Consider the following 43,201-nt stretch of genomic DNA (forward strand, 5'->3'; position numbering starts at 1 on the left):
GGTGCGAGCGGATCGGTGGTGGAGCGACGACCTGCTCCTCGGTGAGAAGCCGGTACGACCACGATCGGGTGACGAGGTGAGCCGAATTCCCGCGACGCCGACGACCGGCGCACGAGGTGCGCAGCTGTGCTTCATGAGGACTGCGGTTGCGCCGAAGAAGCCCGGCCGAACATCGCCCGCCAACTGCGCAGGAGAGCTACGCCAGCCGACGCACGCACCCGTTGCCTGGGGTTGGGGCCCACTCAGACGGTACGGCGGGAGCGGGCCAGAGCCAGCCCACCGAGAACCACACCGACCAGCCCCAGCAGCAGGGCAACAAAAGCCCCGCCCCGCCCGTTGCCCGTGCCGATGCCGCTGTCAGAGGTGGCCACGACCAGCCCGCCGAGGGCCATGGCGGTCAGCCCCGCCACGATGGCGCCACATCTGCGTGAGCGGGTCCCGGAACGACCGGCGGGACGGGCCAGAGCCAGCCCACCGACGACCACACCGGCCAGCCCGAGCAGTGCGGCCACGATGGCCCCGAGGCGCCCGGGGCTCATGGCGAAAACACCGACGGCGGTCGGCTGGACGGAGAGATACGCGACGGCCGGTGCGGCGAACATCGATCGGGCTGGCATGAGGTGCTCCTTCTCGTACGGTTGGACGTGGCCCGATCATGTCCGCCGGCCCCACCGCCGGTCGTCCAGCAGGCGCGGGCAATCCGCACTGCCGCCGATGCCGCATCCGGGTACCGCGGACGCTGCAGGCGCCGAGAAAGTACTGCGTGCGCGGTAGCCGGCGGCTCGTGCGGGAGCGGGATTCGCCCGCGCGGGCGCCCGGCTAGGGTGCGCGCATGAGTAGAGGACGGTTCGGTGTTCCGGCCGGTGTCAGAGACTGGGCGATCGCAGTCTGCGTGGCAGCGGTCCTGCTGGTCACAGGGTTGTCCGGGAAACACTCGGCCACCACCCTCGACCTGCTGGGCTATCTGCTGTTGGTGGCTGGTGGCCTGGCGCTGGCCGCAGGCCGTCGGGCTCCCGCTCCGGTCCTCGTCCTCACCGGGCTGTGCGCGGTGGGCTACCAGGCGGCCGGTTTCGACGTGCCGGCCGTCGCCTTCCTGTTCGCGGTGTACGCCGCGATGCGTGCGGGGCACCGCGCCCTCACGGTGGCGGCGAGCGTGACCGTGCTGGCCACTCTGCCGCTCGCCGCCCTGGCCTCCGGCCTGCACGACACGGGCGAGGCGTTCGCCCAGGCCCGGGGCGCCCTGGAGATCGCCTGGCTGATCGCCGCGGGCGCCGCGGGCGAAGCGCTGAGGCAGGCCGAGCAGCGTGCGGACGAAGCAGAGCGCACCCGGGAGGAAACCGCGCGGCACCGCGCCGACGAGGAGCGGCTGCGCATCGCGCGGGAGCTGCACGATTCGCTCACCCACCAGATCTCGATCATCAAGGTGCAGTCCGAGGTCGCCGTCCACGTGGCCCGCAAGCGTGGCGAACAGGTACCCGAGGCCCTCCTGGCGATCCAGGAGGCCGGACGCGAGGCGACCCGGGAGCTGCGCGCGACCCTGGAGGCGCTGCGCGACGACGACACGAGCCCGCCGCGTGGGCTCGGCCACGTCCCGGAACTGGTGGAGAAGGCCCAGCTGACCGGCCTGGACGCCACGCTGACGATCGAAGGACAACGACAGGAGGTGCCGGCCGCGGTGGGCCGGACCGTCTACCGGATCGTTCAGGAGTCGCTCACCAACGTCGCCCGGCACGCCGACGCCGCCACCGCGTCGGTCCGGATCGACTACCGCCCGGACGCCCTGGCCGTACGGATCGACGACGACGGCAAGGCCGCACCGGACGCCGCCCCGACGCCCGGTGTCGGGCTGCACGGGATGCGCGAACGAGTCACCGCCCTCGGCGGCCGGCTGCGCGCGGAACCGCGTACGGAGGGCGGCTTCACCGTCCAGGCCGAACTCCCGATGGACCGGACCTCGTGATCCGTGTCCTGCTGGTCGACGACCAGCCGCTCATTCGCAGCGGGTTCCGCTTGCTCCTCGACCTCGAAGACGACATCGAGGTGGTGGCCGAGGCCGCCGACGGGAAGGAGGGCCTGGCTCTGACCAGGAAGCACCTGCCCGACGTCGCGCTCATCGACATCCAGATGCCGGTCATGGACGGCATCGAGGCGACCCGGCGCATCGCCGAGGACCCGGCCTTGGCCGGGGTGCACGTCGTCATCCTGACCAACTACGGCTTGGACGAACACGTCTTCAACGCGCTGCGGGCCGGCGCTGCTGGGTTCCTCGTCAAGGACATCGTGCCGGAAGACTTCCTGCATGCCGTACGCGTCGCCGCACGCGGTGACGCGCTGCTGGCACCGTCGATCACCCGCAAGCTCATCAACAGGTACGTCACCCAGCCGCTCCACAGGGGCGCCGACACAGGGCTGGGAGAGCTGACCGCCCGCGAACGCGAGGCCGTCGCCCTGGCCGCGCGGGGCCTGTCCAACGACCAGATCGCCGAGAGCATGGTGATCAGCCCGATGACCGCAAAAACCCACATCAACCGGGCCATGACCAAGCTCCACGCCCGTGACCGCGCTCAGCTCGTGGTTCTCGCCTACGAATCCGGCCTGGTGACCCCACACAACCCTTGACGTCCCGGATCGCGCTCGCAACGGTGCGCCCTCGCAGGAGCGCGGTCCGGCGGGGTGGCGCCGCTCTCGGGGCTCCGTAGCGGCCACTGCGTGACCTCTTCCCGTCACGTGCCCCACCCGTCCCCTTCGGAGCGGTGAGCAGCGGTCAGCACGGGTACAGGCCGACGAGCCGATTTCAGGAATCCCCATCAGCGGTGGTCTGGATCCGCTGAAGACCCGGCTGAGTAGGGGCACGAGCTCCATCAGTAGCTCGCGCCGCATTGCCAGGAGCCGCCGGCAATGTCGTAGCCGACGCTCGTGTCTGATGGGATCAGCGGCAGACTGCGCCCTGCGGTCAGCTTCCGTGCGGCGGCAGGACGCCCTTCTTCCTCGCTTCGGCGATCCACCGGCCGGCCGTGGCCTCGGAGCGGGCCCAGCGGGTCGCGATGGCGCTGCGGGGCGGGATGTTGTGCTCGACCGCCCAGTTGTAGACCTCGGCGACATGGACTGCGTGCTCCTCGCCGCCGCCGTACCTGCGTCCCTCCACCTTCGGCTCAACCTGCTCGCGCATCTCGTCGACACGGGCCTCGGAGGCGACCTTGAGGACCTTGTCCAGGGGCAGGCGGCGAATGAAGGTCGCGGTCACAGGGGCGCCGTCGGGGGCGGAGACGTAGAAGCCGTTCGGCTTCGCTCCGCCCGGTGGGTAGCCCACCACGAACGCGTAGCCCTCGTACCCGGGCAGCTCTTCCACCGTGACCCCGTTCGTGCTGGTAGTGACCTTCACCTCGCGCTGCCCTTCGTCTCAATCTAATCGCCCACATGTAATGCAAGCGTGCAAGTTGATCGTGGCTGTGCCATGATGTCGGCCGCCCCTCTTCCATGATGCCGCAGTGCCGAGCGGGCGCTTACTGCTGCCCTCCAAGAGAACACCGCCATGTCCGTGTCCTGCCTGAACCCCCGGGCACCGAGCCGGGCCCGGCCCCGAAGCAGTGCACGAGCTGTTTTCCACTCACGAGGCCCCGCTCCGGGGGACTTTCGCGTACCGCCGACAGGAGCGCACGATGACCACCACGCCGCCGCCCACTCCGCGGCAGACGCCCGGCTGTCGGCCGCCCTACCCGCATCCGCAGCCACCATCGCGGCGCTGGTGGCATCGGCGGCCGGCGCTCATAGCCGCGTTCCTCTTCCTGCCCCCGCTGGGCGTGGCGCTGGCGTACATGCGGCCCTGGAGCGAGCGACGGAAGGCGGTGGCCGCCACGCTGGCCACGGTCTGGTTCCTGGTTCTCTTCGTCCCCTCGGACGGCGGCAAGAACCCGGGCGCCACGCCCCAACCGCAGCCGACTGTCACCGTGACCGTCACCGCGACGCCCCCTCTGACTCCGACCCAGGCTCCGACTCAGACTCCGAGCCGCACGCCAAGCCAGACAGAGAGCGAACCCCCGAGGGCTTCCCAGCCCACGCCGACGCGGGAAGCCGAGCCCTCCCCAACGCCCCCGGCGCAGGACGACAGCGCAGGCGACGACGGCTCCGGCTCGGGGGGCGGGACGTCGTCCAGCGGCGGCTCCTCCAGCTCCGGCGGAGGCGCCAAGAGCGGAGTCCAGTACGGGCGCTTCTGCTCGCCCGTCGGCGCCCGCGCCCTCACCAACGACGGCAGGCCCGCGAAATGCTTCATGGGCAAGGACCGTCGCGCCCGCTGGGGTTACGGGAGCTGATCGCGCCCACCAGCGCACTGGCCGACGTAACGCGCCCGCGCGTGGCGTGGCCGCGCGAGACGCCCGAGGTCGCGGCACTCCCCGCCTGAATCCCGGCCGACCGCCGCCGGTCCTTCGACTCCGCCCGGTACGGGCACACCCCGACAGTGTGTCCCGCCAAACCCGCGCCACCTCCTGGCACCACACCCACACACCGCGAAGGGACACACACCTCACATGACTACCCCGCCGATGCCGCCGCTCCCGCCCGTCGCCCCGGCTCCGGCGCCGGCCATCAGCCGCCGCCTGCTGTATGCGGGCATAGCAGCGGCGGCCCTTGTTGTTGCCGGTGCAGGAGTCGGCGGGTACGCCCTCGGTGCCGGCTCGGGGAGCACGGCCGCCGCTGCCCCCGCCGGCGCGACCAGCTCGGCGCCGGAACCCCCCAGTACGTCGATCACACCTGGCCCTGACTCCGGCGTCACCGTGCCGACCGCTGCGCCCGTCACGCCGACAGCGACGCCGACGCCGACGCCACCCGCGTGCACGAAGTTCAAGACGATCAGCGACCGGGACTTCAAGAAGCTGAGTCGAGACGCCGCCCAGCACCTCGGCAAGTGCTACCGGGTATACGGGTACGTAACGCAGTCCGACAGCGCCACCGGCGCTTCCTCGTTCCGGGCGAACGCATGCGGTGAGAAGAAGCAGCCACAGTACGGCTACGTCGCGGACTGCGACACGAATTCGATCTTCACGGCACCGGCATCGTCCACCGGGACCGGTATGGACGACATCGTGCAGGGTGACGTGTTCGAGGCGAAGGTGGTGGTCGGAGTTCCGTTCACGTACACCACCACGATGGGCGGGCAGATGACCGCGCCCACGTTCCTGGTCACCAAGGTCGCGAAGTACGCCACGACCCGCTGACTCAGAGCACCCGCCCCGAGACGTGACACGGCCCACTCTCCAACTCGGTGGTCGGCCGGGCGCATTGTGTGAGGCGGCGGGCGCGGCCGGGCGACGTGGACTGCTGCGCTGCTGACGGCACCTCGGGCGTGGGTCGCGGTTCCGTCGGCGGGCGGCCGGCTGTACAGGGCGCGTACGAATCGGCGGCGCCCCCGCCGGTCGGGCCGGCCTGGAGCGCGGGCCGGGGTGGGGTCAGGGACGGGCGCCCTGGGCGTGGTCGGGGCAGGCGTTTCGCCGGAGGATGCGGCGGATCACGCGTCGTCGTCCTTTCGCCAGATGGCGGGCTGTCCGCCGGGGTGTCCGCCGGGCGGGCGGCGCTGGACGGGCGGGAAGGGCCAGTTCGGATTGCCCCGGGGCCCGCCGATCGGCGGGCGGTCCTGGCGGGGGCGCTGCTCGCCGCACGCCATGGCCAGAGCCACGACCCAGCCGACGAACGTCCAGCCCAAGAACACGTTGACGACGACCACGGGGCCGGTGCTCTTGGCGTTGCGGCAGACGGCTGCGACGGTGGGGACGAAATACATCAGGATCAGGAAGAGTTCCACCCCGATCACTCCAGCCCGAATTGGGCCTTGGAGTACAGGGCGCCGTCCACGAAGATCAGCGACGCATTACTGACGCCATCTTCGCCATAGCAGGTCCAGGACGAGCCGCCGAGGCTGTTTTCGCCGTCCTGCTCGCAGGTCTCGGCGTAGTCGGGCAGGTCGATTTCCGGCATTCCGAGCCACAGGGATCGGTACTCGCCGAGGGTCAGCGCGTCCTCTCCGCTGCTGGTCTCGCCGGTGTCGCTGTTGTCGTAGTAGTGGTCTGCGGCGCTGACGGCGACGAAGGCGGCGAGGACGAGGGCAGCGGCTGCGGTGGTCTTTGCCCAGCTCGGGGAGCCTTGGGGTTCGAGCCGTATACGGGGCATGGCGGTACCCTTCTGCTGCGTAGGGTGTGGTGCGCGGGCGCGCCCCTGCTTCGATCAGAGCCGCGCATGTATCTGGCTATTCGTGGCTGATCTCGAACGTGGTGGGTTCGGCGTCGGGGCCTTGTCGTACAGGTCATCCACGATGGGCAGGGAGCAGGTCAGATCCATGCTCCTCTTCGTGTTGTTGACCACGGTGGTCTCGACGATCACGTATTTGGCGCCGGATCCTGCGCTCTTGCGCTCGCCGAGCATGGTGATCGAGTTGGCTTCCCGTATGCGGTGGACCGTGATGGAGACGCCGCCGTTGTGTAGTTCCTCACCGATCTTGTGTCCTCGGGTGCCGACTGACGATGAGTTTGATGATCAGGCGTCTACTGAGCGAAGGTCAGAGGGCGTTGATCAGGTGAGTGCGCTGCTCAGTGCATGCGTCGGGGATGATGACGCCGGTGTCGCGGAGGGTGTCGAGCCCGGTCAGCCTGACGGTTCTCTCGTCGGTGCTGGTGGTGGCGTCGGGGCGGCGGGCGCCGTCGGCTGCATGGGGGGCTGTGGGTGGGCTGGGGCGGCCGGGTAGGGCTGGTGAGGGTAACGGCTGCGGGTAGCCCTGCTGCGGCATGGCATGCGCGCCCCACGCTGCGCCCTGGGCGGGGTTGTCCTGATGGTCGTAGCGGGCGTTGTCGGCGCGGCCGTGGAGGCTCATTGCGTGACCGCGGCCGCGGCACTTGCGGGTGGCTATCTCGCTGACGCCCATAGCGCTCGTGGCGACCATGCAGCGGCCCATTCGGCGGCCGGCTTCGTTGAGGCCGCTGTTGGTGCAGCGCTTGCAGTCGGGGCATCCGGTTTGCACTCGGGCCATGTGGGGCTCCTGGGGTCTCGGGTGCGCCAAAATGGGGGCGAAAGTTGCATTGTGGCGTGCATGCAATGTGACGCCCGCGCTCAATGTGAGCGCTAGTATTACAGAAGTGCGATCATTAATGAACATGGTCCCCGGCATGGGCGATGCCACCGAGGCCCGACCCAAGGTCTCCACCAGCTCGGACGGGGTGACTGTGGCCGATCTACCCCATACGACGACTACGCGTTCGTTATCGGGTTCGCTCCCGGCGACTCATGGTCGGCCCCGGCGTCGAGGTGCTCATGGACGCGGCGGGCGATGTCCTGGGCGGTGCCGTGGGCCACGAGCGCGTCGACGAGCCGGTCGTCGAGCGAGTCCACGTTCTCGTACCCCAGCTCCTGGAGCAGGGTGTGACGGTTGGGCAGGGCGGCTGCTGCCATGGTGCGAGCCGGCGCGGCGGTGTGTGAGCGGTCCGGGCCCAGCACGCACAGCTGGGTGACGGCCAGCAGCCCGGTGGGTCCGAGTACGGCTCTTGTGTTGCGGGTGTGTTCGACCGGCATGCCCAACGGGTTCGCGCCCCAGGCTCGTTCGGCGGCGAGCGCGAGCATGCCGGGGTCCAGTGCCGAGAGCACACGATGGGGGCGAGGGGCCCATGGTCGGCGGCCCGAACGGGGCGGTGTCCAGCGCGTCGAGGTAGGCGCGCATGGTGGGCACCGGGGGCACGAAGGGGTGGCCCCGGATTGCTTCCGCGAGGCCGGGGTGGCTGTCCCAACAGGCCGAGCAGGAAGCGTCCGGGGAATGCCTCCTCAAGGGTGCGCTGAGCGGCGGCGGTCGTCACCGGGTCGCGCGCGTAGATATCCGCGCTGCCGGCTGCCACCACGATCCGGCGGGTCTGCGACAGCAGGATCCCGGGCTGCGCCATCGCTTCCGCCCCGCGGCTCCGGCTGACCCCGGACGCGACGGCGCCCCGCCCAGCCCGGCGGTGCCGGCCGATCTCGGCGATCGGCGAGACGAGTCCCGAGTTGGTGGAGACATGGGTGGCGGAGACCAGCCGGGGCCGTATCGCCGGCTGAGTGGCAGCCTGGCGGTAGAGCAGCCGAGTACCGCAACTCCGGCAACCCCGCCGTCCGATGGCGTCCCTCCCCGGCCGCATTGCGACCGGAGTGACCCTCGCTGACCGATCCGGCTGGAGCTACGGGAGGTCAGCCGCGGCCGGCGGCCGGGCCTTCTCGTCTCAGAGCTGCGATTACGGCGGTAACGGCGGTGGTCACGACGAGGCTTCCGAGCATGACCATCACCACGCCGACCATGAAGAGGCCGCTGGCGTCGTCCGACCAGTCGTAATAGGCGGCAACGGTCAGGCCGGCCGTGGTGCCGAGCACGGCGCCCGCGAGGTAGCGCCGGGAGGCCGCCCAGTACACAGGGACCAGCAGAGTCAGCACCAGTCCGATCACCTGCCACGCTTCGTACGGGCCGGTCGTCGTTCCGTCGGGTTGCACGTCGCGATGCTGATCCCAGCCCAGCCAGGCAGCCCATGCAGCGAGCGTCGCCAGACCCAGCACGAGGATCGCCGACGGCTGGGGAACGGACTTCAGTGGTTGTTGTCGCATGGCCCAAGCGTTCCGGCTCGCGCTGTGACCGACCAGAGCGCACGTACTCAGCCCCATCCGAGTGCTTCAGCGGAGTACGGCCGTACCCGGCGCGTACCCGATCGGTGATCGCACGCCCTCGGCGCCTGGTCCCGGCACTGCAGCGCTGTGACGCAACAACCATGATTTTCAAGGTTGTTGAGGCGCGGCGACGAGACCGTGGCTCGCGGGAGGGGCTCCGCGCCGATCGGTGACTGCGGCAGGATGGAGCCGTGCCAACCGAGTCGGAGAACATCGAGCTGAGCGAACACGAGCTTCGTGAGATCACGGGCTATGCCGCTGACTGCGCGCGCAGGGCGCTGTCGATTTTCGAGCAGAGTCTTCCCGCTGACCCGCGCCCCCGGGACGCGATCGAAGCGGCACACGCGTTCGCCGGGGGCGGCCGGCGGACGGCCGTGCTGCGGGAGAGGGCGTGGGCGGCGTACAGAGCGGCACGTGAAGCCGCGTCGCCCGCCGCGGGCGACGCGGCACGAGCGGCGAGCCATGCGGCTGCCGCCGCGTATCTGCACCCCAAGGCAAGCGCTCATCAGGTGAAACACATCCTCGGTGCGGCGGCGCACGCGGCACGGGCGGAAGAGCTGGCATCCGGAGAAGACCGAACTGTCACTGCTGGGACCCTGGAATGGGCGCGTCATCACGCACCACCGGCGGTCGGCGCGGTGCTCGGCCGCCTGCCCGCCGCGCCTCCCGGAGGCGGGCGCGTGGGCGGGTTCATTCGCGATCTCGACGCCGCGCTCCGCGCCTGAGGGCGATCACCAGGCCCGCAAGGGATTCCCTACGGGCGGCGAGCGACCCGCAGTTGGTGCCAGTGGAGACGCGTGCGGCGGGACCTTGGCGTCCTCCCTGAGCTACTCCTCGGATTGGGGCAGGTGCGTCTTCGCGTCGGTGTAGGTGGCGTCGGCGGGGGGTTGCGCCGGGGTGTAGATCAGGCTCAGGACGCCGGTTCGGAAGGTCTCCGACGAGAGCAGCTTCAGGGGGATCGGGCGCTCGCCCTCGTCGAACAGGCGCATGCCCTTGCGGACGGCGATCGGGTGGACCAGGAGGTGGAGTTCGTCCAGCAGGCCCGCCGCCAGGAGTTGGCGGACGACCGAGACCGAGCCGCTCATGCCGATGTTTCCGCCCGGTTCGTTCTTCAGGGCGGTGACGGCGTCGAGGAGGTCGCCCTCGAGCTGTTCGGAGTTGCGCCAGGTGAAGTCGAGTTTCCGGTGCGACGCGACGATCTTGCGTGCGTCCCCGAGCTTCTTGGCGAAGCCGGCGTCCTCGCCGCCGGCCGCCTCGCGCTCCGGCCACGCCCCGGCGAAGCTGTCGTAGGTCGTACGGCCGAAGAGGACGGTGTCGGCCGCGCCGAGGGTCGCGTCGACGGCGGCGCCCATCTCGTCGTTGAAGTACGGGAAGTGCCACTGGTCCGGCGCCTCCACGACCCCGTCGAGCGAGATGAACAGTCCGGCAGTGATCTTCCTCATGATGGTCCTCCGGGAGCGGTGGCGGGCGGGCTCTACGCGGGGAGAGACCGTGGCGGCCGGACAAACTCATCGGTGTCGCGTCCGTCGCGTGCGCAGTGCCGCATCGGTACCCAAGGAGAGCTGTCGGCAGCGCCGGTCAGGGGCCGACGCGGCGGTGGTTCGCCCGGTCGGCGGAGGGGTCGTGGGCCGGCTCCGGTGCGCGGTTCGGCTCGGGCGCTTCGCTATGTGCGGAGGACCGCCTGGACCGGGTTCGTCCGGCCAAGGGGCGGGTGGGATCCCGACCGGCCCGCGCCGCCGTGACTAAGTACCGTTAGCGCACCATGACATAAACACACTTTATCGGGCGAGCGGGTGACGAAATGTCAGGTTTGTCCATCTATAGTTTCCGAGCGGGCAGATGAAGAGCCAACCTTCCACCCCAGGAGACCGAATGCCTGCCACATCCCGCGCCCTCACCGCTACCGCGATCGTCTCCGCTCTGCTCATGGCCGTTCCGGCCCACGCGGCAGCGGCCGACCGCAGCGCGCTTCCCAGTCATCAGTGCACCGTCAACGGTGTTTCCGCGCCTCCCGGTGCCACCGTCTTCGGCACCGACCGCAACGACCGCATCGAGTGCGAGAACGACATCGAGAACGTCACGGTGTGGGGCGGCGGCGGGGACGACTACATCCGGGTCAAGGGCCTCGTCGTCGACTCGCAGGTGCTCGGCGGCGACGGCGACGACACCATGCAGAGCAGCCACCTCCTCCCCCGCGAGGGGTCCAGCTCCATGCGCGGCAACGCCGGTGACGACACCATCACCGTCGCCACGGTCCGCGGCACGAGCGAGCACGGCGCCTCCGTCTACGGCGACATGGGCAGCGACCGGATCACCGTCGGCAGCGTCCACGGCACCCCCGGCGACTACCAGCGCGGCGGCGGCCAGGTGTTCGGCAACGACGGGGGCGACTACATCTCGACCGGCGTCATCGACTTCGGCGGGCGTGTGCTCGGCGGCAGCGACAACGACACCGTCGAGGCGAAGGGCCTGGCGGTGGAGGCCGGTGGAGTCATCCAGGGCGGCCCCGGCAAGGACGTGATCCGCGGCAAGGACGGCGCCGAGCTGCTCGCCGGCCCCGGCTGGGGCGTGGTGGACGGCGGCCTCGACACGGACACCTGCAAGGTGAAGCACGCTTCCCCCGAGCGCGCGCGCAGCACCATCGCGTCCTGCCCCTGATCTCCCCCGGCGGGCCTGTGACTTCGGGCCGCGCCCCACGCCGCAGAGGGCGGACCGCGCCGCGGTCCGCCCTCTGCGCGTCCCACCCCTCGGGCCGCCCCCGTAAGCCGGCCCGCCCGGCGGGAACGACTGCTCAGTGGCGCAGGGCGCTGAGCCCCCGCCACTGGTCGAAGCTGAGGTTCCAGTCGCCGTATCCATTACCGGTGGCGACCGTCGCCCGGGTCGATCCGTGGACCTTGATGACGTCACCGCGTACGGCCCGGTCGTAGAACCACTTGCCGTCCGCCTCGGACATCCCCACGCAGCCGTGGCTCTTGTTGACCCGGCCGAAGTAGCCCTTGCCCTCGTTCCAGGGGGCGGCGTGGGTGTAGGTGCCCGAGGTGGTCATGTGAACGGCCCACGGGACCTCCTTGTCGTACGGGTCGTCGATCTTGACCGACCGCGAGGTCATCCGTACGAGGGCCTGCTTGCCCAGGACGACCATGGTGCCGTTCCAGGTCGGGTAGTCGGGTGCGCCGCCCGATACCGGGATGACCCTGGTCGTTCTGCCGTCCTCGGTGACGGTCATGGTGTGCCGGCGCAGGTCCACCTCGGAGACGCGGGCGGTGCCCGTGGTGAACGTGGTGGTGACGTCCCGGCGCAGATAGCGGCCGGGGCCGGTCTCCACGCCGCTGAGCTCGGCGACCATCGTGACCTTGGTGCCCTTGGACCAGTAGGTACGGGGTCTCCAGTCCACCCGTTCGGTGCCGGTCAGCGGGTCGCGGGTCCAGCCCCACGCCCCCTCGGTCCTCGGGACGGTGGTGACCGACAGCCGCCGCTCGACGGCCGCCCTGTTCCTCACCGGGGCGTCGAAGGCGATCGACACCGGCTGTCCGATGCCGACGACCGTGCCCCTGGCGGGTGTCACGGTCACGCCGTTGATCCGCTCGGCGGCCAGCGTGCGGAAGGTGCTCCGGGCCCGGGCCGTCGTGCCCGCCGGGTTCACGGCGGTGGCCTCGACGACGTACTCCGTACCCGGGGTCATCGTGCGGTCCGACTGCCAGGTGCGCCGGGGAGCGTCCCAGGCCCCGGTCACCTCGACGCCCTCGCCCCGGGCGGGCTTGACCTCGACGGAGGTCAGCGTCCCGCCGGCGGCCACGACCTTCACGACATCGGCGGGGTTCACGGACTCGGCCCCCTTCCAGGCGGGGGTGATGGCGATGCCGGCAGGGGCCGCGGCGCGCCGCTTCGCCTCCCCGAGCCGGTTCGTGTTCTTCGCGTCGTCCGTCGCGCCTGGGGAGCCGCATCCGGCCAACAGGACGATCCCCAGGAGCGGGACCGTCAGGGCGCGCAGAGCGCGCCCGGGACACATCGTGGTCACTGAATTCCTTGTCAGTGTGGTGTCGGTGTGGGGAGTGGAGGGTGGTCCGGAGACCGGCCGGCCGGCTCAGCGGTAGAGCTTGTTCACCGCCGTACGAGTGGTGGTCCTGAACGCCTTCACCGGGGCGTCCGCCAGGTCGCCCAGCTGCCCCCACCGGACGTAGGTGACCGTGCGTCCGTCACGGCCCACCGAGAACAGGCCGATGTCCGTGCTGCCGACCTCCGTGTCCTCGGTGTCCAGGCTGTAGACGTACGCGCCGTCCTCCGCCGCCACCCTGCCGTGGTAGACGCCACTCGCCCGGACCGTCGGGTACTGCCGCTCGATCCGTTCGGCGCAGGTGGCGAAGGCCCGGCGCAGGGAGGTGACGAGCTCGGCGGCCTTGGCGGGCGTCGCGGCGACCGTGCTGATCTGCAGGCCACCGGTGTCCAGTTCGGTACGGAAGGCGCGGTGGCTGGTCCCGGCGGCCGGAAGGACACCGGGAGCGCAGAACGCGCCGCCCTCCGGAAGGCCCTTGATGACCCTCCCGGCGGTCCACGGGGTGGAGGACGGGGGCATCTGCGCCGCGTCGAGGAAGGCCGGCGCAGCGGCCCGGGCGGTCGGGGCCGGCGCGGAAACCGGGGCGGCGGCGGCCGGGGTGAGCGTGGCGGCGCCCAGTGCGAGGCCGGCCGCGGCGACGGTGGCGGCGGTGAGCGTGGTGCGGAAGCTGAACATGGACGGCATCCCCCGATGCGACGGTGACGAGACGCTGATCAGCTTCGGAGGAGTACGCCGGACCGCGCAATGCCGACGCGACCGCTCGGGACGGTGGAACCATTCCACCCCCGATGGTGTGGGGACATGTGGACGGGGTGGAACGCCGCCCGGGACGAAACAGGGCCAGGACGGGAACGGGGGGCGTATGCGCACGGGGCGGGAAGCCGAGGTCGAGGAGTTCGCGGAGCGGTTGCGTGATCTCAAGGACCGCTCCGGCCGCAGCTACGGGGCTCTGGCGCGGCGGCTGGGCGTGAGCGCCTCGACGCTGCACCGGTACTGCTCCGGCGAGGCGGTACCGGCGCAGTTCACGCCCGTCGACCGGCTGGCGCGACTGTGCGGGGCCTCCGCTGAGGAACGGGTCCGGCTGCAGCGGCTGTGGATACTGGCGGACGCGGTCCGGCGGCCGCAGACGCCTCCGACCGGTGCCGCGACCCGCGCCACCGCGCCGGCTTCCGTCCCTTCGGCGGCCACCGCGCCCGGGACGCCCGAGCCCTCGGCCGCCGCGCCGCCGGAGCCCGAGCCCTCCGGGGTTCCCGCGACCGAAGAACCCGCCGCCGAAGAACCGGCCCCCGTACCGCCGGCCCGCCGACTCCGCCGCCGCTGGGCCGCGTTCCTCGCCGCCGTCGTCGTCGCCGCGGTCGTCACCGCCCTGGTCACCCTGGGATCGCTCGGCCCCGGCGCCGGAGCCACCCCCGCCGAGGGGGCCGACAGCGAAGGAGCCGCCCGGCGCACTCCCGGCCCCTCCGTCCCTCCGTCGGCCGACACCGCCCCCGCCGACCTGCCGTTCACCTGGAGCGCCACGTCCGACGTCTGGCAGAGCGGGTGCGGCCACGAGTACCTCATCGACCGCGGTCCCGAGCAGGTCCCTCCGCCGCCGCTGGAGCAGGACGCCAAGCCGTGGGTGCGTGCCGTCGGCGCGGTCCACGGCCGGGACACCCAGGTGCGTGTCTCCGTCCAGGGCCGGTCCGAGAGGACGGTGGTCCTCCAGGCGGTGCGCGTACGGGTCACCCAGCGGGAGGCGCCCGCGAAGGGGAGCGCCTACCGGATGAGCGGCGGGTGCGGAGGCGCGCTCACGCCGCGCTCCATCGATGTGAACCTCGACACGCCCCGCCCGATCGCCCGTCCCGTCGCCGGTTTCGACGGAAGCTCGGGGACGACGATCCCGGCGGTCTCCTTCCCGTACACCGTGACGTCCTCCGACCCGGAGGAACTGCTGGTCACCGCGCGGACGTCCACCTGCGACTGCCGCTGGTACCTGGAACTGGAGTGGAGCAGCGAGGGGCGCTCGGGCACGGTGCGGATCACCGACGAGGGCAAGCCGTTCCGCACCAGCGGCATCAAGGGAAGGCCGTTGTACGAGTACATGACGACCGAGCACCGCTGGATCACCGCGGAGAGCTGAGCGTCGCGCGGCGGCGCACCGCTCACCAGAACACCCTGCGGTGCCTGGAGCCAGCGGGTGGCGAAGAGGGCGGATCCGGGCGAGGGGACGGCATAGCCCCTGGGGTCCGGCGTGGGGGACGCGGGCAGGGCGGAGAGATCACCGACCAGAACCTCGACACCGTCAGCGCCGCCGGTCAGGGCTGGGGCACGGTCCTCTCGCAGGGCTGCGGCGCTCGCACGGAAGAGAGACGCACACGCTCAACAGGCGTGATCAACAAGGAGATTGAGCCGGGAACTGTCTGCCCGAGCTGCCTGCGGCCGATGCTGACGAGGTGCCATACTGCACGAGCAGCCCTTCGCGCCTCCCCCGTCGCGAAGGGCTGCTCATGTCCGTGGCACCACCCGGACCTGGCCGGACACCGCACCGACCCCGCCCGGCACACCGCCGGAACCCGTCCGAAGGGTCGTCAGATCTCCACGGGCAGGGGGCTCCCCTCGTGGCCCCCTGTCCGTGTTTTTTCGAGTTAACAGTGACGTAGAGTGTTTACGCAAGCCCAGTCCTGGCAACGGAGCGACTTGCTCCGCTTTGTCACCGGTGCCGGGCCCGGGGCCGCCGTGGCAAGGTCGGTACAGTACGGCGGACGTGAACGTGGGGGGCCGAGTGGACAGCGGCGGAGAACACACGCCTGAGCTGACGACGTTGCAGCAGAAGGTCGAGTACATGGTCGAGAAGACCTTCCCCGGCCAGAAGGTGTCGGGACGGTTCTTCGCCGACCTCGTCAAGGAGCGGGGCGGTTCCCTCTCCCACAGCTACTTCTCCAACATCCTCGCGGGGAAGGTCACTCACCCCTCCGAGGACATCCTCAAGGCGCTCGGCCTCGGTTTCGGCGTGGACTGGCGGTTCTTCAAGGAGGAGTCCGAGGTCGTCGACGACGTCGTCGCCGGACTGCAGTTCCTCGCCAGGCGGCGCTCCGGGGAGATCAGCGGCCTCGCGGGCCGCGGTGTCGACGACGAAGGACTGCCGCCCGACCTGTTGCGTTTCGCCCTCTCCCTCCTGGAGGAGAGCAAGACGGACACGAAGGGCGGGGGCCCCGGCGGTCCCCAGGGCGCCGACGACGGTACGGGCGACGGTACGACGCGGTAGGGAACGCCCGCCCGGTCACTCGCACGCATTGGCTAAAATCGCCGTCCGATGTCACACACACGCGTGACGACGACCAAGAGGCCTCAATGTCCCTGCGCGAGCTGCGGAAAGAGTGCGAAGCCGGACTGGCTGACCTTCCCATCCCCGCCCCCTTCAGCATCGCCGGGCTCGTGGCCAACATGGAAGCCGCCCGCGGCCGGACCATCGTGCTGCACGAACTCCCCGACCGGCTGGCCCGCGTGAACGCGGCGTGCGGCCTGCGGCTGGCATCGGGCACCACCAGCCTCGTGCTGTACCGGCGGCGGCCCACGGAGTACCAGACCCAGCACGTGATCCTGCACGAGCTCTGCCACGAGTGGTTCGACCACGGCACCGGCCTCGACGCGGAGCAGCTGCGGCGGTTGATGCCCGTCTTCGACACCTCGCTGATCAGCCGCGTCCTCGCGCCGGGGACGGCACCGCCCGGGGCCCCACCGCCGGGCGCGTCGGCGCTCGGCGACACCGTCATCCAGGCGCGGGCCCAGTACGACACCCACGAGGAGCGGATGGCCGAGTTCGGCGCCTCCCTCATCCCCCGTATGGCGCGGGACGTCACCAGCGACGACATGGTCGGACGCCTCGCCAACTCCCTCTCCCGGCCCGTCGCCCACCGGCGGCAGGGATTCTTCCGCCGCTCCTGACCCGGTTCACCCCCGGCGGCACGCCCCCCACGCCCCCCACACCCCTAGGAACACGACGTGACCCCCCTCGACCTCGCCGGCTATCTGATAGCCGGGCTCATGACGGCCGTCGCCCTCTGGCGGATGCCCGCCGCGCTGTGGGGCGACGAAGAAGACAAGCGGCGCCGGGCCCTGTGGGGCTGCTACGCGGGATTCGCCGTGGCCCTGTGGACAAAGACCCACATCGTCCGCATCGGGCTCAACAACAGCTCCGTCACCGACCTCGCCGTACTGATCAAGCACTACACGGCGACCATCGCGATCCTGGCGATTCTCAGCTACATCGTCGCCATCTACGGGCAGTACCCCGACGGCGGTGACGTCCCCCGGCACGTGCGGTTCGCCCGGATCATCCAGCAGGTCGCCACCAAGGCGTCCGCCGCCACACTGATCCTGCTGACCGTCCTCTTCTTCACCGTCGTCGACCGGCACGTCCCCTCCGACCGGTTCGTGTCCGACCACGCCGGGCAGTGGGGCGCCACGCTCTACATGACGGTGTTCTACCTGTACTTGGGCGCCGCGTCCGCCGTCTGCGCCTACCAGTGGGCGCTGGCCACCGCCGACGCCCGGCTGCGCCATCTGCGGATCGGCCTCGGCATGATGACCGTCGCCATGTTCATCGGCGTCGGCTACACCGTCAGCCGGACCCTGTTCATGTGGATCAGCGTCGCCGACCACCCGAGCGCCTCCTTCGCCGAGAACTTCGACAAGATCACCGAGGTGGCACAGCTCGTCCTCTTCGGGTTCTTCGCCGTCGGCGCGTCCATCCCGGCCTTCAGCAAGGGCTGGCGCCGCGCCAAGCTGTGGCGGGCCCAGGCCCGGCTCCACCCGCTGTGGCGGGAGTTGATGGTCGCCTTCCCCGACCAGCCCTTCGCGCCGCCGGCCTCCCTCCCCCGTGAGCTGCTGCGCTTCGACACCCCGGCCGACCTGCGGATCGACCGCTGGGCCGCCGACATCGCCGACGCGGTCGAGAAGCTCCGCCACTACGTCCCCGACGGTCTGCTCCCGGCCGCCAAGAACGCCGCGGCGGGTGACGCGCCGCTGGCGGAGGCGTACTGGATCAAGGCGGCTCTCGCCGCCAAGTCGGAGGGGGGGCCGGCCGGAGCCGCGGCGGCGGTCGAGGCGCAGCACGCCACGGACCAGGACGGCGAGGTCGCGTGGCTGGTCCGCGTGGCCGCCGCGTACCGCCACGTCGACGACGCCGGCGCGCGGGCCGTCCTCGCGGCGCTGGAGCCGGCGGCATGAGCGGGACGACCCGACCTCCGGGCCCGGGAGCCGGCGGCGCGAGCGATACGGCCCGTCCGGTCGCCGAGGACCGGCGGCCGACGGCCGTTACGGTCGCCGACAACCCAGGGCCGACAGCCCCTCCGGTCGCCGAGCACCGGCGGCCGGTGGCTCGTACGGTCACGGACGTCCTGCAGCCACGCAACGTCCTTCTCGTCGGCATGCTCGCCATCGGCCTCGCCGCCGCGGGCCACTGGACCGGGCTCCTGTGGGGATTCCTCGGCGCGCTCTGCGCCGGGCTGGTGCCCGCCGGGTACATCGAGTGGGAACGGGGGCGCGGCACCTGGGGCGACCGGCACGTCGTCGACCGCACCAAGCGGGCCCCGATCTTCTTCGTCATCCTCGGTTCCATCGGCGCCGGTTCCGTGGTCATGGTCCTCGGGCACGCACCCGCGGGGATCCTCACCGCGATGCTGGCCCTGTGGGGGATGACCGTCTGCCTGCTGGCCGTCAACACGGTGTGGAAGATCTCCGTGGACTCCGCCGTCGCCTCGGCGGTCGTGGCGCTCCTCGCGGCGGTGCACTCGCCGTGGTGGCTGCTCGGGTACGCCCTGACGATCGCGGTCTGCTGGTCGCGTGTCGCCCTGGGCTATCACACCATCGCGCAGACGGTGGCCGGGGCGTCCCTCGGCGCGGCCACCGCAGGCGCCTTCCTGCTCCTCTGAATGCCGGAGGCCCCGCGTGGGCCCTGCCGTACGACGGAATTCCTCTGCGAATGACATGGCTCACAGAAAAACCACAGGAACCGTGAGCAACTGTCCGGTTTGGCGTTCTATGACCACCACGGACTCTCACATTCCGCCCGGTAGCGCGCGTAAATGCCCCTTCTCCGGGCCCTATTGCGGCCATACGATCATGCGGCAGTCGCTCAGCGTGCCGTTTACCGCAGCGACTGCATTTCAATTCTTCGGATCCAGAGAAGGTCTCCTGTGAAGATCCGCCGCATTCTCGCCACAGCGGTCGTCGCCACCGTGACGACCCCCGCCGTGCTGCTCTCCGTCGCCCCCGCGTTCGCCGCCGGCGCCCCCGGCGCTCCTGCCCCGCAGACGCAGCAGACGACGCCCGGCAAGCCCTCCCTCGAGGAGCTCGAAAAGGCCGTCGCCAAGGCGAAGAAGACGTACGAGGAGGCGCTCGCCGCCGAGAGCGCCGCCGTGAAGGCCCGCGACGCGGCCTTCGCCGACGACGCGCCGCTCGCCCTCGCCGCGGACGACGCCCGTAAGGCCGCGAAGGCCGCCGCCGAGGCCAAGACGAACGCCGACAACGCGCTCACGGCCGCCAACAACCACCTCCTGACGCTGCCCGCCACCGCCACGCCCGAGGAGAAGGCCGCTGCGGAGAAGGCCGTCGCCGACGCCCAGGAGGCCGTCAAGACCGCCGAGAGCGCCAAGACCGAGGCAGACACGAAGGCCACCACCGCCGCGGACGCGCGCGACGACCAGCGGATCGCCACCCTCCAGGCGGCCACCGCCGCCGAGACGGCCCGGAAGGATGCCGAGAAGGCACTGAAGGCCGCCGAGAAGGCGCTCGCCGACGCCAAGGAGGAGGAAGGCGAGGGCGAGGAGGGCGGCTGCGTTCCCGAGCCGCGTCTGACCACGACCCTGACCGGGCTGCCGGGCAAGGTCGTCGCTGGTACGACGGTCGACTTCACGCTGCGGATGACCAACGGCACCGAGCGGACCCTCGACAAGGTCTGGCCGTTCGCGAGCGTCCACGCCTTCGACAAGAAGGGCCTGAAGGACCTCGACAAGCTGCTGCACCTGCAGTGGTCGTCCACCTCGTCCCCCGCCTGGAAGCCCGTCGACGAGAAGCACCAGATCGACGCCGTCAACAAGCTGAAGGCGGGCGCCCACGCGGACATCAAGCTGCGTCTGAAGGTCGACGCGTCCGCGCCGGCCGGCCAGGGCATGGCCTTCCTCGCCGGCGACTACGCCAACGACGACCTCAGCTGCGGCGGGTCCCCCGAGCTGACCGAGTACGTCTTCCAGCTCCAGGCCGCGGGCACGAAGCCCGGCAAGGTCGAGGACGCCAAGCCGAAGCCCGGCACGTCGAACACCACGGCGCAGGGTGGCCAGTCCACTCAGCCGGTGAACACCACGAACGGCAGCCTCGCCGAGACCGGCTCGTCGGACGTCGTCCCGCGGATCGCCCTCGCGGGTGGCGCGGCCGTCGTCCTCGGAGCCGGCGCGATGCTCGTCGTGCGGCGCCGCAAGGCGGGCACCAACGCCTAGTCGTGACCACGACATCGGGCCCCGGCACCTCCTGGTGCCGGGGCCCGATGCGTCTCGCCGCCTGTGCGCGTCCGCGTCGCCACCCGGTCAGTCGCCCGTTCAGCCGTCTGGCCAGTCGTCCGGTCAGTCGTCCGGTCGGAGGAGAGGCTGACGGCGGTAGTGCGACGGGTCGGGCGGGGTGAAGGCCAGTCCGTTCTCGTCGAGCGCGTTGAAGACGGTCAGCCAGCCGTGCGCGAGGCCGAACCCGATGTCGACGCCCCGGCCCCCGGCGTCCCCGCCCGTGCCGCCCCGGCCGGCCTTCTCTTCGAACCACTCCACCAGCTCGACACTCACGAGCATCTGCCCCCGCAGCTCCAGGAGTTGGGGCAGCGGGTCGGCACGCCAGGCGAGCTCGAAGCCGTACCAGCGCACCGGTGACCGCTCCGGATCGAAGGAATTCCAGGTGAGCGAGAGGTCGTCGAACTTCTGGTGGTTGATCTCGACGCGCTCGCCGTCGAAGTCGAGGACGACGGGGCAGTCGGAGAACCACTGGTCGTCCTGAAGGTCCCACACCAGCCAGCTCCGCGTCAGCGGGCGCCCGACGAGCCGGCGCAGCCGCTCGGCATGGGCGGCGGTCACCGCCCGGTTGCCCTGGAGCCAGTGCGGCCGGTAGCCGTCGATGCCGAAGTCGAACGCGTTCCCTGTCGCCTCCACGGTCGGGAAGGTACCGGGTCACCGCACCCGAGGACGTAACGAGACGACGCGTCTTGCATAGGCGTTGTCGCGGGCGTACTCTCGTCATCGAACGAGACGATACGTCTCGTCTTTCTCAGTGACCGCAACCGGAGGACCGCACCCTTGCACCCTGCCTCACCCGATACCCGCATCGTTCTGTCCGACGTCACCAAGCGATTCGACGACCGTGTCGTCCTCGACCAGGTTTCTCTCAGCGTCCGGCCCGGCGAGCGGATCGGCGTCGTGGGGGACAACGGCTCCGGCAAGTCCACGCTGCTGCGCCTGCTCGCCGGGACGGACGCCCCCGACAACGGCACCGTCGCCGTCGACTCGCCCGGTGGGCTCGGCCATCTCGCCCAGACCCTCGACCTGCCCGGCACGGCCCTCGTCCAGGACGCCGTCGACCTCGCGCTGGCCGACGTACGGTCCCTGGAACGCCGTATCAGGCAGGCCGAAGCCGAGCTGGCGGAATCAGGGCCGGCCGGCGCGGAGCCGGCCGGGCTGGCCGCGTACGGGGAGCTGCTCGCCGCCCACGAGGCACGCGGCGGCCGCGACGCCGACCGCCGCGTCGACACCGTGCTCCACCGTCTCGGCGAGCGCGCCGCGCTCGACCGGCACCGGCCCCTCGGCACCCTGTCGGGCGGGCAGCGCTCGCGGCTCGCGCTCGCCGCGACCCTCGCGGCCGACCCGGAGCTGCTGCTCCTCGACGAGCCGACCAACGACCTCGACGACGAGGCCGTCGCGTGGCTGGAGGAACGGCTCCGCGCCCATCGCGGCACGGTCGTCGCCGTCACTCACGACCGCGTCTTCCTGGACCGCGTTACCACCGCGATCCTGGAGGTCGACCAGGACCTGCGAACCGTCCGCAGGTACGGCAACGGCTACGCCGGCTACCTCGCCGGCCGGGCCGCCGCCCGCGCCCGTCGGGAGCGGGAGTACGAGGACTGGCGCGCGGAGCTCGCCCGGAACGCGGCCCTCGCGGACACCGCCATCGAGCGCTTCTCCGCGATCCCGCGCAAGGCGCCGGCGGCCTTCAGCGGCGCCGGGGCGTTCCGGGCCAGGTCGCGGGCGCACGGGGCGATGAGCCGTATCCGCGCGGCGCGCGAGCGGACGGCGCGGCTGACCGCGAACCCGGTCGCCGCCCCGCCGAGGCCGCTGCGGTTCACCGGTCGGATCGAGGGCGAGGCCACCGCGCCGGTCGAACTCACGGATGTGGAGGTGGCGGGCCGGCTGCGCCTCGACAGCCTGCGTCTGGCCCCGGGCGAGCGGCTCCTCGTCACGGGCCCCAACGGCTCCGGGAAGACCACTCTCCTGCGTCTCCTCGCCGGCGAACTGACCCCTGACACCGGCACGGTCCGCCGTCCGCCCCGCGTCGGCTTCCTGCGCCAGGACTCCGCCCCGCCGACGGAGACCCGCCCGGTCGCCGAGGCGTACGGCCCCGAACATGCCGCCCGGCTGCTCGACTTGGGACTCCTCGCCCCACGCGACCTGACGACGCCGGTCTGCGCCCTGTCGACGGGCCAGCGCCGCAAACTCGAACTGTCCACCCTGACCGCCCACCCCCTCGACCTCCTCCTCCTCGACGAACCGACCAACCACCTGGCCCCGGGTCTGGTCGAGGAACTGGAGGCAGCCCTCGCCTCCTACGCGGGCACGCTGGTCCTGGTGACCCACGACCGCCGCGTCCGCGAGGGGTTCGCGGGACGCCGACTCGAACTGGGGGCGGGGGTGGCGGCGACGGCGTGAGGGGGCGGCCCCCGGGCGTCCGGCGGCGCGCCGGAGGGTGCGAGTTTCGCCACGCGGCCGCTCGGCAGCGGGCCGGAGAGTGCCGCCTGCCCCAGGGCCGACCTCCGGCGTGGCGCTTGGCAGCCGAGCGGGGAGGCCAGGGACCAGGCCGCTCGGCAGCGGGCCATTTCCCGGGACGGCCAGGGAGCGGGGGCCTCGGGCGTCCGGCCCGCGAGCCGTACGGGCCCGGGACCCCTCGGGCCCGTACAGCGGCGCCCCCTACCCCCGGCGCGCGATGAGGGTTTCGAGGCCGTCGAGGATGCGCTCCAGGCCGAAGTCGAGCGCCTGGTCGCGGCCGCCCGTCGCGTCCACCGAGGCCAGCGTCGCGCCGAGGGCCGGGAAGCGCTCGCCGTGTTCGCGCATCACCTCGCCCAGGGCAAGGGTCAGTTGCTCCTCGGTCCGCTCCCCCGGCCCCGTCGCGCGGGCCTGTGCCGCGATGCCCCGGACATGGCCGGTCAAGAGGACCACCGCGTCCATCCGCTCGGCCCCGGTCAGCCCCGTCCCCTCCAGGGCGACGAGCGCCTCCTCCAGCCAGGCGAGTTCCTTCGGGCCCATCACCCGCGCGCCCAGCGTGGCGTCCAGGAGCCAGGGGTGCTCGTGGAACCGGACCGAGAGCCCGTGCGACCAGGCGTCGAGCCGCTCCCGCCAGCCGCCCTCCCGGGCCTCCGCCACCTCACCGATCGCCGACTCCACCATCAGCGCGACGAGTTCCGCCTTCCCGGGCACGTACCGATAGAGCGACATCTTGGTCTTCCCGAGCTGCTCGGCGACGCGCTGCATGGTCACCGCGACCAGCCCCTCCGCGTCGGCGATCTCCACGCCCGCCCGCGCGATCCGCTCCAGGCTCAGCGCCGGCTTGGGCCCGCGCGTCGGCCGGGCGGGCGGCCCCCACAGCAGCCGCACCATCCCGTTCATCCCGCCACTCTCCTTGGCCACGCCGCGCACCACCCTCTCCGCTCACGTCTCCGGTCACGTCTCCGGCGTCGCCCCTTGCGGCGAGCAGAAACTGCGTCTACCGTACACACATCGAAACAGCGTCCGTTGGACGCAGTTAAACGCGGTCACGGAGGAGCGGTCCCATGAGCAAGAAGGTCCTGATCTCGGGCGCGAGCATCGCCGGCCCGGCCCTCGCCCACTGGCTCGGGCACTACGGATTCGACGTCACCGTCGTCGAGCTCGCCCCGGCCCTGCGCGAAGGCGGCCAGGCCGTCGACTTCCGCGGCGAGACGCACATGACCGTGCTGGAGCGGATGGGAGTCCTCGACCGGCTGCGCGAGCGCCGGACCGGCGGCAGCCCGATGCGATTCGTCGACGAGAACGGCCGCGAACTCCTCCACCTGCCCGGTGACTTCGCGGGCGGTGACCTCGAGGTGCTGCGGGGGGACCTGGCCCGGGTGCTCCACGAGCACAGCCTCCCCCACGCCCAGTACGTCTTCGGCGATTCGATCACCTCCCTCACCGAGACCGCCGACGGCGTCCAGGTCACCTTCCGGAACGCCGCCCCGGCCACCTACGACCTGGTGATCGGCGCCGACGGCCTGCACTCGAACGTCCGCCGCCTCGCCTTCGGCCCCGAGGCGTCGTACGTCCGCCACCTCGGCCACTACGCCGCGACCTGGAGCCTGCCCAACCACCTGGGCATCGGCCCGGGCGAGGGGTCCGTCGGTCTCAACACCCCCGGTCGCCTCGCGAGTGTCGGCACCGACCCCCTGAACCCCCGGCGGGCCCGTGCCTTCTTCGTCTTCGCCTCGCCCGAACTCACCTATGACCGCCATGACATCGAGGCGCAGAAGGCCCTGATCGCCGAGGCCTTCGCCGGCCAGGGCTGGGAGGTGCCGCGGCTTCTGGAGTCGCTCGAGGAGGCGTCGGAGCTGTACTTCGACTCCATCAGCCGGGCCGACGTCGACACCTGGTCCAGGGGCCGGATCGCCCTCGTCGGCGACGCCGCCTGCGGCGCGACCATCGGCGGCATGGGCACCGGTACCGGGATCGTGGCCGCGTACGTCCTGGCCGGGGAGCTGGCGCGGCACCCCGACGACCACGCCTCGGCCTTCGCGCGCTACGAGCGACTGCTGCGGGCCTACGCCGAGGGCTGCCAGAAGAGCGGCGACCGCACCGGTCCGTTCCTCGCTCCCGGCACGGCGTGGGGTCTGCGCCTGCGCAACGGCCTGCTGAGCCGCCGTCGCGTTCTCAACTGGATGCTGGAGGAGGGCAAGAAGGTCACCAACACCGTCGACCTGCCCGACTACGGCGCCCTGGCGGAGCGGTGCGCGGCCTGAGCCCGGGGAGCGGATCCCGGGGAGGCCGGGGAGCGGGAGGCCCGGGACCAGTTGGCCCGGGAGCCCCGGCACCAGGCGCAGACCCCAGCGCAGATCCCGGGGCGCCGGACCCGCAGGTCCAAGTCCCGCAGGTCCAGGCCCCAGGAAGTCTCGAGGCCCCGGAAACCTCCTGTCGTCCGGAGCCGGCCGAGCGATAGAGTCCCTCCGGCGGAACACCGGCCCCACCCGACCCGCCTTTCCCCACACTTCCGCTTCGTCTCGTCGTAGTGCGGCCCCGGCATGTCGCCGCGTGGTCCGGAAAGGCACGTTCCTTCTGTGATCACTCGTACCCGGCTGCGGGCGCTGGCCGCGACGGCCGCCCTCGCCACCGCCGGTGGCATCCTCACCGCCACCCCGGCCTCCGCGGCCGTCACCTGCGCCTCCCCGGTGTGGACGGCGCAGTACTTCGCCAACACCTCGTTCAGCGGCACGCCCAAGCTGACCGCCTGCGACACGGCCATCGCCGAGAACTACGGCACCGGCGACCCGGCGGGTGTCACCCTGCCCAAGGACAACTTCACCGTCCGCTGGAGCATCACCCGCGACTTCGGCTCCGGCGGTCCCTTCACGTTCTCCGCCGCGACGCAGGACGGCATACGCGTCTACCTCGACGGCGTGCGCAAGATCGATCTGTGGAAGAACGTCTCGACCACGCAGCGGAAGACCCTCGACCTCGGCATCCCGTCCGGCAAGCACTCGATCCGGGTGGACTACGTCGCCTGGACGGGCGCCGCCAACGTCGGGTTCACGTACGCCCCGCGCACCTCGGCGACCGTCGACACGGTCCGTCCGCTGGCGCCCACCGGCCTCTCGGCGACGTACGACCGGGCGACCGCCAAGGCCGCCCTGCGCTGGACCGCGAACAAGGAGATGGACCTCGCCGGCTACCGCGTGTACCGCCGGCTGAGCGCCACGAGCTGGACGAACGTCAGCGGCTCCACCCTCCTCACCACCCCCTCCTTCACCGACGCGCCGCCCGCGACGGGGCAGACGTTCCTCTACGAGGTCCGCGCCGTCGACAAGGCCGGCCGCGAGTCCGTCGGCAGCCTCGACGTGACGGCCACCAGCGTGGACCGGACCGGCCCGGCCGCCCCGGCCGGCCTCACGGTCACCGGTGACGCGTACGTCGCCCTGCTGCGCTGGCGGACCGTCGCCGACGCCGCCCGCTACGAGGTCCACGCGGCCTCGGCGTCGGCGGGCCCGTACACGCTGCTCGGCACGACCACCGAGCCGTCGTACGACGACCACGAAGCACCCCTCAACGCTCCCCGGTACTACCGCGTCCGCGCCCTCGACGCGCTCGGCAACCCGTCGGTGTTCTCCGCCACGATCATCGGTGACGGCGTCGACCGGACACCGTGGCAGCCCCCGACCGACCTGGGCTCCGTCGTCGGCGTCGGCGAGACGCAGGTGTACTGGAAGACGCCCGGGAACTTCTACCAGGAGTGGGACAACGGCGGGCACTACCGCGTGTACCGCTCGCCGGGCAAGGCCCTCGACCCCGCCGCGCTCACTCCCGTGACCTGCGCCGAGGGCAGCGACGCCACCAGCACCGGGGGTCTGTGCGCGGACCGGGGCATGGCCGCCGGCACGTACTCCACGTACGCCGTCACGACCGTGGACGCCGCGGGCAACGAGTCGGCGCTCTCCGCCCCGCTCACCGTCCGCAGCGGCGACCGCGTCGCTCCCGGCCCGGTCACCGGCCTGAAGGCCACCCCGCGCAACGACGGCATCCTGCTGACCTGGGCCGCCTCGACAGAGGACGACCTCGACGGCTATCGGGTCTGGAGCGGCGTCCGGGAGGCCGACGGCACGGTCCGCTGGCTCGGCACGGTCGGCTGCTGGGACGGTACGGCCGACCCGCTCGCGATCCTCTGCGCCGACCTGCCGGACGGCGAGACGTATGTGTACGCGGTGGCGGCCAAGGACCGCTGGGGCAACGCGCTGGCCCCGACGACCAGTCCGAACGTCGCCACGGTCACGGCCACCGAGCTGGACCTCCGGCCGTCCGTGACCGTCCCGAACGAGGGGCGCCTCAGCAGCTTCAGCCCGGACACCCTGGTCACCGGCCCGGGCATGACCACCGTCACCTGGCAGTGCACCGACGCCACGCTCTGCGACCCGATCGCCGGCTACCGCGTCAGCAGGTGGAACCCGACCACGCAGGCCTACGAGCCGCTGCACAGCGGGCTGCTGCCGGCCGCGACGAGGAGCTACACGGACACCACGGCAGCGACCGGGAACACGTACTTCTACACGTTCCAGGCGCTGCGAGCGGACGGCAGCGCGGTCGCGACGTACGCGTGGGGAAGCGTGCGGCAGGATCGCGTCTGACCCGGTCGGTCCGCTCGGCGAACGCGTGGGCGGCCGCCTCCCCCTCGGGGAGGCGGCCGTCTGCCGTCCTGCGGCCGGGGGCTGCCCCGGCTAGAGCGGCCGGCGCGGCTCGGAGCGGCCGACGACCGTTCCCGCCCGGTCGATGCAGACGACGTCCACGGTGACCGGCGCCCCCCGCAGTACGGCGAGGGCCTGGTCGCGGGCGGTGGCGGCGACGAGATCGCCGAGCGGGACCCCCGCGGCGGCGCAAAGCTGGAGCGCCGCGAGTCCCGTGTTGGCGACGGCGATCTCGGCGGCCAGGGCGTCGTCCGCACCACCCTGGCGGGCCAGTTCGGCGAGGAACCCCTTGTCCACCTGCGAACGGGCCGAGTGCAGGTCGAGATGACCGGCGGCGAGCTTGGAGAGCTTGGCGAAGCCGCCGCAGACGGTGAGCCGGTCGACGGGGTGCCGGCGTACGTACTTGAGCACCGCGCCGGCGAAGTCGCCCATGTCGAGCAGAGCGAGCTCGGGGAGGTCGTAGAGCGCGGTGACGGTCTTCTCCGAGGTCGACCCGGTGCATCCCGCGACATGCGTGAGCCCTGCCGCCCGGGCCACGTCGACGCCGCGTCGGATGGAGTCGATCCAGGCGGAGCAGGAGTACGGGACGACGATGCCGGTGGTGCCGAGGATGGAGAGGCCGCCGAGGATGCCGATGCGGGGGTTCCAGGTGGAGCGGGCGATCTCCTCGCCGTGGTCGACGGAGACGGTGATCTCCACGTCGCCGCTGCCGCCGTGGCGGTCCGCGACCCGCGCGACGTGGTCGCGCATCATCTGGCGGGGCACGGGGTTGATGGCCGGCTCGCCCACCTCGAGGGGGAGGCCGGGGAGGGTGACGGTCCCGACGCCGGGGCCGGCCCGGAAGACGACCCCGGAGCCGGCCGGGAGGGCCCGTACCGTCGCCCGGATCAGCGCCCCGTGGGTGACGTCCGGGTCATCGCCGGCGTCCTTGACCACGCCCGCCGTCGCGGCGGGCCCGGTGATGTCCTCGACGGCGAGTGCGAAGGCGGGCGTCTGCCCCTTCGGGAGGGTGATCGTCACCGGATCCGGAAAGTCGCCGGTGAGCAGCGCGGTGTACGCGGCGGTGGTGGCCGCGGTGGCGCAGGCACCGGTGGTCCAGCCGGGCCGCAGACCGGTGTGCTTGAGTTGGCCGGTGCGCCCGCCGCTCGCCGTCATGAAGGAATCCCCATGCACGTCCTGATCCTCGGAGGTACGACCGAGGCCCGCGCCCTGGCTGGGCTGCTGCATCCGACGGTACGCGTCACGAACTCGCTCGCGGGCCGGGTCGCGTCGCCGAAACTGCCGCCGGGCGAGGTGCGGATCGGGGGCTTCGGCGGGGCGGAGGGCCTGGCCGGGTGGCTGCGCGAGCACCAGGTGGACGCGGTCATCGACGCCACCCATCCTTTCGCCGGGACGATCAGTTTCAACGCGGCGTACGCCGCCGACCTGGCCCATGTTCCCCTGCTGGCGCTCCGCCGTCCCGGGTGGGCCCCCGTGGAGGGCGACATCTGGCACCCGGCCGGCTCCCTGGAGGAGGCGGCCTCCCTCGTGGACACCCTCGGCGAGCGGGCCTTCCTGACGACGGGCCGGATGGGCCTCGCCGCCTTCGCGTCCTGCGCCGCCTGGTTCCTGGTCCGCAGCGTGGACGCCCCGGAACCCCCCGCGCCGGCCCGCATGGAAGTCCTCCTGGACCGGGGGCCCTTCTCCCTGGACGGCGAACGGGAGCTTCTGCGGCGCCATCGCATCGACGTCCTGGTGACCAAGGACAGCGGGGGCGCGGCGACGGCTCCGAAGCTCCGCGCGGCCCGCGAGGCGGGCCTCCCCGTCGTCATCGTCCGCCGCCCCCCGGCCCCGGAGGGCGTCCCGACGGCGACGAGCCCGGGGGAGGCGGCGGCGTGGGCTCTGGAGCGGGCGGGGTGACGGGCCGGCGGCCGCCTCAGGCGTCGAAGTCGTACTCCAGCACGTAGGACCCGGAGTCGAGCGTCATCTCGTTGACCTCGACGATCCGGCCGTCGCGGGTGCGGGCCGTCCGGCGGATCAGGATCACAGGAGTCCCCGCGGGCAGCGACAGCCGCTTGGCCTCCTCGGCGGTCGGCATCCGGCTGCGGATCTCCTCCCGGAAGCGCGCGGGCTCGTGCCCGAGCTCGGCGAGGCGGGCGTAGATCCCGCCGGGGCCGGTGTCCTCCCGCGTGATCGCGGAGCCCTCCACGAGATCGGCGGGCAGACGGGACGTGGCGAGGAGCACGGGCTTCCCCTCCAGCACGAAGCGCCGCCGCCGCACCCACACGAGCGCCCCGACCGACAACCCGAGCGCCTCGGCGACCTCGTCCTCGGCCTCCTCCTCGGTGACCTCGACCTGGTCCACGGTGAGCGCCCGGTCCTCGACGTCCACGTCCCAAACGGACCTGCCGGACCCCCACTGGTCCCGGGCGAGCCGGGGGATGCCGCGCCTGCGAAGGGGCTTGAAGGCCCGCACGTATACGCCGGCGCCCTTTCGCGCTTCGGCGAGGCCTTCGCTCTGAAGGACGCCCAACGCCTGGCGGGCGGTCATCCGGGCCACCTCGTAGGTGGCCATGAGGTCGTTCTCCCCCGGCAGCCGGTCCCCGGGCCCGTACACGCCGGCATGGACGGCCTGCTTCAACTCATCGGCGATCCGCTGGTACTTGGGCCGCCCGTCGTTGCCCTGCGCCATGAAACCGATCACTTCCTTCCGCTCCGGACACCCTAAGGGGAGGACCGGCTCCCCACTCCGCGACTCGATCGGATGAGTTCTCTAGAGAAGTATGGACAGGCCTTCCGGCGCGCACTTCACTGAGGTGACATCTCTAGAGATGCATGCCTCAAGAGCCAGGGAGACAAGCCGTGTTCATGTCCGACCACCACCGCTTCTCAAAGGGCACCTCAGTAAGGGTTATCCACCGTCTCTTCGAGCCGCTGCTGCGGCTGTTACTTCCCCCGTCGGGCCGCCGTCGCCGCACCGGTCCCCCGCCGCGCGCGCGGCGTACGCCGCCCACCGTTTCCGCCCCCTCGCGGTGCACTCCGCTGCGCGGTGAGGACAGCAGGCTCGTACGTCCGTATCTGACTGCGTACGAAGAACGGGAAAAGGTCCGGCTTCAGCGGCAGCGGCGGCGAGCACTCTGGCTCGCCGCCCACGGCGTCGACGTGGGGCCGCGGTTGATCCACGGCGTGGAGGTGGCCTGATGGAACAGGAGCCGACGATCGTCCGGCGCTGGAGCCGCAGCCCGCGTTCGGTCGGGCGGGCGCGGGCGGAGTTGCGGGCAGCGCTGGGTAGTTGGGGGCTGAGCCGGATCGAGGACAGTGCCTCGCTCGTCCTCTCGGAGCTGCTCACCAACGCCGTGCGCCATGCGCACGTACCGGGCCGGGAGATCGAGACACGCTTCGCGCCCGTCCCGGACGGCCTCCGGATCGAAGTCCACGACGCCTCCGAGGTCCGCCCGCTCATGGCGCTTCCGGGCGAGGACGCGAGCGGCGGCTGGGGGCTCCCCGTGGTCGACGTGCTGGCCCACCGCTGGGGCGTCGCCGACAGGAACGGGCCGGGCAAGCTGGTGTGGGCGGAACTGTCGACGCGGGCGCCGCAGGACGAGGACGAAGGGCCTCCGGACTGACACCAGGAACCGGGCCCGGCCGGCCGCCTCCCTTCCTCCGGGCGGCCGTGGCCATGGCCTCCGAGTCACCACCGCCTCGGCCCGGAGCTCGCGCAGACAGTGCGCGACGGGTTCACGCACGAGGTGAACGGCGGAACGGCGCGCTGACCCGAGGAGCTCATCGTTCTGCGAACGTCCTGGACTCGGGCGGCCCGTGGAGCCGTGTACCGCAGCCGGGTCAGAGCGGCAGGTCGTCGGGCAGGACGCGGAAGGACTTGTGGCGGCCCAGCGGGCGTACCGCCCGGAAGGCGCGACGGTCCAGGGTGAGGATCGCGTCGGTGTCGTAATCGGCGGCCAGGGCGACGTTCACCGCGTCGGCCAGGGCGAGGTCGAGGCCGGAGTAGCGTGCGCGTACTGATTGGGCAGCGCCCAGGTGGTTCTCGGTGATCTCGGGCAGGGAGACCCGGCCACGTCCCATCCAGCCGCGAATGTCGTCGACCGCGCTCACCGCCGCCTCCCGGCCCAGTTCCCGCGTGGCCACGTGGTCCAGTTCGGCGAGCAGCAGGGGAGACATGACGAGCAGCCCCGCGGTCGTGATCGCCTCTTGGGCCGCCTCGTGTTCGGGATGGGTGGAATCAAGGGCGGCCAGCAGGCCGGAGGTGTCGGCGACGACGACGATCACGCGGCGGTTCCGGGGGCGGTGTCGCGCTGGACGGCATCCGCGACGGTGTCACGGACCTCCTCCTTGGCGAGAGTGCGTCCGGGGCCGGCGAACGTTCGCGAGAACAGGGGCTCGTCCCAGACACGGTTGGCCATGGCGGCCAGGTGGATCCCTTGCTTGATGTATGTGGGAGGGGCGGTCGGCCCCGTGGCCCGACCGCCCCGCCCGTCCTTACCCCTCCGGGTACCGCCTCGGGGTCCACGCCACGATGTCGCCGTCACCGCGGCGGACCGCCTGGGTCTGGGAGGAGCCGATCAGGAGCAGCGTGCGCATGTCGATCTCCGTCGGGTCCAGGTCCACCAGCGGGAGCACCCGGACCGATTCGGACGGGCCGCCGACGTCGCGGGCCACGACCACCGGGGTGTCCGGGGCCCGGTGTTCCAGGAGGAGTTCGCGGGCCTTCGCCACCTGCCAGGTGCGGCTGGCGGAGCCGGGGTTGTAGAGGGCGAGGACCAGGTCGGCCGTCACGGCCGCGCGCAGGCGTTCCGCGATGACCTCCCAGGGCTTGAGCCGGTCGGAGAGCGAGATCGTCGCGTAGTCGTGGCCCAGCGGCGCCCCGGCGCGGGCCGCCGCCGCGTTCGCCGCCGTCACGCCCGGCAGGACCCGTACGGGAACGTCCGCGTACGCCTCCTGCGACGCCACCTCCAGTACCGCCGTGGCCATCGCGAAGATGCCCGGGTCGCCGCCCGAGACGACGGCGACGCGCCGCCCCCGCCGGGCCAGGTCCAGGGCGAACTCGGCCCGCTCGGACTCGACCTTGTTGTCGGAGCCGTGCCGCCGCTGCCCCGGCCGTACGGGCACCCGGTCCAGATAGGTCGTGTACCCGACGAGGTCGTCCGCGTTCGCCAGCGCCCCCCGGGACTCCGGCGTGAGCCAGGGCGCGCCCGCCGGGCCGGTGCCGACGACGACGACCTCGCCGCGCTCGCGCGCCTCGGGGGCCACCGCGTCGATACGGGACGGCAGCACGGCCACCGAGAAGTACGGGACCGAGTCCGCGTCGATGTCCGCCAGGGACCCCGTCCGCTCGCCCTCCATCGTGGCGCGCTCGACGTACCGCGCGTCCTCCAGACGGCCCGCGCGCTCCAGTGCGCGCCGCACGGTGGGGAAGGTGCGGCCGAGCTTCATCACCACCGCCGAGTCGGTCGCGGCGAGACGGGCCGTCAGCTCCTCCTCCGGCAGCGTGCCGGGGATGATCGTCAGGACTTCCTCGGCCTCGCACAGGGGTGCGCCGAGCCGGGCCGCCGACGCGCTGACGGAGGTGACGCCGGGGACGACCTCGGTCGGGTAGCGGTGCGCGAGCCGCTTGTGCATGTGCTGGTACGAACCGTAGAAGAGCGGGTCGCCCTCCGCGAGGACGGCGACCGTGCGGCCCGCGTCGAGGTGCTCGGCGAGCCGGGCCGACGCCTCCTCGTAGAAGTCGTCGAGCGCGCCCCGGTAGCCACCGGGGTGGTCCGTCGTCTCGACGGTGAGCGGGTACATCAGCCGCTCCTCGATGTGGTCCTCGCGGATGTGCGCGGCCGCGATCGAGCGGGCGATCGACCGGCCGTGGCGCGCGGAGTGGTACGCCACCACGTCCGCCTCGGCGATGACCTGGACGGCCCGTACGGTCATCAGGTTCGGATCGCCGGGGCCGAGGCCCACTCCGTACAGCTTCCCGAGCAAGGGCTGCCCGCTCATTCCACCTCACTCGCAATCGCGTTGATCGCGGCCGCGGCCATCGCGCTGCCGCCCCGCCGTCCCCGGACGACCAGGTGGTCGACGCCCGACACATGTGCGGCGAGCGCGTCCTTGGACTCGGCGGCGCCGATGAAGCCGACCGGTATGCCGATGACGGCGGCCGGGCGCGGCGCGCCCTGCTCGATCATCTCCAGCAGGCGGAAGAGGGCGGTGGGCGCGTTGCCGATGGCGACGACGGACCCTTCGAGGCGGTCGCGCCACAGTTCGAGCGCGGCCGCGCTGCGGGTGGTGCCCAGGTCGGCGGCGAGCGCCGGGACGGACGGGTCGGAGAGCGTGCAGACGACGTCGTTGCCGGCGGGCAGCCGCTTGCGGGTCACGCCGCTCGCGACCATCTGCGCGTCGCACAGGATGGGCGCCCCGGCGCGCAGCGCCTCGCGGGCGCGGGCCACCACCTGGGGCGTGTAGGCGAGATCGCGGACGAGGTCGACCATCCCGCAGGCGTGGATCATCCGTACGGTGACCTGGCTGACGTCGGCGGGCAGGCCCGCGAGATCCGCCTCGGCGCGGATGGTGGCAAAGGACTGGCGGTAGATCTCCGCGCCGTCCTTCTCGTAGTCGAACACTCTGCTCTCGCTCATCTCGTGGTGCCGGGAGGGGTACGGGGACGGGTACGGGCCGCCGAGACCGCGGCGGCCAGTGAGGTACGGGGGGTGGGGACGCCGTTCACGTCGTACTGGCCGTCGGCCGTCGCGACCACGTCCACCCACGCGCCGTGCGGATGGCCGCAGCGCCGCTCGCAGCCGGAGAAGTGGACGGGCAGCCCGCCGGGGCCGGCGGTGAGGCCGAGGGTGGGGTCGGGAGTGGCGTCCGCGCGGACGTCGGAGAGGGACTTGGCGCAGCCCGGGCGCCCGGTGCAGGCGCCGACGCCGGCCCAGGGCGAGTCGGGGGTGGTGATCAGGCCCTCGGCCGCGAGCTCCCGCAGCCGCGCCCCGGCGGCGGCGCGGTCCGCGAAGCCGGTGACGACCGCGCCGCGCCACGGGGTGAGCCGTACCTCACCGGTGTCCACGGCGGGCAGCAGGGCGCGCAGTTGGGCGACGGAGAGGCGGCCGAGCGGCGCGAGCACCGACAGCGCGGTGTCGCCGAGGAGGCCGGGGGCGGGGGGCGGGCCGGTGGGCAGGGGCGCGGGGGGTACGGGCTCCGCCGCGATCCCCGCCCGCTCCGCGTGTGCCGCCACGTCCGGTTCCTGCCCGGCGGGCAGCTCGCGCACGCGCCAGGCGCCGTTTCCGGCCGTGCGGGCGGCCGCGAGGAAGGCCTCCGCCGCGACGAGGGCGGCCCGGGATGCGTCGACGGCGGCGACACGGAAGGCACGGGCGCCGACGCGCAGGGTCACCCGCGCCGTCCCGGCCGTGGCCTGCGGCTCACCCGCGAGCGCAGCTGCCGCATCCACGGACCCTCGTGGCGCGTCCGCGAGCTCCGGGTGCGCGTCCGCCATCACCCGCGCCGCACCCGGGGACTCCGGCACCGCACCCGCGAGCGCCGCTGCCGCATCCACCATCACCGGCGCCGCGCTCGCGGACCCCCGCACCGCACCCGCGGGGTCCGGTGGCACGTCCGCGATCCCCCGCGCCGCGTCCGCCGGCTCTGCGATCAAGGTCACATCGCCGCCCAGCCCCGCCACATCACCCCGCCCGTCGTCGAGGACGAAGAGAAAACGACCGGAAAGCGCCGCCGCCCCGTCCGTCGCGCACAGCAGCGCGTCGAGCTCCCGCGCCCACAACTGCACGTCGCCGGAGCCCAGTCCGTCGAGACCGGCCGCTGGGGAAGCCACCACGTTCCGGACACGCTCGTGCGTCTCGGAGGGCAGCAGACCGGACTCCGCGAGGAGCTCCGCGAGATCCGCCCCACAGCCCTCGCTCAGGCCCCGCAGCTCGGCGTTGCCGCGCGAGGTGATGCTGAGATGCCCGTCACCCAGTGTCTCCGCCGCGTCGGCCAGCGCGAGCACCTGATGGTACGTCAATCTGCCTGCGGGCAGGCGAAGTCGGGCGAGGCGCCCGTCGTCGGCCGGGTGCAGCCGGAGCGCCCCGGGGCAGGCGTCGCCACGGTCCCGTATGAGAGGTTCGCCCCTGTTGGGCGTTGTGGGTGGGGTGGGCGGCATGGCGGCGAGCATACCCACGTGCTCGCGGGCGCCCCCCTGCCCGGTACGGGCAGCCTCTACTATGCAGAACGGCACAGGGTCCACGACCCTAGGGAGGAAGCCCGGTGAGATTCCGGCGCGGTCCCGCCACTGTGAGCCGGCCGAGAGGTCCGGTGAGTCAGGAACTCCCGCCGTCCATACGACCACCCGGGGCGCGGACAACCCCGAGGAAGGGCCTGCGCACGTGATCCTGCTGCTGTCGCACTCCGACACCGACCTGCTCAGCGCCCGCGCGGCCGGCGGTCCGGTCGCCTACCGGTTCGCGAACCCGTCCCGGCTGACGACCGGTGACCTGCCCGCCCTCCTGGAGGACGCCGACCTGGTCGTCGTACGCCTCCTCGGCGGCGTACGCGCCTGGGAGGAGGGACTGGACGTCCTTCGCGCCGCCCAGAAGCCGCTGGTCGTCCTCACCGGCGAACAGGCTCCCGACGCACAGCTGATGGAGGCCTCCACCGTCCCCATCGGCGTCGCGACCGAAGCGCACGCCTACCTCGCGCACGGCGGTCCGGACAATCTGGAGCAGCTCGCCCGCTTCCTGTCCGACACGGTCCTGCTCACCGGCCACGGCTTCGAGCCGCCCGCCGCCGCGCCGACGTGGGGCCCGCTGGAGCGAACTCCCGGACGCACCGACGGCCCGACCGTCGCCGTGCTCTACTACCGCGCCCACCACATGAGCGGCAACACCGCCTTCGTCGCCGAGCTCTGCGCCGCCATCGAGGACAAGGGCGCCCAGGCGCTGCCGCTGTACGTGGCGTCCCTGCGGGCCCCCGAGCCCGAGCTGCTCCAGCGCCTCGGCTCCGTCGACGCGATCGTCACCACCGTGCTCGCGGCCGGCGGCACCAAGCCCGCCGAGGCGCAGGCCGGCGGCGACGAGGAGGCCTGGGACGCGGGCGCGCTCGCCGCCCTCGACGTACCGATCCTGCAGGCGCTGTGCCTGACCGGCCCGCGCAGCGCCTGGGAGGAGAACGACGAGGGCCTCTCGCCGCTCGACGCCGCCAGCCAGGTCGCGGTGCCCGAGTTCGACGGCCGCCTCATCACCGTCCCGTTCTCCTTCAAGGAGATCGACGAGGACGGCCTGCCCGCGTACGTCGCCGACGCCGAGCGAGCCGCCCGGGTCGCCGGGATCGCCGTCCGCCACGCTCGTCTGCGGCACATCCCGAACACCGAGAAGCGCCTCGCGCTGGTCCTCTCCGCCTACCCGACCAAGCACTCCCGCATCGGCAACGCGGTCGGCCTCGACACCCCCGCCTCCGCCGTCGCCCTGCTGCGCCGCCTCCAGACCGAGGGGTACGACTTCGGCCAGGAGGAGGTGCCCGGTCTCGTCTCCGGCGACGGCGACGAGCTGATCTACGCGCTGATCGAGGCGGGCGGTCACGACCAGGACTGGCTCACCGAGGAGCAGCTCGCCCGCAACCCGGTCCGTATCCCGGCCGCCGACTACAAGCGCTGGTACGCGACCCTGCCGGCCGAACTCCGGGAGTCGGTCGAGCGGCACTGGGGCCCGCCGCCCGGCGAGATGTTCCTGGACCGCTCCCGCAACCCGGAGGGCGACATCGTCCTCGCCGCGCTGCGGCGCGGCAATCTGCTGGTCCTCATCCAGCCGCCGCGCGGCTTCGGCGAGAACCCGATCGCGATCTACCACGACCCCGATCTGCCGCCCTCGCACCACTACTTGGCGGCCTACCGCTGGATCGCCGCCTCGGCGGACGACGGCGGTTTCGGCGCCGACGCCATGGTCCACCTGGGCAAGCACGGCAACCTGGAGTGGCTGCCCGGCAAGAACGCGGGCCTGTCCGCCGCGTGCGGCCCCGACGCCGCCCTCGGCGACCTGCCGCTGGTCTATCCCTTCCTCGTCAACGACCCGGGCGAGGGCACGCAGGCCAAACGGCGCGTCCACGCGACCCTCGTCGACCATCTCGTACCGCCGATGGCGCGGGCCGAGTCCTACGGTGACATCGCCCGCCTGGAGCAGCTGCTCGACGAGTACGCGGCGATCTCCTCGATGGACCCGGTGAAGCTCCCGGCGATCCGCGCGCAGATCTGGACGCTGATCCAGGCAGCCAAGCTCGACCACGACCTCGGGCTCGAAGACCGCCCCGACGACGACGGGTTCGACGACTTCCTGCTCCACGTCGACGGCTGGCTGTGCGAGGTCAAGGACGCGCAGATCCGCGACGGACTGCATGTGCTCGGTGGCGCCCCGACCGGCCCCGAGCGGGTCAACCTGGTGCTCTCCATCCTCCGTGCCCGCCAGATCTGGGGCGGAACACAGGCGCTTCTCGGCCTGCGCGAGGCGCTGGGCCTGGACGAGTCGGCCGCGACCCGCACCGCCGCCGACGAGACGGAGGCCGCCGCCCGCGCGCTCGTCCAGGCGATGGAGGACGCCGACTGGAACCCCGGCTCCGTCGCGGCCGTGGCCGCCGGTCACCCGCCAGCGGTCGTCGACATCCTCGACTTCGCCGCCCGCCAGGTCGTGCCGCGCCTCGCCGCGACGACCGATGAACTCGACCACGCCGTCCACGCGCTGAACGGCGGCTTCGTCCCGGCGGGGCCGTCCGGCTCGCCGCTGCGCGGCCTGGTCAACGTGCTTCCGACCGGCCGGAACTTCTACTCCGTCGACCCGAAGGCCGTCCCCTCGCGTCTCGCGTGGGAGACCGGCCAGGCACTCGCCGACTCGCTGCTCGAGCGCTACCGCGCCGACAACGGCGACTGGCCGACCTCCGTGGGCCTGTCCCTGTGGGGCACGAGCGCGATGCGCACCTCCGGCGACGACGTCGCCGAGGCCCTGGCCCTGCTGGGCATCCGTCCCGTCTGGGACGACGCCTCGCGCCGGGTCAACGGCCTGGAGCCCATCCCCCTCACGGAGCTGGGCCGTCCCCGTATCGACGTCACGCTGCGCATCTCGGGCTTCTTCCGGGACGCCTTCCCGCACACCATCGCGCTGCTCGACGACGCGGTGCGGCTCGCGGCCTCGCTCGACGAGCCGGCCGACCAGAACCACGTACGCGCCCACGCCCAGGCGGACCTGGCGGAGCACGGCGACGAGCGGCGGGCCACCACCCGGATCTTCGGCTCCCGGCCGGGGACGTACGGCGCGGGCATCCTCCAGCTCATCGACTCCCGCGACTGGCGCACCGACGCCGACCTCGCCGAGGTGTACACGGTGTGGGGAGGCTACGCGTACGGCCGCGAGCTCGACGGGCGTCCGGCGCGCGAGGAGATGGAGACCGCGTACAAGCGGATCGCGGTGGCCGCGAAGAACACGGACACCCGTGAGCACGACATCGCGGACTCGGACGACTACTTCCAGTACCACGGCGGCATGGTCGCGACCGTGCGCGCGCTGCGGGGCACGGCCCCCGAGGCGTACATCGGCGACTCGACCCGCCCCGAGACCGTCCGGACCCGGACCCTCGTCGAGGAGACCTCCCGCGTCTTCCGGGCCCGCGTCGTCAACCCGCGCTGGATCGAGGCGATGCGGCGCCACGGCTACAAGGGCGCGTTCGAGCTGGCGGCGACCGTCGACTACCTCTTCGGGTACGACGCGACGACCGGGGTCGTGGCCGACTGGATGTACGACAAGCTCACCGAGGCGTACGTCCTCGACCCGGAGAACCGCGCCTTCCTCCAGGAGGCCAACCCATGGGCGCTGCACGGCATCGCGGAGCGCCTCCTCGAGGCGGAGTCCCGGGGCATGTGGGCCAAGCCGGACCCGGAGGTCCTGGAGCGGCTGCGCCAGGTCTTCCTGGAGACCGAGGGCGATCTGGAGGACGACGAGTGAACCTCACGGTGGGCGGCGAGGACGAGCGGCTCGCCGAGCGCCTCGGCGGTGAACTGACCGCCTTCAACCAGCGGACGACCGGCGCCTACGACGAGGCCGGTCTGTCCGTCCGGGTGACCGACGCCGACGGCGAGCTCATCGGCGGTCTGACGGGCGCGACCTGGGGCGGCTGCGGTTTCATCGAGCTGCTGTGGGTGCGGGCCGACCACCGGCACGGCGGCTGGGGCAGCGAGCTGATGCACGCGGCCGAGGAGGAGGCGCGGCGCCGCGGCTGCACGCGGATGACCGTCGCCTCGTACTCCTTCCAGGCTCCGCCCTTCTATCTGCGCCACGGCTATGTGGAGACGGGCCGCACGCCGGGCATGCCGGGCGGGCACACCGACGTGAGCTTCTGGAAGCCGCTCGAGGCGGCGGCGCTCTCCTTCCAGCTCGCGGTGCTCCTCGACTTCCCCGGGGACGCGGCGGAAGCGGCCCTTCGCTACGAGGACGCCGTCCTGGCGCTCCTGCCCGCCCACGGCGGACGCCTGGAGCGGCGCCTGCGCACGGGCGACGGCCTCGCGGAGGTGCACCTGCTGCGCTTCCCGGACAAGGATGCCTACGAGTCGTTCCTGGCGTCCCCGGAGCGCGCGGCGCTGGGGACGGTCGCGGGAATCACGGCGCGGGTGCTGGAAGTGACCGAGGTCCACGGCTCCTGACACAGCCGGGGGAAACCCGGATGCCTCGGTCCGTCCTCTTCCGTACCGTTCTCCGGCGTGGAACCTCTCACCGAACAACAGATCCGCGGGTCGTTCGCCAATTGCTCCAAGGGCGAGGCCGCCCGCCTCAAGCTCCCCCTCGACTTCGGGGAGCTGCCCTGGGCCGACCTCGACTTCCTGGGCTGGCGCGACCCGGGCGCGCCCCTGCGCAGCCACCTCGTGCTGCCCGGGGCCGAAGGCGGCCCCGTCGGCATCACCCTGCGGACCCCGGACAAGGCCCGTACGAGCGCCATCAAGTCGAGTCTGTGCCAGTTCTGTCTGACCGGCCACGCCTCCTCCGGTGTGTCCCTCTTCGCCGCGCCGCGCGCGGGCGCGGCGGGCCGCCAGGGAAACACCGTCGGCATCTACGCCTGCGCCGACCTGGCATGCCCTCTCTACGTCCGCGAGAAGCGGCAGCCGGCGACTCGGCCCCGCTACGAGGAGACGCTCACGCTCGACGAGCGGGTCGAGCGGATGACGGGCAACGTGGGGGCGTTCGTGGCGAAGGTCCTCGAAACGAGCTGAGGGCCGGCGCGACGGGCTCGGCCGGGGGATCCGCCTGAGGCCGGACGGTGCGGGGACGGGGGCTGGGCCGGAGTTCGGCCCGGGGCCGCGACGGGGCTCGGCCCGGCCTCGGACGGGCTCAGCAGACGTGGCGGTCCCGTTCCGGGTCGTACAGGTGGCTGTCCCGGAACTGCGAGGCGGCCAGCGTGCGGCCCACCAGGATCACCGCCGTCTTCGTGATCCCCGCCGCCTTGGTCTGGGCGGCGATGTCGTCCAGGGTGCCCCGGAGCACCACCTCGTCCGGGCGGCTGGCCATCGCGACGACCGCCGCGGGGCAGTCGGCGCCGTAGTGCGGGAGCAGTTCGCCGACGACCCGGTCGACATAGCGGGCGGCCAGGTGCAGGACGAGGAGCGCGCCGCTGCGGCCCAGGGTCGCCAGGTCCTCGCCGGGCGGCATGGGGGTGGCCTGCTGGGCGATGCGGGTGAGGATGACCGTCTGACCGACCGTGGGGACGGTCAGCTCCCGCTTGAGCGCGGCCGCCGCGGCCGCGAAGGCCGGGACGCCGGGGACGACTTCGTAGGCGATGCCCTCCGCGTCGAGACGCCGCATCTGCTCGGCGACCGCGCTGAAGACGGACGGGTCGCCGGAGTGCAGCCGGGCCACGTCCTGGCCCTCCTCGTGCGCGCGGACGATCTCGGCGACGATCTGGTCCAGGTCCAGCTGGGCGGTGTCGACGAGGCGGGCGTCCGGCGGGCACTCGGCGAGGAGTTCGCGGGGGACGAGGGAGCCCGCGTACAGACAGACCCCGCAGGACGCGAGCGTACGCGCGCCGCGCACGGTGATCAGGTCGGCGGCCCCGGGGCCCGCGCCGATGAAGTAGACGGTCATGCTGATGCTTCTTTCTTGGTGACGGACCACTGGGTGACCGGCATCGCCTGGCGCCAGCCGGTGAAGCCGCCCACCGGGACGGCGTGGGCGACCGCGAGCCGTACGAGTTCGCCGCCGTGTGTCCGGTACCGGTCGGCGAGCAGCGCCTCGGACTCCAGGGTGACGGTGTTGGCGACCAGCCTGCCGCCCGGGGGCAGCGCGTCCCAGCAGGCGTCCAGGAGACCGGGAGCGGTGAGCCCTCCGCCGATGAACACGGCGTCGGGCGCGGGCAGTTCGGCCAGTCCGGCGGGGGCGGCGGCGCTGACGACACGGAGGGCGGGGACGCCGAGGGCGGAGGCGTTGCGGGTGATGCGGGCGGCCCGCTCCGGGGCCCGCTCGACGGTGATCGCCCGGCAGGAGCGGTGGGTGCGCATCCACTCGATGCCGATGGAGCCCGAGCCGCCGCCGATGTCCCAGAGCAGCTCGCCGGGCGCGGGCGCGAGCGCCGCGAGGGTCGCGGCGCGGACGTGGCGCTTGGTGAGCTGGCCGTCGTGCTCGTACGCCTCGTCGGGCAGGCCGGCCGAAGCGCCGAGCCGCAGGGCCGCGGGGTCGCGTGCGCACTCCACGGCGATGACGTTGAGCGGGTCGCCGGGAGGCCGGTCCCATGTGTCGGCGGTGCCGTGCAGCGCGTTCTCCCGCTCGGAGCCCAGCTGCTCCAGGACGGTCAGCCGGCTGGGTCCGAAGCCCCGCTCGCGCAGCAGCCCGGCGACCTCGCCGGGTGTCGCGGCGCCCGCGCTGAGGACGAGGAGGCGCCGCCCGTGGTGCAGGGCGGCGGCCAGGGACGCGAGGGGCCGGCCGACGAGGGTGACGGTCCCGGTGTCCTCCAGGGCCCAGCCGAGGCGGGCGCAGGCGTACGAGACGGAGGAGGGGTGGGGCAGGACCCGGAGGCGGTCCGCGCCGGCGATCTCGGCGAGGGTGCGGCCGATCCCGTAGAACATGGGGTCGCCGCTGGCCAGGACCGCGAGGCGGCGGCCGGCGTGGGCGGCCAGCAGGCCCGGGACGGCGGGGCGCAGCGGCGTGGACCAGGCGATCCGTTCGCCGGCGCACTCGGCGGGCAGCAGGTCCAGCTGACGGGGGCCGCCGAGGACGGCTTCGGCGTCACGCAGGGCGGCCCGGGAGGGACCGGAGAGTCCGTCCCATCCGTCCGCGCCGATCCCGACGACGGATATCGCTGGTGGGGGTACGGAGCTCACGTCGGCGAACTCTACGGGAGGGGTATGGGACGCCTACCTCTGGGCGTTCTCACCGACGTAGAAGAGGAGCCAGACGAATCCGGCGAAGGCGTGCGTGGCGAAGACGTACACGAAGACGCGCAGGGCGACGCCGCGTTCCTTCCAGCGCTCGTGGTCCCGGTCGTTCTCGCTCATGGGGACCAGCGTACGGGCCGGGAATAGGGACGCGAGCGGTGCGGTTGAGAGGGTCAGTTTAAGATTCAACCAAATGAAGCAGACGGATCCAGCCGGATCGCCCGCGAGAGGTGAGCACGATGCAGTTCGGGATCTTCACCGTCGGTGATGTGACGACCGACCCGACCACCGGTCGTACGCCGACCGAACACGAGCGGATCAAGGACACGGTCGCCATCGCCCTCAAGGCGGAGGAGGTCGGTCTCGACGTCTTCGCGACGGGTGAGCACCACAACCCGCCGTTCGTGCCCTCGTCACCGACGACCCTGCT

The 43,201-nt window shown here is 72.4% G+C and carries 44 protein-coding genes, 1 pseudogene and 1 riboswitch; of the genes and pseudogenes, 21 read left to right on the forward strand and 24 right to left on the reverse strand.

All coding sequences use genetic code 11. The annotated features are described in order from the left end of the window. Positions 1-242: 242 nt before the first annotated feature. A complete protein-coding gene (locus ACZ7J0_RS16215) occupies positions 243-617 on the reverse strand; it encodes a DUF6223 family protein (protein ID WP_470887797.1) in 375 nt (124 codons plus the stop codon). A 215-nt stretch (positions 618-832) separates the two neighbouring features. Here ACZ7J0_RS16215 and ACZ7J0_RS16220 point away from each other — a divergent pair, with 215 nt between their 5' ends. Both ACZ7J0_RS16220 and ACZ7J0_RS16225 read left to right on the forward strand, forming a co-directional pair. Continuing rightward, positions 833-1,960, forward strand: a complete 1,128-nt coding sequence (locus tag ACZ7J0_RS16220) for a sensor histidine kinase (RefSeq protein WP_470887799.1) — start codon at positions 833-835, stop codon at positions 1,958-1,960. Next, positions 1,957-2,619, forward strand: a complete 663-nt coding sequence (locus ACZ7J0_RS16225) for a response regulator (protein WP_470887801.1) — start codon at positions 1,957-1,959, stop codon at positions 2,617-2,619. The genes ACZ7J0_RS16220 and ACZ7J0_RS16225 overlap by 4 nt, the downstream gene beginning before the upstream one ends. A 334-nt stretch (positions 2,620-2,953) precedes the next feature. Here ACZ7J0_RS16225 and ACZ7J0_RS16230 read toward each other — a convergent pair whose 3' ends face one another. Further along, entirely contained in the window at positions 2,954-3,382 is a 429-nt protein-coding gene (locus ACZ7J0_RS16230; protein ID WP_470887803.1) for a hypothetical protein, read from the reverse strand. A 277-nt stretch (positions 3,383-3,659) separates the two neighbouring features. Here ACZ7J0_RS16230 and ACZ7J0_RS16235 point away from each other — a divergent pair, with 277 nt between their 5' ends. Continuing rightward, complete coding sequence (locus ACZ7J0_RS16235) at positions 3,660-4,310, forward strand: hypothetical protein (RefSeq protein ID WP_470887805.1); 651 nt, start codon at positions 3,660-3,662, stop codon at positions 4,308-4,310. A 216-nt stretch (positions 4,311-4,526) separates the two neighbouring features. Then, on the forward strand, positions 4,527-5,213 hold the full coding sequence (locus tag ACZ7J0_RS16240) for a hypothetical protein (RefSeq protein ID WP_470887807.1): 687 nt from the start codon (positions 4,527-4,529) through the stop codon (positions 5,211-5,213). Between the two features lie 290 nt (positions 5,214-5,503). Here ACZ7J0_RS16240 and ACZ7J0_RS16245 read toward each other — a convergent pair whose 3' ends face one another. From ACZ7J0_RS16245 to ACZ7J0_RS16275, 7 genes and pseudogenes are all read right to left on the reverse strand, one after another. Then, on the reverse strand, positions 5,504-5,797 hold the full coding sequence (locus ACZ7J0_RS16245; protein WP_470887809.1) for a superinfection immunity protein: 294 nt from the start codon (positions 5,795-5,797) through the stop codon (positions 5,504-5,506). 5 nt (positions 5,798-5,802) lie between these two features. Then, positions 5,803-6,162, reverse strand: a complete 360-nt coding sequence (locus ACZ7J0_RS16250) for a hypothetical protein (protein WP_470887811.1) — start codon at positions 6,160-6,162, stop codon at positions 5,803-5,805. 54 nt (positions 6,163-6,216) lie between these two features. Further along, positions 6,217-6,414: a hypothetical protein gene (locus tag ACZ7J0_RS16255; RefSeq protein WP_470887813.1), complete on the reverse strand. Its 198-nt coding sequence runs from the start codon at positions 6,412-6,414 to the stop codon at positions 6,217-6,219. Positions 6,415-6,547: 133 nt separating this feature from the next. Beyond that, a complete protein-coding gene (locus ACZ7J0_RS16260) occupies positions 6,548-7,015 on the reverse strand; it encodes a hypothetical protein (RefSeq protein WP_470887815.1) in 468 nt (155 codons plus the stop codon). 218 nt (positions 7,016-7,233) lie between these two features. Next, on the reverse strand, positions 7,234-7,626 hold the full coding sequence (locus tag ACZ7J0_RS16265) for an LLM class oxidoreductase (protein WP_470887904.1): 393 nt from the start codon (positions 7,624-7,626) through the stop codon (positions 7,234-7,236). A gap of 128 nt (positions 7,627-7,754) precedes the next feature. After that, positions 7,755-8,147: pseudogene (locus tag ACZ7J0_RS16270) on the reverse strand (LLM class flavin-dependent oxidoreductase); the annotation flags it as partial. 49 nt (positions 8,148-8,196) lie between these two features. Further along, a complete protein-coding gene (locus ACZ7J0_RS16275; RefSeq protein WP_470887817.1) occupies positions 8,197-8,604 on the reverse strand; it encodes a hypothetical protein in 408 nt (135 codons plus the stop codon). A gap of 251 nt (positions 8,605-8,855) precedes the next feature. Between ACZ7J0_RS16275 and ACZ7J0_RS16280 the strand changes: the two genes are divergently transcribed. Next, positions 8,856-9,389: a putative immunity protein gene (locus ACZ7J0_RS16280; protein WP_470887819.1), complete on the forward strand. Its 534-nt coding sequence runs from the start codon at positions 8,856-8,858 to the stop codon at positions 9,387-9,389. A gap of 102 nt (positions 9,390-9,491) precedes the next feature. Here the strand turns inward: ACZ7J0_RS16280 and ACZ7J0_RS16285 are convergent, their stop codons facing one another. Beyond that, entirely contained in the window at positions 9,492-10,106 is a 615-nt protein-coding gene (locus ACZ7J0_RS16285) for a dihydrofolate reductase family protein (RefSeq protein ID WP_470887821.1), read from the reverse strand. A gap of 430 nt (positions 10,107-10,536) precedes the next feature. Here ACZ7J0_RS16285 and ACZ7J0_RS16290 point away from each other — a divergent pair, with 430 nt between their 5' ends. Further along, the gene (locus tag ACZ7J0_RS16290; RefSeq protein WP_470887823.1) at positions 10,537-11,322 is read left to right on the forward strand and encodes a hypothetical protein; all 786 of its coding nucleotides are present in this window, start codon (positions 10,537-10,539) and stop codon (positions 11,320-11,322) included. A gap of 133 nt (positions 11,323-11,455) precedes the next feature. Here ACZ7J0_RS16290 and ACZ7J0_RS16295 read toward each other — a convergent pair whose 3' ends face one another. Together ACZ7J0_RS16295 and ACZ7J0_RS16300 are read right to left on the reverse strand one after the other, a co-directional pair. Beyond that, complete coding sequence (locus ACZ7J0_RS16295; RefSeq protein WP_470887893.1) at positions 11,456-12,673, reverse strand: L,D-transpeptidase; 1,218 nt, start codon at positions 12,671-12,673, stop codon at positions 11,456-11,458. Between the two features lie 75 nt (positions 12,674-12,748). Beyond that, positions 12,749-13,393, reverse strand: a complete 645-nt coding sequence (locus ACZ7J0_RS16300; RefSeq protein WP_470887895.1) for a hypothetical protein — start codon at positions 13,391-13,393, stop codon at positions 12,749-12,751. Positions 13,394-13,580: 187 nt separating this feature from the next. Here ACZ7J0_RS16300 and ACZ7J0_RS16305 point away from each other — a divergent pair, with 187 nt between their 5' ends. The 6 genes from ACZ7J0_RS16305 to ACZ7J0_RS16330 all read left to right on the forward strand — a co-directional run bounded on the left by ACZ7J0_RS16305 (position 13,581) and on the right by ACZ7J0_RS16330 (position 20,193). Next, positions 13,581-14,837 carry a helix-turn-helix domain-containing protein gene (locus ACZ7J0_RS16305; protein ID WP_470887825.1) on the forward strand — a complete coding sequence of 419 codons (1,257 nt, stop codon included), beginning with the start codon at positions 13,581-13,583 and terminating at the stop codon, positions 14,835-14,837. Between the two features lie 642 nt (positions 14,838-15,479). Further along, positions 15,480-15,962, forward strand: a complete 483-nt coding sequence (locus tag ACZ7J0_RS16310; RefSeq protein WP_470887896.1) for a hypothetical protein — start codon at positions 15,480-15,482, stop codon at positions 15,960-15,962. Positions 15,963-16,048: 86 nt separating this feature from the next. After that, positions 16,049-16,642 carry a toxin gene (locus ACZ7J0_RS16315; protein ID WP_470887827.1) on the forward strand — a complete coding sequence of 198 codons (594 nt, stop codon included), beginning with the start codon at positions 16,049-16,051 and terminating at the stop codon, positions 16,640-16,642. Positions 16,643-16,699: 57 nt separating this feature from the next. Next, on the forward strand, positions 16,700-17,926 hold the full coding sequence (locus ACZ7J0_RS16320) for an MAB_1171c family putative transporter (RefSeq protein WP_470887829.1): 1,227 nt from the start codon (positions 16,700-16,702) through the stop codon (positions 17,924-17,926). Continuing rightward, the gene (locus tag ACZ7J0_RS16325; protein WP_470887831.1) at positions 17,923-18,630 is read left to right on the forward strand and encodes a hypothetical protein; all 708 of its coding nucleotides are present in this window, start codon (positions 17,923-17,925) and stop codon (positions 18,628-18,630) included. The genes ACZ7J0_RS16320 and ACZ7J0_RS16325 overlap by 4 nt, the downstream gene beginning before the upstream one ends. 264 nt (positions 18,631-18,894) lie before the next feature. Next, complete coding sequence (locus tag ACZ7J0_RS16330) at positions 18,895-20,193, forward strand: peptidase (protein ID WP_470887833.1); 1,299 nt, start codon at positions 18,895-18,897, stop codon at positions 20,191-20,193. Between the two features lie 123 nt (positions 20,194-20,316). Here the strand turns inward: ACZ7J0_RS16330 and ACZ7J0_RS16335 are convergent, their stop codons facing one another. Beyond that, the gene (locus tag ACZ7J0_RS16335; protein WP_470887835.1) at positions 20,317-20,886 is read right to left on the reverse strand and encodes a hypothetical protein; all 570 of its coding nucleotides are present in this window, start codon (positions 20,884-20,886) and stop codon (positions 20,317-20,319) included. Between the two features lie 171 nt (positions 20,887-21,057). Here ACZ7J0_RS16335 and abc-f point away from each other — a divergent pair, with 171 nt between their 5' ends. Then, complete coding sequence (abc-f, locus tag ACZ7J0_RS16340) at positions 21,058-22,653, forward strand: ribosomal protection-like ABC-F family protein (protein ID WP_470887898.1); 1,596 nt, start codon at positions 21,058-21,060, stop codon at positions 22,651-22,653. Positions 22,654-22,911: 258 nt separating this feature from the next. Here the strand turns inward: abc-f and ACZ7J0_RS16345 are convergent, their stop codons facing one another. Then, positions 22,912-23,607, reverse strand: a complete 696-nt coding sequence (locus ACZ7J0_RS16345) for a TetR/AcrR family transcriptional regulator (RefSeq protein WP_470887837.1) — start codon at positions 23,605-23,607, stop codon at positions 22,912-22,914. A gap of 164 nt (positions 23,608-23,771) precedes the next feature. Between ACZ7J0_RS16345 and ACZ7J0_RS16350 the strand changes: the two genes are divergently transcribed. Beyond that, positions 23,772-24,971, forward strand: coding sequence for an FAD-dependent monooxygenase (locus ACZ7J0_RS16350; RefSeq protein ID WP_470887839.1), 1,200 nt, complete (start codon positions 23,772-23,774; stop codon positions 24,969-24,971). A 315-nt stretch (positions 24,972-25,286) separates the two neighbouring features. Beyond that, positions 25,287-27,344, forward strand: coding sequence for a PA14 domain-containing protein (locus tag ACZ7J0_RS16355; RefSeq protein WP_470887841.1), 2,058 nt, complete (start codon positions 25,287-25,289; stop codon positions 27,342-27,344). Between the two features lie 90 nt (positions 27,345-27,434). Here the strand turns inward: ACZ7J0_RS16355 and ACZ7J0_RS16360 are convergent, their stop codons facing one another. Next, positions 27,435-28,556, reverse strand: a complete 1,122-nt coding sequence (locus ACZ7J0_RS16360; protein ID WP_470887900.1) for a cobalt-precorrin-5B (C(1))-methyltransferase — start codon at positions 28,554-28,556, stop codon at positions 27,435-27,437. Between the two features lie 12 nt (positions 28,557-28,568). On the opposite strand from ACZ7J0_RS16360, the gene ACZ7J0_RS16365 reads away from it, so the two are divergent. After that, a complete protein-coding gene (locus ACZ7J0_RS16365; RefSeq protein WP_470887843.1) occupies positions 28,569-29,300 on the forward strand; it encodes a cobalt-precorrin-6A reductase in 732 nt (243 codons plus the stop codon). A 16-nt stretch (positions 29,301-29,316) separates the two neighbouring features. On the opposite strand, the gene ACZ7J0_RS16370 is transcribed toward ACZ7J0_RS16365, so the two are convergent. Beyond that, positions 29,317-30,072, reverse strand: coding sequence for a GntR family transcriptional regulator (locus ACZ7J0_RS16370; RefSeq protein ID WP_470887845.1), 756 nt, complete (start codon positions 30,070-30,072; stop codon positions 29,317-29,319). Between the two features lie 508 nt (positions 30,073-30,580). On the opposite strand from ACZ7J0_RS16370, the gene ACZ7J0_RS16375 reads away from it, so the two are divergent. Next, positions 30,581-31,006 carry an ATP-binding protein gene (locus ACZ7J0_RS16375; protein ID WP_470887847.1) on the forward strand — a complete coding sequence of 142 codons (426 nt, stop codon included), beginning with the start codon at positions 30,581-30,583 and terminating at the stop codon, positions 31,004-31,006. Between the two features lie 217 nt (positions 31,007-31,223). Here ACZ7J0_RS16375 and ACZ7J0_RS16380 read toward each other — a convergent pair whose 3' ends face one another. The 5 genes from ACZ7J0_RS16380 to ACZ7J0_RS16400 form a co-directional block, all read right to left on the reverse strand. Then, positions 31,224-31,667, reverse strand: coding sequence for a PIN domain-containing protein (locus ACZ7J0_RS16380; protein WP_470887849.1), 444 nt, complete (start codon positions 31,665-31,667; stop codon positions 31,224-31,226). Continuing rightward, positions 31,664-31,801 (reverse strand): hypothetical protein, encoded by a 138-nt coding sequence (locus ACZ7J0_RS16385; protein WP_470887906.1) that lies wholly within the window; start codon positions 31,799-31,801, stop codon positions 31,664-31,666. The genes ACZ7J0_RS16380 and ACZ7J0_RS16385 overlap by 4 nt, the downstream gene beginning before the upstream one ends. Positions 31,802-31,877: 76 nt before the next feature. Beyond that, positions 31,878-33,383, reverse strand: coding sequence for a precorrin-2 C(20)-methyltransferase (locus ACZ7J0_RS16390; RefSeq protein ID WP_470887851.1), 1,506 nt, complete (start codon positions 33,381-33,383; stop codon positions 31,878-31,880). After that, positions 33,380-34,021 carry a precorrin-8X methylmutase gene (locus tag ACZ7J0_RS16395; RefSeq protein ID WP_470887853.1) on the reverse strand — a complete coding sequence of 214 codons (642 nt, stop codon included), beginning with the start codon at positions 34,019-34,021 and terminating at the stop codon, positions 33,380-33,382. The genes ACZ7J0_RS16390 and ACZ7J0_RS16395 overlap by 4 nt, the downstream gene beginning before the upstream one ends. Further along, the gene (locus ACZ7J0_RS16400) at positions 34,018-35,550 is read right to left on the reverse strand and encodes a cobalamin biosynthesis protein CobG (protein WP_470887902.1); all 1,533 of its coding nucleotides are present in this window, start codon (positions 35,548-35,550) and stop codon (positions 34,018-34,020) included. Before ACZ7J0_RS16400 ends, ACZ7J0_RS16395 begins: the two co-directional genes overlap by 4 nt. 40 nt (positions 35,551-35,590) lie before the next feature. Next, positions 35,591-35,724, forward strand: a riboswitch (cobalamin riboswitch). A gap of 37 nt (positions 35,725-35,761) precedes the next feature. On the opposite strand from ACZ7J0_RS16400, the gene cobN reads away from it, so the two are divergent. Genes cobN through ACZ7J0_RS16415 form a run of 3 tightly spaced genes read left to right on the forward strand, consistent with a single transcriptional unit; the run spans position 35,762 to position 40,617 of the window. Further along, positions 35,762-39,358 (forward strand): cobaltochelatase subunit CobN, encoded by a 3,597-nt coding sequence (gene cobN, locus ACZ7J0_RS16405; RefSeq protein WP_470887855.1) that lies wholly within the window; start codon positions 35,762-35,764, stop codon positions 39,356-39,358. Beyond that, the gene (locus ACZ7J0_RS16410) at positions 39,355-40,053 is read left to right on the forward strand and encodes a GNAT family N-acetyltransferase (RefSeq protein ID WP_470887857.1); all 699 of its coding nucleotides are present in this window, start codon (positions 39,355-39,357) and stop codon (positions 40,051-40,053) included. The genes cobN and ACZ7J0_RS16410 overlap by 4 nt, the downstream gene beginning before the upstream one ends. Positions 40,054-40,110: 57 nt before the next feature. Continuing rightward, a complete protein-coding gene (locus ACZ7J0_RS16415) occupies positions 40,111-40,617 on the forward strand; it encodes an FBP domain-containing protein (protein ID WP_470887859.1) in 507 nt (168 codons plus the stop codon). Positions 40,618-40,735: 118 nt separating this feature from the next. Here the strand turns inward: ACZ7J0_RS16415 and cobM are convergent, their stop codons facing one another. The 3 genes from cobM to ACZ7J0_RS16430 are packed head-to-tail and all read right to left on the reverse strand — an operon-like array spanning position 40,736 to position 42,891. Further along, positions 40,736-41,485 (reverse strand): precorrin-4 C(11)-methyltransferase, encoded by a 750-nt coding sequence (gene cobM / locus ACZ7J0_RS16420; protein WP_470887861.1) that lies wholly within the window; start codon positions 41,483-41,485, stop codon positions 40,736-40,738. Further along, positions 41,482-42,717 (reverse strand): precorrin-6y C5,15-methyltransferase (decarboxylating) subunit CbiE, encoded by a 1,236-nt coding sequence (gene cbiE / locus ACZ7J0_RS16425; RefSeq protein ID WP_470887862.1) that lies wholly within the window; start codon positions 42,715-42,717, stop codon positions 41,482-41,484. Before cbiE ends, cobM begins: the two co-directional genes overlap by 4 nt. A 33-nt stretch (positions 42,718-42,750) precedes the next feature. Continuing rightward, positions 42,751-42,891, reverse strand: a complete 141-nt coding sequence (locus ACZ7J0_RS16430; protein ID WP_470887864.1) for a DUF6126 family protein — start codon at positions 42,889-42,891, stop codon at positions 42,751-42,753. 119 nt (positions 42,892-43,010) lie between these two features. Between ACZ7J0_RS16430 and ACZ7J0_RS16435 the strand changes: the two genes are divergently transcribed. Further along, positions 43,011-43,201: LLM class flavin-dependent oxidoreductase (locus tag ACZ7J0_RS16435; protein ID WP_470887866.1), on the forward strand; the 191-nt coding region annotated here is incomplete at its 3' end.

It is taken from the genome of Streptomyces sp. NPDC038280 (assembly GCF_055600045.1).

Excerpts from the sequence above, each read along its gene's own strand:
- cobM (WP_470887861.1), bottom strand. The coding sequence starts at position 41,485 with ATGACCGTCTACTTCATCGGCGCGGGCCCCGGGGCCGCCGACCTGATC.
- ACZ7J0_RS16250 (WP_470887811.1), bottom strand. The coding sequence starts at position 6,162 with ATGCCCCGTATACGGCTCGAACCCCAAGGCTCCCCGAGCTGGGCAAAG.
- ACZ7J0_RS16390 (WP_470887851.1), bottom strand. The coding sequence starts at position 33,383 with ATGAGCGGGCAGCCCTTGCTCGGGAAGCTGTACGGAGTGGGCCTCGGC.
- ACZ7J0_RS16295 (WP_470887893.1), bottom strand. The coding sequence starts at position 12,673 with ATGTGTCCCGGGCGCGCTCTGCGCGCCCTGACGGTCCCGCTCCTGGGG.
- ACZ7J0_RS16370 (WP_470887845.1), bottom strand. The coding sequence starts at position 30,072 with ATGGCGCAGGGCAACGACGGGCGGCCCAAGTACCAGCGGATCGCCGAT.
- ACZ7J0_RS16365 (WP_470887843.1), top strand. The coding sequence starts at position 28,569 with ATGCACGTCCTGATCCTCGGAGGTACGACCGAGGCCCGCGCCCTGGCT.
- ACZ7J0_RS16350 (WP_470887839.1), top strand. The coding sequence starts at position 23,772 with ATGAGCAAGAAGGTCCTGATCTCGGGCGCGAGCATCGCCGGCCCGGCC.
- ACZ7J0_RS16255 (WP_470887813.1), bottom strand. The coding sequence starts at position 6,414 with ATGCTCGGCGAGCGCAAGAGCGCAGGATCCGGCGCCAAATACGTGATC.
- ACZ7J0_RS16325 (WP_470887831.1), top strand. The coding sequence starts at position 17,923 with ATGAGCGGGACGACCCGACCTCCGGGCCCGGGAGCCGGCGGCGCGAGC.
- ACZ7J0_RS16305 (WP_470887825.1), top strand. The coding sequence starts at position 13,581 with ATGCGCACGGGGCGGGAAGCCGAGGTCGAGGAGTTCGCGGAGCGGTTG.
- ACZ7J0_RS16285 (WP_470887821.1), bottom strand. The coding sequence starts at position 10,106 with ATGAGGAAGATCACTGCCGGACTGTTCATCTCGCTCGACGGGGTCGTG.
- ACZ7J0_RS16360 (WP_470887900.1), bottom strand. The coding sequence starts at position 28,556 with ATGACGGCGAGCGGCGGGCGCACCGGCCAACTCAAGCACACCGGTCTG.
- ACZ7J0_RS16240 (WP_470887807.1), top strand. The coding sequence starts at position 4,527 with ATGACTACCCCGCCGATGCCGCCGCTCCCGCCCGTCGCCCCGGCTCCG.
- ACZ7J0_RS16315 (WP_470887827.1), top strand. The coding sequence starts at position 16,049 with ATGTCCCTGCGCGAGCTGCGGAAAGAGTGCGAAGCCGGACTGGCTGAC.
- ACZ7J0_RS16215 (WP_470887797.1), bottom strand. The coding sequence starts at position 617 with ATGCCAGCCCGATCGATGTTCGCCGCACCGGCCGTCGCGTATCTCTCC.
- ACZ7J0_RS16345 (WP_470887837.1), bottom strand. The coding sequence starts at position 23,607 with ATGAACGGGATGGTGCGGCTGCTGTGGGGGCCGCCCGCCCGGCCGACG.
- ACZ7J0_RS16430 (WP_470887864.1), bottom strand. The coding sequence starts at position 42,891 with ATGAGCGAGAACGACCGGGACCACGAGCGCTGGAAGGAACGCGGCGTC.
- ACZ7J0_RS16290 (WP_470887823.1), top strand. The coding sequence starts at position 10,537 with ATGCCTGCCACATCCCGCGCCCTCACCGCTACCGCGATCGTCTCCGCT.
- ACZ7J0_RS16385 (WP_470887906.1), bottom strand. The coding sequence starts at position 31,801 with ATGGCCAACCGTGTCTGGGACGAGCCCCTGTTCTCGCGAACGTTCGCC.
- ACZ7J0_RS16220 (WP_470887799.1), top strand. The coding sequence starts at position 833 with ATGAGTAGAGGACGGTTCGGTGTTCCGGCCGGTGTCAGAGACTGGGCG.
- ACZ7J0_RS16260 (WP_470887815.1), bottom strand. The coding sequence starts at position 7,015 with ATGGCCCGAGTGCAAACCGGATGCCCCGACTGCAAGCGCTGCACCAAC.
- ACZ7J0_RS16275 (WP_470887817.1), bottom strand. The coding sequence starts at position 8,604 with ATGCGACAACAACCACTGAAGTCCGTTCCCCAGCCGTCGGCGATCCTC.
- ACZ7J0_RS16300 (WP_470887895.1), bottom strand. The coding sequence starts at position 13,393 with ATGTTCAGCTTCCGCACCACGCTCACCGCCGCCACCGTCGCCGCGGCC.
- ACZ7J0_RS16400 (WP_470887902.1), bottom strand. The coding sequence starts at position 35,550 with ATGCTCGCCGCCATGCCGCCCACCCCACCCACAACGCCCAACAGGGGC.
- ACZ7J0_RS16235 (WP_470887805.1), top strand. The coding sequence starts at position 3,660 with ATGACCACCACGCCGCCGCCCACTCCGCGGCAGACGCCCGGCTGTCGG.
- ACZ7J0_RS16375 (WP_470887847.1), top strand. The coding sequence starts at position 30,581 with ATGGAACAGGAGCCGACGATCGTCCGGCGCTGGAGCCGCAGCCCGCGT.
- ACZ7J0_RS16395 (WP_470887853.1), bottom strand. The coding sequence starts at position 34,021 with ATGAGCGAGAGCAGAGTGTTCGACTACGAGAAGGACGGCGCGGAGATC.